This window comes from Tunturiibacter gelidiferens (assembly GCF_051013345.1).
GTDB lineage: Bacteria > Acidobacteriota > Terriglobia > Terriglobales > Acidobacteriaceae > Edaphobacter > Edaphobacter gelidiferens_A.
Genome location: NZ_CP132939.1, coordinates 3207698 through 3264270, shown reverse-complemented (window position 1 = coordinate 3264270; position 56573 = coordinate 3207698). Strand labels below are relative to the sequence as shown.

The following is a 56573-nucleotide window of genomic DNA, read 5'->3' as shown; positions in this document are numbered from 1 at the left end:
TACGCACCAGAGGTCAAAAATAATTGTTGACTATCTACAATACTCTTGTGTAGATAGTCACAGTATGGGTAAGCCAAGCGATCTCGTCCAGGGAACATTAGACCTCCTCATCCTCAAAACCATCGCACTCGAGCCGATGCACGGCTGGGCCATCGCCAAGCGCATCCAGCAGATCTCGAACGAGGTCCTCCAGGTGCAGCAGGGCTCTCTCTATCCCGCTCTCCATCGCCTCGAGCAGCAGGCATGGATACGCGCTAAGTGGAGTGAGACCGAAACCGGCCGACAGGCCAAGTTCTACTCCCTCACCGCCGCCGGACGCACCCAACTGGAGCGCGAGAAGCAAAGCTGGAGCAGGCTCTCCAACGCCATCAACCTGGTGGTCGAGAACGTTTAGCAACGGAGGTACTCGAGATGCGCTGGATCCAACGTCTCCGCATGGCCATGTTGATGCTTTTCCGCCGCAACTCTGAAACAGCTCGTCTCGACCAGGAGATGCAGTTTCACCTCGATCAACAAATCACCGAAAACATAGCCGGCGGAATGGCCCCGGATCAGGCACGCTCCGCCGCCCTGCGCACCTTTGGCAACCCAACCCTTCTCCATGACCAGGCGCGTTCAACCTGGAGTTGGAACTGGCTGGAAAAGTTCGCCCGCGATGTACGATACGGCGCCCGAACCCTCCTCCGCTCTCCCGGATTCGCCATCGTCGCCGTCCTCGTCATGGCCCTCGGCATCGGCGCCACCACCTCGCTCTTCACCATCGTCCGTGCCGTCCTGCTTAAGCCGCTTCCCTTCCACGATCCCAATAGCCTCGTCATGGTCTACGAGCACTTTCAAACCAACGAAATCGGGGATGGATTCAACGTCGTCGCACCGGCCGACTTCCGCGACTGGCGCGCACACACCAACGGCTATCAGGACATGGCCGCATGGCGCGAATATGGCTTCAATCTCGCCGGCGAACACGCCGAACTTCCCGAGGTGGTTCAGGCCGCCGGAGGTTCCTGGAATCTCTTTCCCCTCCTCGGTATTCAGATGGCCCTCGGCCGCTCTTTTACACCCGAAGAAGATCAGGTCGGTGCCAACCACGTCGTTCTCCTCACCTGGAACCTCTTTCAAAGGCGCTTTGCCGGAGACGCCTCCATCGTAGGCAAGCAGATCCGTCTCGATAGCAATCCCTACACGGTCATCGGTGTCCTCCCCGCCTGGTTTACCTATCCCGATGCACGGACGCAGGTCTGGGTGCCCTACGCCCAGACCTTCACGGCACGCCAATACGACGCGCACGACAATCATCAAAGCCTAGTGATCGCCAGGCTCAAGCCCGGAGTCACCGCGGCATCGGCAATCGAACAAGTCAGCGCCCTGCAGTACCAACTGCATCTGGCGAACGCATCAAAGCCCGTGGCGGAAGGGGCCGTCTTTCGACCCATGATCGACGACGTGGTCCAGGACATAAAGACTCCACTCACCGTCCTCTTTTGCGCTGTCGGCTGCATGTTGCTCATCGCCTGCCTCAACGTCTCCAACCTCTTCGTCGCACGCAGCGCGGCCCGACGCAAAGAGATCGCCGTGCGTGGCGCGCTCGGTGGCACCCGTCTCACCCTCATCCGCGAGCAGATGACCGAAAGCCTGTTGATCTGCACCGCCGGGGGTGTACTCGGACTGGCAATCTCTGCGCTTACAACCCGCTGGCTCGCAACGCATTGGAAGGCCCTGCCCCGCGCGGAGGTCGTCCAGATAGACACCACCGTCCTCGCCTTCTCCATGGGTCTCGTTCTGTTGACGGCGCTGTTGGCAGGTCTGCTGCCCGCCATCTCAGCGACGGGAAAGATGGCCTTCGGGATCCTTCAGGAGTCCTCGCGATCCATCGGGGGCAGCACCTCACGCGCAACCATACGTAAAACTCTGCTCGCCGTCGAGATCGCGCTCACCGTCATCCTGCTCTTCTCCGCCGGCCTCCTCTTCAAAAGCTTCATGCATCTCAGAACCACCGATCTTGGCTGTGTCACCGATCGTGTCCTCACCATCAAGTACGGCCTGCCCGAGAATCAGTACAACACCAGAGAAAAGGTCATAGCCTTCCATGAGTCTCTGCTCGAACGAGTGCGCCGGCTACCTGGAGTCACCTCTGCAGCCCTCGTCTCCACTCCTCCCGGCGGCGGCTACGAAGGCGACGACGTCTTCACCATCCCCGAGCACCCGCCCGCCGCCTCCGTCCTGCAGGACGACGCCATCTATCGTTCCGCCGATCCCGAATACTTCAAAGTCATGCAGATTCCCCTACTGCGTGGCCGGGTCTTCACCAATCAAGAGCGTCTCACCCGTGACCACTACATGGTCATCAGTAAAAAACTCGCCGACCAATTCTTCTCCGGCGATAACCCCATCGGCCGGCACATCAGGGTCAGCTGGGACGCGCCAGAGGTGGAAAACTACGAGATCATCGGCGTAGTCGGCGACACCGTCTACGACGTCGCCCAGCCCATAAAGCCCACCATGTACTTTCCTATCTTGTCCGGCCTTCCCAACCAGGTCAGCAGCGCCACCATCATGGTGCGCACCGTCGGAGACCCGCTCCTGCTCTCTGTTCCCGTGCAGAAACAAGTGGCCGCGCTCGATCCTTCGCTTCCCGTCTATGACGTCCTCACCATGCAGCAGATCCTCGGCAAGACCACTGCCAGCCAAAGCTTCAGCGCCACCCTCACGCTCGCCTTCGCCCTGCTCTCGCTGCTTCTGGCCGCCATCGGACTCTATGGCGTCCTCTCCTACCTCATCGCGCAGCGCATCACCGAGATCGGGATCCGCATCGCACTCGGCGCCCAACGCTCCCAGGTCCTGCGCCTCGTCCTGCTCGATGGCCTGCGTCCCGTCTTCCTCGGTCTGCTCATAGGCCTCGCAGGCGGCGCGGTAGTCGGAACGCTCATCCGGTCGATTCTCTTCGGAACCAGCCCCTACGATCCCGTGGTCTTCGCCGCCATGATCGGCAGCCTTCTGCTGACCGCAGTCGCCGCCTGCGCCATCCCCGCCATCCGTGCTCTGAAGATCGACCCCATGCAAGCCCTGAGGACCGAGTAAGCGGTTAACTACTTCGCCGTAAGTCCCAACTTCGGAGCAGTTGAAAAAGATACATCCACGGGAACTGCATTCGGCACATCGCGGAGACTACGTTGGACTGCCGAAGACCATCTCTATGGCGCTTGGTCTTATCCGGCAGCCCGTTCTACCAGCCCCTTCAAAACTGTCTCCAACTCAACCTTGCCCTTCCGCACCTCCGCGGGTCTCTCAAATCCAATCCAGCCTTCATTGAATCCATCGAGCATCCGCATCCACGGCGTCGGATTCTTCATCCCCTGCGAACGAGACAGCGCCTCCCACTCCTCACGCGGAACAATCTTCACCGCAATCGGACGCCCCAGCACATTGGCAAATCCAGCAGCCAGATCATTCGGAGATACAGGTCGCGGCCCCGTCAACTCGACCACGCGATGCCCGGTCCATGTCTCCTGCAACAACTCAGCGCCAAGCTGCCCGATATCCGCTGTCGCGATAAACGGAAACCCCTTATCAGCCGGAGCCAGGAAGCTATAAACTACGCCCTTATTCCGAGCAGACGCGACGTTATGCGCTGAGTTCTCCATAAACCAACCCGGCCGCAGAATCGTAATCGGCAGGGATACCTCTCCCAGCATCCTCTCGAGAATCGTATGCAGTGACAGCAGATTCTGTTCAGTCGCCTGTGCTCCAATCGTCGAAAGATGCACCACCTGCTTCGGACGCGCAGACTGTAACGCCTCCGTCAAAACCTTCGACATCGCGATATGCTCCGCGAAACCGGGCGTCGGATCGTATATCGGCGGCAGCATCGTAAACACGCCATCAACTCCCTGAAACGCTGCAGTCAGTGACTCCACATCATTCAGATCTGCAACCGCGATCTCGCATCCCAGCCGCGCCCACTCCTCACCCTTCTTCGCATCGCGCACTATCGCACGCACAGACTTCTTCGCAGCCAGCAGAGTTCTTGCCATCTCGCCGCCGACATTACCCGTTACTCCCATCACTGCAAACATGGTCAATCTCCTTGAGGAATCAAAATCAGATCCGCATATAGGATGGGAAAATCGAAATGACTATTCATACATAAACAGAACTACAATCATTACCACTGGTTATGAATAAAACGACTCCCTCGAACGCTCCGAATGATCGCCTGCTAAGCGGAGTCAGCGTACTCATGGCGGTTGTCGAAGCCGGCAGTTTCATCCGAGCAGCCGAGGCTCTCGGCATCACTCAGCCAGCCGTCAGTCGCGCCATCGCCCGCCTCGAATCCCGCATAGGCGTGCGTCTGCTCGACCGCACCACTCGCTCCCTCACCCTGACCGCCGAAGGCCGCCGCCTCTACGAAGAGACCAGCCCTCTCCTCTCCGGCATCGCCGATGCCGTCACCTTCGCCTCAGGGTCTTCCGCCACCGTCCGGGGCCGCCTCCGCGTCAACATGGACCCGCTCTTCTCCAGCCTTCTCCTCGCCCCGCATCTGGGCGGCTTCCTCGACCGCTACCCCGAGGTCTCGCTCGAGTTCCTCACGCGCCCAGAGTTGGGAGACCTCGTCGCCGAAGGCTTTGATCTGGCTGTCCGCTTCGGCGAACCGCCCTCCTCCTCACTCGTCGCGCGCAAGCTCCTCGAAACCCACATCGTAACTGTCGCGGCACCATCGTATCTCGCCAGGCACGGACGCCCTGAAAAACTCACCGACCTGGCAGAACACCATTGCCTCCAATTCCGAGATCCACGAACCAACCAGCCCTACGAGTGGGAGTTTCATCGCGGCCGCAGGATCGTCCCAATCAAGACCTCAGGCCGTCTCGTGCTCTCAGACGCCCACACCTTCCTCGGGGCCTGCGTCGCCGGAGCAGGTATCGCCCAGGTTCTCGCCCTCTCAGTCCAAACCCACCTCGACCGCGGCGACCTCATCGACCTCTTCCCCGATTGGCCCGACGAAAAGTTCCCCCTCTTCGCCCTCTACCCCTCCCGCCACCTTCCACCCGCCAAACTGCGCGCCTTCCTCGACTTCGTCCTCGAACTCGCGAACCCTCCCTCACCTCCTCAAAAATAAATCTGAAAAAGTTGGCTCATTTTTCGTTGTCCGCCAGACCGATGCCAGGCCACCACATCCACCACGCAAAACACCACAACTCCACCATCGAAACACCACGTCCAGAACAGCACTTTTTCTAAAACCACCCTCAAAAAATCCCCAAAAGACGCGAAAAAGCCCCGGCAACCGCCAGAGCTTTTTCTCAAGCCAAATTCAAAAAAACTAAACGCTGAAGCTCGATCCGCAACCGCAGGTGCTCTTCACCGCGGCATTCTCGAACTTGAACCCGGCAGCCTCGAGCGTCTCCACATAATCCACCGTGCAGTTGCTCAGGTACATCGCCGAAGTCGCGTCCACAAACACCTTTAGATCCTCAAACTTATAGACCTTGTCCATCATTCCGCTTTGATTTTCGAACGACATGGAGTACTGGAAACCCGAACATCCGCCACCCACCACACCAATTCGAAGCCCAGCAGGGACCGGAGTCTGAGTCGCCATGATCTCCCGTACCTTGTTGATCGCGGCAGGGGTCAGGGTCACAGGCGTGGTGGAAGCAGGTGCTCCAACAACGACTTCGGGGGTTACAGTAGCAGTCGACATCGGCAAATCTCCTTGTCTTATTCAGACATCTTAAGTGTATGCGCCTGCCACTGCTCCGGCAAGCCCTCATTGCATAGGATGCACCGCAGCCCATTCTGATTCAGCTGCTCGCTCAGGAACCTGCTACCATTCCACTAGACACTCCATCCACAAACGTGAAGCTCCTCCTCTTCATCTCGAACACCTTCATCAAAACCATGGGCATCACCCAGCCCTCGCCAACAGCCGCAAATCGTGCAGCATGGTTCATCTTCGTCATGCTGTCTGGCGTGCTCGCGATTGTTGCAACCATTGCGTTTCTGGCCATCCACTGGGCCTCTCATCGCTAACATTTAAAGCCCGTTATAACTTAGCCTCCCCTTCGAAAAACACTGTTCCATCAATAGTCCCAGAGCGTATCATTGCGACGGACGGCCCGTTACCAAAGACACATAAGTCGCACGAATCGGCACACGGGACCGCCCGAAAAAACGTCGGCCCTATCACAGGGCGGAGGAACCGCTATGAGCGCTTTACCTGTTCTCCTAATCGTCTGGGCGGTATTTTCGGCCTGTTTCCTCGCGCTACTCGCCTACAAGGGACAGCTCACCCGCTATGAAGAGGACCAGCTCTTCCTCGGTGAAAACGCAACTCACGAACAACAAATGCAGACCGAGATCGTTCGTAAAGTCACCAAGATCGCGCCATTCGTCCGCGTCTTCGGCGTTGCGGCTGCAGTCATGACCGCAGGCATCATCGGCATCTTCACCTTCGACGCCTGGCAGCATCTAAGATAGATCTTCGAAAAACACGGGCCGGCCATCTCCGCAAGGATTTTGCCGGCCATATGCTAAACCCGCCGCACTGAATGCCTTGGAAAATTGTCTCCAGCAACGGGAGGTAAGGCTTCCTGAGATAGACCGCAACCCTCTCGCCGTCGAACGTGTGTCCTTACTTCTCTCTCACCGCAATCACTTCTATCTCAATCAGTGCCCAGGGAGCAGCCAACGCCGCTACTTGAACTGCACTCCTCGCAGGCTTATTCGGCTGATCCTTCGTCCCAAAGAACTGTGTATACGCTGCCTGAAGCCCCGGAAAATCCAGTTTGCCGCCCTTCTCCGGATCTCCTGCCAGGAACACCGTCATCTTCACGACGTCCTTCATATCCAATCCCTGCTCCTTCAACAGCGCCTGTATCTTGTTTAGCGCGCTCATCGCCTGCGTCTTCGTATCGCCGTAGACCGCAGCAGTCCCCTTCGCCTCATCGGCAGGCGTCACAGGCGAAGCCAGCTGTCCGCTCAAATAGAGCGTGTCTCCAGCCCAAACACCATTCGCAATCGGCGACTTCTCGTTCGGCTGCAGATGCTTCACTACAACCTGTGCCTGCACTCCACACGCAACAGCCATCAACGCTGCTGCCATCACACCAAGCTTAATCTTCATCAATCACTCCCTATGCTTCCAGAAAAATTTAGCTAAGCACCGCACCAGCAGCCCCGGCAAGTCTGGCCGATTTCACCCTATCGGAGATCATCCCCACCGCACGGCGCGCACTCAACGCCGCGCCCTCCTGCCATCCGACGATGTGGCTTGCCGTATCGCCGGCAAAGTAGATTGGCCCATCCGCCTGGATGATCACGTCGTATCCGCTCTTCCCGCCGCCATAACTCCGAATCCACGAGCCCTCATTCCACGGCACCCGGCTCCATCCGCAAAACACGGGGTTCTTCAGCTCACTCCCATGCCCCGGATGAATCTTCTCGATCGACGCCCGCGACGCGGCAAATTTCTGTTCCAGAGTCATGTCGTAGAACGGTGTATCAAGCTCATCCGAATAACCCGACACCACCACGCCCGTCGGGTGCATCAACCGGGACGACGGATACCAGATCGGGCTTGGCCCCTGCATCAGGTACGACAGCCCACCGTAGATGTTGTAGTCCTGCTCCCAGAACCTTCTGCTCTCCCAAGCAATCTTGTACGCCCCGCCCATCGTGCACTCATCCACCACTTTCTTAAACGTCGGTGATAGATCATTCGGAGTTTTCTTCAAGATCGAAAACGGCATCGCGATAATGCAGTAGGAAGCCTCCACCTGCTTCATCGCGCCGCCTTGCGTATACATCACGCGAACACCGTTCGACGTCTTCCGAATCTCCGTCACAGGCGAGTTGTACTGCACCACCGGTCCCAGCGCCTTCGCAAACGCATACGGTATCCGGTCCATCCCGCCCACAGGCTGCATCATCGTCGCCTGCCAGTCCCAATCCTCTTCGATAAACAGCTCATACCAGAATCCTTCATCCAGCAGCACCCGCATATCGAGCGGCACCTCTGGCACTCCCACCTGTGCCCCGGCGCCTGGCGTCGTCTTATATCCAGCCCGCTCAGACCCAACATACGCGCCGTTGTCGTCGAGCGGTCCATAGATCTTCAGAAACGCCGTCATCCGCTCGCGGTCTTCTTTGCTCAACTCCGAATCCAGCGCCCCATGGGCAACACACTTCGATAGCAGCTCCGACACATGCCCACGCGTATCGTTGATCGCCTTCCTCTGCGGCACCGGCTTCCCACCATTCGCCCGATCGCTCTGAAGGAGTGTGGAGCGCGACGTATTGATCTCCACCTCCATCGGAACGCCGAGCTCGCGACAATATCCCAGCATCGTCCAGTGTGTACTCGGCAGCCGCGCCGGCCCAAGATTCTGGTAGTTCCCCTCGTCCCACTTGATCGCCTGCTTCGATCCATCGCAGAAGCAAACCTCGGCCCCGCCCCTGCCCGTCCAGTTACGTCCACCCGGTCGTTCGCGCGCCTCCAGCAGAGTCACTTCATATCCCAGTTTTTGCAGCTCATAAGCTGAAACCAGGCCGCCGATCCCACCACCCAGCACCACCACCTTTACGCCCTTGCCCGACCCAGCCGCCGCCTGAATCGGCTCAGCCTCAGCACCCTTCATCGGCATCAGCCCAAGAGACTGCATTGTCGCAAACGCGGCACTATAGCCACCCACCTGACCTACTCGCATCAGAAAATCGCGCCGGGAGATCCCCATCATGCCACCTCTTTCTTCCAATGAATTCAAATCCTGATGCAGCTGCAAAAGAACGAACATCCTGATGGAACGAAAAGGAATGGAAGCTCCGCCAAAGAGATCGCGGGACCCGCATCGCCTGAAGCACAGAGGTAAAGAAATCAGTTTTTCGAAAAGATGTGTCTACTCTATCGCAAAACTTCGGTGCCGGTCAGCAAATTTCGGCAGCCGATCTAAAGCGGCATGGCGAAACGCGACAAAGATGACGATCGTCATAAAATAAGACTCGAACTTCAATCAAACCCAAGGTCGATCTTCGATGAGAGTAAGCCGTGCCAGGGCAGCAGAGAACCGCGAACGAATCCTTGATGTTGCAACCAGGCTCTTTCGCGAGCGCGGCATCGACGGCATCGGTGTCGCCGATCTCATGAAGAGCGCCGGCCTCACTCATGGCGGATTCTATGGCCACTTTAAATCAAAAGATGATCTCGTCGCCCAGGCCTGCGGACGCGCCGTCCAAAAGATGCGCGACAACTGGATCAAAGTACTCGACCAGACCAGTGGCGACCCCGTCCACGCTCTGGCCAACATCTACCTCGCCGCCAAACATCGCGACAACGCTGGCCGGGGCTGCACCGTAGCCGCTCTGGGCTCAGAGATCGCGCGGCAGAGCACCGCCGTGCGCCACAACGTAACCGAAGAGCTCAAGCCCTTCATCGATTACCTGTCCGCAATCGTTCAGGGCAACTCCGCCAGCCTCCGCCGCGAGCGAGCCATCGCACTTTACGCAAGCCTCGTCGGTGCCCTCGTCATCGCCCGTGCCGTCGACGACGCCGCGTTCTCGAATGAAGTTCTTCACGCCGTGGCGAACTTCGTCCGAAGCACGAGCACCGCAAGTAAACCAAGGCGCAAGATCGCCAACCCAACTCCACGCACGAAAAAAGCATAACCGCTCAACTGGAGCGGGCGCTCGGAAAGACATCAGAATCCTGTCAAGCCCCGAAACCACCCATCTATCTGCAAATAAAAGAGATACACGTGGCGTATAAGTTACGCGCCAGCAGTTATACTGAGATAGAAGAGATAGGAAGACCCGGCAAATTAGCCGGGTTTCTCATTTAATCCCGTAACTCGTTTCATTAGAAATATTTACCCATAACTGCTTTAGAATGAATATCTTGGAAGATCCTAAATTGGCAAACAGCTGTAAACAAATAATTTAGCAAGGGGTATCCCCCAGGGGGGGTGCCCTCGGCCCTGACAAATCAACGCGAAGCAACATATAAGATAGGACCAAATCAAGAGCGAGGTCGCCATGGCTTCTTCCACCTTCCCCACTCCCTACGCTGAAAAGCAGACCGGCACGCTGGTAGCCTCAAAAGCCTCAAGCGTTCCCTGGTATATATGGTGGGGCGCCCTCGCCGTCACCTCCTCCTCCATCGGAGGAGCCTGGGACGTCTCCTGGCATCGCTCCATAGGCCGCGATAGCTTCTGGACACCGGCGCACATGGCCATCTACGCCTGCGGAGTTCTGGCCGCGATCATCTGCGGCTACCTCATCCTGGTCAACACCTTCGGACGCTCCTCCGGCACTCGCGCCGCATCGGTCAATGTCCTCGGCTTCCGCGCCCCGCTCGGAGCCTTCATCGCAGCCTGGGGTGGCATAGCGATGATCACCTCAGCCCCGTTCGACAACTGGTGGCACGCCGCGTATGGTCTCGACGTCAAGATCGTAAGTCCACCACACACGCTGTTGATTCTCGGCATTCGCGGCGTCGGAGTCGGCATACTCTTTCTCATCCTCGCCGCAATGAATCGCTGCGCAGTCGAAGGACCGCAGTCCAGCGAACACACCTTCAAGACCCTCCAGCGTCTCCTCCTCTACGTTGGTGGTCTCTTCGTAGCCGGCCAGATGTTCTTTCTGATCGAGTACACCTGGGACGTCCAGCTCCACTCTGCCTCTGCTTACATCGCTATGGCAATCGGCCTTCCGGTCGTCTTCGCTATGCTCTCCCAGGCGTCCCGCTACAAGTGGGCCGCCACCTCCGCTGCGATGGTCTACATGGTCTTCGCGATCGCGGAGATTCTCATCCTTCCTCTCTTCCCCGCACAGCCCAAGCTCGGCCCCGTCTTCTATCCCGTCACCCACATGGTCCCGGCGAAGTTCCCCGTCCTCATCTTCGCTCCCGCACTTGCACTCGATCTGCTCTGGCAGCGAACCCGCAGTTGGAAGCCCTGGATGGTCGCTCTCGTCTCCGGATTTTTGTTCATCGTCGTGCTGGTCATCGTGGAGTGGCCGTTCGCCACCTTCCTGCTCTCCAAGGCATCCGAGAATCGCTTCTTCGGCACCATCTACTTCGACTACAATTCCAGCCCAAACGGCCTTGATCGCCTGCGTCTCTTCCTCCACCCCGACCACGGCTCCGTTCTGTTCGGCGGGCTGCTGCGCGCGGCAATCTACGGTTCAATCGGAACCTGGATCGGCCTCAGCTTCGGACGCTGGATGCGGAGCGTGCAACGGTGAAGTGTTTGTCCAGTCCGGTTCGCGTCCTTCTCGTCCTCGTGCTCTGTACCTTCGCTGCTCCCCTTCGAGCCCGCGCTCACGTAGGGAGCAAAGATGTCTATGAACAGGTCGATGCAGGACCTTACAAACTCTTCGTCACCATCCGCACGCCAATCGTGATTCCCGGTGTAGCTTCCGTCGAAGCGCGTTCGAGCGGCGCGACCGTCAAAAGCATCCGCATTACTCCTCTCCCAATCACCGGCGAAGCGTCGAAGCATCCTCCCACGTCCGACCCGATGACAAACTCCACCGCCGACCCGGCATTCTTTACCGGCAGCATCTGGATGATGGCCTCCGGCTCCTGGCAGGTCCGCTTCGAGGTTGCAGGAGACGCCGGAGATCAAGTCGTCTCGGTTCCAGTACCCGCCGTCGCCCTCTCGACCCTGAAGATGCAACACGGCCTCGGAGTCACTCTTGCAATCCTCGGTCTCTTCCTGGTTGTCAGCATGGCCGGTATCGTCGCCGCGGCCGTCCGTGACGCTCGCCTGGAACCCGGCGCCATTCCATCTCCAAATCGCAGACGCCGCGCCATTCTTGCAACTGCAGGCAGCCTCGTAGTCATGGCTCTCTTGATATGGGGCGGCGCAGCCTGGTGGAACGTCGAGGCCGCCAGTTACGCGATGGATGTCTATCACCCGATGTCAGTGACACCGGCACTCTCAGGCAATACCCTCGATCTCAACGTGCAGTCTTACGACGGTGGCAAAGAGCGAAGCTCCCGCTCCAATAAAGACTTTCTTCCCGACCACGGACACCTGATGCATCTCTACGCCATTCGAGAGCCGGAGATGGATGCAGTCTTCCATCTGCATCCCGCACCAGCCTCCGCAGGAGACTTCCGTATCTCGCTGCCCGCCATGCCCGCGGGCACCTATAAGCTCTACGGTGACATCGTTCACGCGAACGGCTTCCCCGAAACACTCGTCTCTACCATCACCGTCCCAGCCGATATGCCAGGCGGACCGATCGGCCCCGACGACGCAAAGGGATCTCCGCAGCCGCTCAGCCAGGGTCAACTCGGCAACTCGTACAAACTTCCTGATGGATACTTAATGGTCTGGGATCGTCCGGCAACCGTCAGCGCAAACACCGCATACGCCTTCCGCTTTCATCTCCTGGACGCCAACGGAAAGCCTGCAACCGACGTCCAGCCTTACATGGGTATGGCGGGTCACGCAGCCTTCGTCAAGACCGACGGCGCCGTCTTTGCCCACACTCATCCCGAAGGTTCCGCCGCCATGGCTGCGCTCATGCTCGCCAACGGAAGCAACGAGAGTGATGCGAGCGACCGCCGTGGAGCCATGAACATGGACATGATGACCCACAGCGATCCGCTCTCTAGCAGCGTCGAATTCCCTTACGGATTTCCCTCGTCTGGCCGCTATCGAATCTTCATCCAGATGAAACACAGCGCGACGATTGAGACCGGAGCCTTCGACGTCATCGTCCCATAAGCAAAACTCTTCGAGACCCAGTCGTAAGGGTTAGAAGTTCAGTCGCAATTGGAACTCAGTAGACCGCGGTCCACCGATATCCGATGTACCCGAACCACGCTGGACACGATTCAGATCATGATCGGCGAAGCTGTTCGGGCCATTCAGCAAACCGCTCAGAGCGCCGCCTTGTGCTGTAGTCGTATTTGCCAGTGTTCCGTCGATGTAGTCCCTGAAGTTCGAGAAGTTGCCAACGTTGTAGAACGCGATTCCCGGCACCAGAGTCATTCCTTCCCGCAAACGACTCAGTTGAATCGGATACGAGATGCTCAGATCAAGGTTGCGGTAAAACACGTTCTCTGGACCATGCGCCTCCGGTACAGGTGAAATCGGCTGCTGCGCCGCCTGAAGAGCCAACAGTTGCCCCGGAGTAAAGAGTCCTGCTGCAAGCAACGCCTGACCCGCCGGAGTAACCTGACCGGCCTGCGTTGCGTTGTACTGAGAGATCAACTTATTGAGATTGTTCCCCTTGTACTCATGCATGAACGCGCCAGGTTGAGTTCCAGGAACGATATCGCCGATTGTTCCATCGCCCGTAACGTCGGACTGGAAGATACCCCCTACGGCGCTGCCGCTCGTTCCACCATTATCAAGATAGAGGTTCGTCGCCGCAGGAGAGAAGAAGTGCCCGATGATCCCGATCTGTGGACCATACTTCAGTGTCGCTGATCCTCCAAACGAGATCTCATGGGTATGATCCAGTCCACTCCGACCGATATAGGCCGTGGGATTGTCATAGTCGTAGGATGGCGATGAAAAGAACTGATCACCGACACCCGTGTTCCCAGCATTTGTCGCAGGGTTGGCTGTAGAAATGGCACGCGAGAAGGAATACGAAATCTGCAGATTGGTGCTCATAATTCCAGGAGCAGGATGTGCCTTCTGCTCACGGAAGACCACCTGCAGCGCATCATAGCCTGACCTGCCGGCTGGAAACAAAAAGAGCCCCTCTCCCAAGTTCGGATTGAAGCCCGGGAACGCCGCTCCAGTCGCCACTGTCAGCCCGTTGTAAGACGCAGGATTGCTATTGAGAAATGTATTTCCCGAGTCCAACCCGTTTGCAGCAAAGTCGGCGATCTGCGCCCCGGCAGCGATCGCGCAAGAGATCGCCGCGGAACTGTACCCTCCAGCGCAGCCGTGGCCGCTAGTAGTAGTAGCGATCGCGTTTTGGGCTGCAGCAAGGTTCAGCGTGCGTGCGGCGCCAACACGATTTACATCAATCTGTTGAGCAATCTTCAAAGTCGAATTGTGCACATAATCAACCGAGAGAATGCCTCCCTTGAAGATCTCCCGCTGGATACCGCCGTTCCACTGCTCCGAGTATGGCGTTCGATAGGGTGCCGCGTATGCGCCGACTATCGTCAACGTATTCCCGGCATACTGACCGTTGCTGGCGGGGCCAACCGATTTAGTCACCTGTTGAAACAGATTCTGAAGATTGATAAAGTGCTGGCCTGCCTGACTCAAAGGCTGGTTACAAATATCCGCAATGGAGACTCCGCCATCGCTCGTGACGACTGAACCGTCCGGCAGCGTGAGGGAGTTTGTACCGCCGCATATGCTGTGGGTCGTATCGTTGAACAGGCCCGTCTTGATCAGAGCCTGACGTGAGTTGAGGGTGTTATTGAAGACATCGCCTTCATAAAAAATGCCGAAGGCCGCACGTACCACCGTCTTATGATCTCCGGGGCTGAATGCGAACCCAAGCTGCGGTCCAAAGTTTGCATAAGGTTGGTGGATCTTCTTTCCTAGTCCCGGCTGGAACTGATCGAAGAGCGGTGCGCTGCCAGAGCAAGGGGCAGGAGTGATCGTCACATCGGAGCAGAGTGGAGTCGGCAGATCCTGGTTTGCCCGATCCGTATCGACGCTCCACCGCACTCCTGCTGTAAGAGTGAAGCTTGGAGTAATCTTCCAATTGTCGGAGACATAGGCACCTTCCCGCCAATCCTCGACTCCTCCGCCCGCCAGACCAAAGCCTGGGTTCTCGGTGAGGAACCCCTGTCCATTACCGAACAACACAGTAGAAGCGTAGTACCCGTGCAGAGGATCCGAGGGGCACGGACCAGGCGTTCCGTTTCCGCAGTCAGCGAGCTGAGTGGACGCTGTGAGTGTTGCTCGGGGAGCGAGCCCCAGAAAGTTCGCAAACCCACCGCCCAGAATGCGGTTGATGCTATATCCGTAACGAATCAAATGAGAGCCTTTAGTCCAACTGCCGTCGTAACGGAACTGCTTATCCGACTGGTAGGTCTCCTGTGGAGAATCGACGTTGGGGCCAGAGAAGAGACCAGCCGTTTTGAGGCGAAAGTTTAGCCCGGGAAACCCGTTATAAACACTGGTGTTTCCTGTCGTACCGTCTATCAAGAGGTTATGGAACTTCTCGTAGCTTGCACGAAACGAGTGGGTAAAATGCCCGATTGTAAAGTCAGCTCCGCCCGCAATGCCAGGCGTATTGTCGCGGTTGTTGTATATCTCATAGCCGGCTCCGAAGTTCGAGCTCGAGCTGTTGACGTCGTAGTTGGCGCGTGCGAAGTAATGCACGCCCCATCGTCCGCTGTAATCCAACCGCACGGTGGAGTACGTCTCTCGGTAGGGAGAGGGGATCGTCGGGTACGCTTCCTGAATCGCCGAGAAGAGCGGAGCCATGGTGATCGAAACTGGTGATTCCTGCTTGATGCGCTCCGCATTCGCGAAGAAAAATAACTTGTCTTTGAGAATCGGCCCCCCGACGCTTCCCCCGAACTGATTCCTCTGAAAAGGAGTATCGATGCCGCCCGCAGTTCTCGCAAAGAGCGCGCTGTGATCCTGAAAGTTATAGAACGCCTGACCGTGAAATTTGTTGGTTCCTGAGTTCGTTGACACCAGCACCTGACCAGTCGAGGTCACCTCGCCCGAGACATCCTGTGTGGAGCGGTTCAACTGAAAGTCACCGATCGCGCCCTGTGACACATTGAAGATGGTTGTCCCAACGTTTTCGTCCGTGATGTCCTGACCGTCGAGAAGAATACGCGTGGTGCGACCCGAAACGCCGCTCGTCGAAATCGCAGAGTAGCCCGCCTTCGTCGGATCAAACGACTCCCCACTCTGCAGGATTACCCCCGGTTCGATCTGAGCAAGATCGAGAAAGTTTCGCCCGTTCACCGGCAGAGAATCGATTTGGTCCTTCGTAATAACGTCGCTGACGCCCGCCTGATCCGTGTTGATCTGAAGTGCACCGGCGTTTACCTCCACCGTCTCAGTCGAGGAGCCGATCGCGAGCTTGAAATTTCCATTAGTCGCCGTCCCCGTACGGACAACCGTCTTCACCGTAAGCTTCTCAAACCCCGCAGCACTCACCGTCACCGTATAGGGTCCGGGAGTCAAAGGCCCTAAGCTATAGAAGCCACTGGAGTCAGACTTCAAAGTCTTCGAGGAATTGGTGTCATTGCCGAGAATAAAGATCGTCGCATCCGGTACGATCGCTCCCGAGCTATCCGTGATCGTGCCCTGTATAGACCCGCCGTTAACCGAGATCGCCTGCCCCGCTCCGTTCAACGTTGTGGCGAGCAATAGTATTAGCAACCCACATAGTGTTTTCATGATTCGTCTCCTGTGCCTCGCAAGATCATCAAAAGCGACGCCGCGACGCCTGACCGCGGATCGACAAGCTGTGTATTCAGACCGACCTCACGCAAACTGAACAGCAATCTGCGCGGTCGTTTTCTTGGTAGGCATGTGTTCCATGAGATCCATCGACGAATCAATGCTATCGACTGACCAGATTGGCCAGTGCCTCAAGCACCCTTCGTCTCGCGCACTGAAGATCTCGCATCCGAGATGGAACGGATCGTAATCACGCCTGGGTTCTATTTACGCAACGTTCAACGCGCGAGGGTGGATTGTTCTAGACGTCCAAACACCACATAGTGGAATCTTCCGAAGAACTGCGGACCATAATCTTCCATTCTGTTTCGGAAGATCTGACAAGACAGGCTCGCATCGAAATTGGGGAAGCCAAAGTCACATCACCCTGTATGCCATAAACTACTTCGAAATAATCGAATCGTTACTTGGTAGGATTGACTTTAGGCGCAACGTAGTGGGATCTGCTATGGCCACCTCAGAAAAAATTCCATAGCCACTCTTCGAAACTTCGCAGCTGATGATTCGCGAAATTCGCAAGTGCGGTTCTTGATTCAGAATTCGCTATCAATATGAAACTTTTACATTTACGGATACGTTCCGTTCCTGATGGTTCATCTCTGCCTCGCTCATGACACGAATTCAATCGCATCGACCCGTCCTGGATAAAACGCCAGGTATTCTCTGATGCTGGCGACAGCTTCATACGGTTTTTCGTATGTCCAAACGGGCATATTCGGATCTCGCTCCGCCGATGGGGGTGCTGTAGTACGTACAGTCCCCCTTGTACGGACAATAGGTGTAATGCCCAGTCCGAACGAGCAACGACATATCTGCATCGCCTCGCGGGAAGTAGTAAACAGGCGGGTATCCCTTTTCCTCCAGCCGAAGTGCTTGCGTCGATTCAACGACTATCCTTCCAGCGACCGTTACACGCATCGTGCCCTGAACTGGAGAAATCGTGATGGGATGGTCAGGCCCAGGAACTCTGATCTCCTTGCCTTCACTCGAGTTGGTATGCATTGCGCTCCTCACGGCCGGTTAGAGCTTCGAGCCGCCATCGACGGGAATACTCGCACCTGTGATCCAACGCGCGCCGTCTGACACCACGAAAGCGACTACGTCGGCGACGTCTTCGGGTTTGCCGAGTCGCTTCAGCGCCTGCATTCCCAGAGCAACCTCGCGACCCGCTTCTGTCTTCGTAAAATTCGACATATCCGTGTCGATCACTCCTGGCGCCACAGCGTTTACACGTATGCCGCTCGGTCCGAGAATACCGGCCCAATTTCTGATTAGAGTCTCAAGTGCGCCTTTGGTAGAGGCGTAAGCGAGGATCGAAGGGTTTTCCAAACCGGGCTTGCCCACGACCATACGGGCTACGAGAGAAGAGATAACAACAATATTTGAACCCTCGCCAAGAACCGGCAGTAGTTGCTGTACCACGAAAAACGGGCCTCGAACGTTTGTCGCGAAGAGCTTGTCAAAATCCTCTACCGTGTAGTCAGCGACAGCTGCCGACTTGCTGATTCCGGCGTTGAGCACAAGCACATCCAATCGATCGCCGACGATGGAGCGCACCTGCTTAGCGAGCAGTGCAGCGCCGTCCGAAGTTCCTAGGTCCGCCGAAATTGCAGTTGCGCGTCCTCCTTTCATCTGGATCTCGGCGACCACAGATTCCGCTTTTTGCGCAGAGCGGCCATAGTGAACAAGGACGTATGCTCCGGCCCTGGCAAGCGCCACTGCTGTCGCACGCCCTATGCCTCTTGATGCGCCAGTCACAAGCGCAGTTTTGTTCAGAAGTGCAGTCATCGTTTTCTCTCTCTTCAACTGGTCGGCTGGTGGATAAACTTGCACGACGCCACGCATGGCGCTGAGGGGAGCCGAGCCGTTAGTTCCTCGGCTCCCCACCACTTCCATGCGCGCGTCTCTACGTTCAGCCCGGTAGACGAAGTACGTGCATTGGCTCAGGCATTCGTTCCGCCATCAACGGTCAGATTCGCTCCCGTAATGTACGAGGACTCCGGACCAGCGACGAAAGACACCAGTGCGGCGACTTCTTCAACAGTCCCATAGCGGCCCAGCCCGGTCGCGGCCTTCTGTGGAACGGCCCAATCGCCTGCAGCAGGATTCAGATCCGTGTCGATTGGACCTGGCTGAACGTTGTTCACGGTGATGCCCCGGCTCCCGACCTCGCGCGACAAACCCTGCGCAAACATCTTCACGGCTCCCTTGGTCGCCGAGTAGGCTACCAACCCCGGCGCTACGACGCGCTCGCCCACGCACGAGCCGATCATGATGATCCGGCCGCCTTCACCGATGTGTTTGAGCGCCGTCTGCGTCGCCACCAGCACTCCGCGGACGTTGATGTCGATGACGCGATCCATCTCGTCGATCGGCGTCTCCTCAAACGGCTTAGGGATGGCCGTACCGGCATTGTTCACAAGCACGTCAAGCCGACCGAAGGTCGTGAAGGCCTTTTCGACCGCGGCCTGCACTGCTTTGGTATCGGCGGAGTCGGCCTGGATTGCGACGGCCTTCCCGCCACTCTGCTCAATCGCCTTGACGACTGCGGAAGCCGCATCAGCATCCTTCGCGTACGTGATGGCAACACTCGCTCCATCCGCGGCAAGACGCTTTGCGATCGCTGCGCCAATACCCCGGGAACCGCCGGTAACGAGTGCCACTTTCTTAGCTAACTTAGACATGGAATCTCCTTGGATTTTTCTGTGAATGAAGCATCACTTCGCTGATTCAACTGACCGCCATCCTGCTCGGCCTGCCAGACTGTTATCTGATGTGCGACCCACACAACCCGACTTGGCACTCCAGGGAATACCAGCCATTCCACATAGGAATGCATTGGGTTGAGTGGAACAAGCCTCGGCAGAGGCGGAAGAAACCCCTAATTCGGGGGATTTCTCTCCGCGCGGAAAGAGATAAGTAGTTCCCCGCTCGAACAAATACAATCCATCCAAGCGCCGTTGGGAGGCTTTGTGGACAAATTGGATGCGATGCAGGTTTTCGTTCGGGTAGTCGAAAAAGGAAGCTTCTCCGCGATCGCCAAAGAGCGCGGCGTTGGTCAACCCGCCATCAGCAAACAGATCTCCGCCCTCGAAGCCCAGCTCGGCACCGAGCTTATCCACCGCACCTCTCGCTCGATTGTTCTGACCGAGGCTGGGAGCGACTTTTACGAATCTGCTTTGCGCATTCTGGACGACTTTGAAAGCGCAACATCGCGAATCGGACGAGGTCAGACGGCGCCGAAGGGTCTCATCCGGGTAACTGTTCCCCCCACATTTGCCCGCTTGCATATGGTCTCAAAACTGGCTAGTTTTTTTGCTGCCTACCCAGAGATGGCAATCGAAATGGCAGCATCCGAAAGCCCGACTACGATCGTTGAAGACGGGTTCGATCTCGCTATCCACTCAGGTGATCTCCCGGACTCTACTCTGGTTGGGCGAAGATTCGCGCAGACAATGATCATTCTCGTCGCCACTCCCCAGTACCTTTCACGGTACGGCGCACCGGAGACACCGGAAGACCTCAAACGATTTCGATCGGTCGTCTTTGTCGAGCGGGGTACCGTGCAGCCCTGGAAATTTGGGTCCGGGTCGGACGTGAAGCGTGTTATTCCCACAGGAGTCTTTCGAACCAGCGATATTGAACAGATGAGGATGGGTGTTCTTGAACATCTCGGGATTGCCCAGGCACCAGCATGGCTCTTCGCCGCGGAACTCAGAGAAGGTACCGTCCTCCGCCTCCTGACACCCTTTGAGCGTGCAGTGCCAATCCTTGCCGTGCGGCCCGGCAGTCGCCGGATGTCCACCAAAGTTCGCGTCTTCATCGAGCACCTCGAGAAGACCTTCGCGCTTTGTTCTCAGTTCAATCCGCGTACTAGCTAAGGGTGTGTCCCAATGCCCGATGCATTAGCGTTATGCTGCGTGTCGTCGAATTCGATCAGAGACGCGTTATGGGTGATGCAATTGTAGGGAGAGCTTCAGGACGACTTGTGGATCATTGTGAGGGAGAGGGTTTGCTGCGAGCCAGCCAGTCGGAGGGGGCATTCCGAGGCGCTGGGTGAAGACCCGTGTGAGAGCAGTGGCGTTGGTGTACCCCACAGCGGCCGAGATAAGTTTGAGCGAGTTGCCTTTGCGCAGCATGGTTTGAGCGATGCCGAGGCGCCAGTTGGTGAGGTAATCGAATGGCGTTATACCGACGATCGTGCGAAAGTGAGCGGCGAAGCGGGCGCGCGACATGCCGGCATGCTGAGCGAGCTGTTCGAGCGACCAGAAGGTCTCCGGATGCTTGTGCATAACCTCGATGGCCTTTCGGAGGCGAGGGTCGCTGAGGCCGAGTAAGACCCCGGAGTCGACGAGGCGTGCGTTCATGGCTGAACGGAAGAGGAGCACGAGAACGTATTCGAAGAGGCGATCGAGAGCAGTCTGGCGGCCGGGGAGGTCGGAGGAAGACTCGGAGAAGAGAAGCTGGAGCGTCGGCGCGAGTTCGGGGAGGGTGTCGAGGGGGTGACGAATGGCTCAGGGAAGGAGGCGGTGAGCGGGTTCAGCATGCCGGTACCGAACTCGACTGTGGCGCAAACGAGCTCGGTGCCCTCCTCCTCGGAGGCGTGAAGGCGATGCTCGTGAGGGCGCGGAAGGAAGATGATGCTCGGGGTATCGACGACGACCGGTCGAGCGTTGGGGTGGGTGATCGTCAGTCGTCCTTTCGTAAGCAAATGAAGGTACCCGGCCTGTTCGTCGAGGGTCGGAGAGACACCACAGAAGGCTCCCGAGTAGAACATCCGGGCGGAGAGGGTAAATTGCTCGAAAAATGGGGAGAGGCTGTCCATCTGGTTCCTGATGAGACTATAAGGTATTTAAACGATATTCCAAACAACATTACGTACCATCACATCTCCAGATAACTCCTGATTGGCGCTGCGGCGCCACAGGAGATTGGAGAAGATAATGTCCCGTATTCCTGTTGTTTCGTCGAATGTTGATGCTAAGGTTGCCGCCACCCTCAATCAGGTGAAGGCTAGCCTGGGGATAGTCCCGAACCTCTTTGCCACGCTTGCACATTCTCCCGTGGCTCTGGATGGATACCTGTCACTGTCGAAGACGCTTTCGCGTGGCCGCCTTTCCGCCCGTCAGCGCGAGATTGTGGCGCTGGCCGTGGCGCAGGAGAACGAGTGCCGATATTGCCTCTCGGCGCACACGGCGTTGGCGAAGGCTGCCGGTGTGAGCGAGGCCGAGGCGCTGAAGGCGCGTGCTGGAGACGGCGAGGATCCATTTGAGAGCGCGCTTGCCTCGTTTGCGAAGACGATCGTTCGTCAGCGCGGTCATGTTTTGGACAAGGATTTGGAGCGCGCCCGGAAGGCTGGGATTGACGACGGCCTGATGATGGAGGTCGTTGCCCATGTCGTTGTGAATACGTTCACCAACTATGCCAATGAACTCGCCGATACGGAGATCGACTTTCCTGCGGTTGAAGTGAAGCTCTGAGGTGCATGGGCCAGAAAGGAAAGGAAAAAGGAATGAATAAACTAATCGAATTTCTATCGAAGAAGGCTCCCTTCCAGGGAGACCTTGACTATCGCTTGATTCGCGTTTCGATGGTGATCATCTACTTCTTCTTCGGATATCAGAAGTGGTTTGAGTATGAGATGCAGGGCCTGGTCCCATTCTTTACCCACGGACCACTGATCTTCTGGATGTACTCAGTCTTTGGGATGAAGGGCTCGACGTATCTGCTGGGTGTCTCCGAGTGGTTGTTCGGAGCGTTGATCCTGGCGGGCTTCTGGAATAAGAAGCTGGGAGCGCTCGGAGCCCTGGGGTCAGTGCTGACGTTCATCACGACGATCACGATCATTCCGTTTATGCCGGATGGATGGGCTCCGTCGGCGGGCGGCTTTCCCGCGATGGTGGGGAACGTCGCCTTCCTGATGAAAGACGTGGTGCTGCTGGCGGTGTCGTTCTATCTGCTGAGGGAGGATATTGTGAGAGCGTCCGTTGCTACTGACACAGCGCAATGAGCAGAGCTGCGCCACGCCCGGGTTGTGTCGGGGCGTGGCGCGGCCTGCACTGTAGTTGTTACGGGTGTAGCGCCTTGAATAGTCATATGAGTGCGAGCGCGACTGGCGGCACTCGAAGACAACAAGCCCCTTACGTCCCCAATAGGACTGCGCTCACACTAGGTTTATCCTCAGCAAGCCTCGCCCGACTGTTCGGGACTGACTGGTTCGTATTTATGGTTGCTAACCAGCGACTCACCGGCCAGCTAGGCCGACCACCTCGAAGCTGCAGCCTCGCCAACAGGCGCATAGATCTCTGCCTGCGGAACGAACCGCTCCTCGCGCGTCCGCAGCTCTCGCGGCAACACCTTCCCCGCCTCAGGATCACGAGCCACGACCACCCAGGCCTCGCGGACATTGCGAACAAAGCCAATCACCTCTTCAAACTGCTCCTTCGACTCCAGGTGCGAAGCCTCCAGGGTCATTGTGAACATCGTCGAGTAGAAGTCTGCCAGCGAAGCAGCTACCGTTCCACCGAGATCCGGACGCAACCGCGCCTGTAGATACGTCAGGATATCGAGCACCTTCTTCACCGCGATGCGGCGTCCCCGCACATCGTCCTCTTCCACACACTGCATCGCGCGATAGAGAAAGCGAATCGTACCATCGTAAAGCGCGACAACAAGTTCGACGCCGGTCGCACCGGACAGACTTTGATCTTGGTAGCTCATCTTTGCTCCTAAGTTATGCGTGTGTATTTGGGTTGAAACCCGTCAAGGAATCAAAGACCGAATTGACCTCATTGAGCTGACTCGGGATTGATTGAAGAATCTGATTCGCAGCATTCAATTCATTCGTCAGCTGTGTCTTCTGCGTCGCCAGAATTGCATTTTCGTTGGTAATATCAGCGTTCAGCGCCGTCTCCTGGCTGCTGTTCTGTTGCTGCGCAAGAAAGACCGCCCCATTCGGCGCCTGCGTCCCAACATTGTTCAGCGCGGTCGCAAACGTTTGGCCGAAACTCCCCGAGTTCTGCAAAAAGCCGGTCACGTCCGACAGATTGGAGTTGAGAACACCAGTAAGCGTGTCCGCGTTCAGTGTCAGGGTTCCGTCGTTGTTGATACCGATCCCCAACTGGGTAATGTTGCTGATCGAACCACTTTTCGTGCCAGAGAAGAGAGATCCAGTAATGGACTCCTGCAACTGAGCAATGATCGGACTTCCCAAGAGTGGCGAAGAGGTTCCACCCGCGCCGCTTTGCTCCTGATTATTGATGTCTCCTATCACCTTGTTATAAGCCGAAACAAAACTGCTTATCGCTGTCGCAATATCCGTAGTGGCATCCGTGATCTGTACCTGCACCGGGGTTGACGTCGCACTGGTCGCAAGCAGTTGAAAGGTTACCCCGGCAATCGCATCGGTCACGGTGTTGGATGAACTCGTAATTGGCACATTATCGACGATCAGGCTTGCATCCTGTCCTACCTGTCCGGTCGAGAACGAGATACTGCTGCCCCCCGTGGTTGAATCGGACAGGTTGTTGGTTGTGATGGCGCTCAACTGTCCTGCCGCACCACTGGTTCCGCTTACGATTGATAACCGTGACCCGGAGGAGTCTGTAATCACGCTCGCGGTCACGCCGATGGCCGCCGAATTGATTGCCGAAGCCAGGCCCGTAAGCGTGTTGCTGCCCGCGATGCTGGTGTCGAATACATGGCCCTGAATGGTCACAGTCCCGGTGAGCGTATCGCTTGCACTCGAGATCGTGCTCGAAACCTCCGACGAGGTCTGTGCCAGCTGATTTACCTGGATCGTGTGGCTTCCTGCCGTGGCCGACGAGCTTGCAGAGGTCAGGCTGAGCACATCCGTATTCGAGCTGGACCCCTGCTTCTCCGCGAAGACTCCTTCAAAATCCGTCAGCTTTTGCAAGCTGGTGGAGAGCGTCGACAGGTCCGTTCCAAGCGAAGAAAGGACCGTATCCTGAGCCTTCAACGCCGTAAGTTGATTCTGCCATGGAGTCTCAATCGCCTGGCTCGCCGCTTGAATCTGCGTCACCGTCGACGCTACGTCGAATCCCTGACCACTCGTCGCCGACCCGAAACTTAATCCAACAGTGCCCATGTCACCTTTCCGTTCTTCTTCGCACGATCCGGAAGCAAGCGAAGTGCCATATTCTCACCGTCGAAGATTAGAAGCAGCTAAGCATCACCAAAAACGAAAGAACGGCGGCCACGCCTCTTCGCGTGACCACCGCCGCTTTCATCAGCTTATTGCAGCAGCTTCAGAATCTCCTGCTGCGCGCTGTTCGCCTGGGCAAGAGCGCTGATACCGGTCTGGCTCAACACCTGGAACTTCGCCAGATCGCTGGTCGCCTGACCGAAGTTGGTTGCACGAATTGCGCTGTTGGCAGAGGAGAGATTCACCTCTTCCGAGCTGGCAACGCTGGCAGCCGCGTTCAACTGGTTGATGTTGGCACCGATCGCGCCACGGGCCGCCGAAACGCCGGCGATCGCAGTGGTAATGGCGGTCAGCGTGGTCTGAGCCGAAGCCTGCGGCGTCGCGCCAGCCAGAGTGTCGGCAGCAGTGAAGGCTGTTCCGCCGATGCTCGCGGCAGTAAGAACCGTCGCAGCCGCACTGATCGTTGTTACTCCAGTAGCTGTTCCATCGGTCAGGACGAAGGTGGTAGGAGCGGCCCCGTTGAAAACGGCGCTGCTGTTGAAGTTCGTCGTGGAGCCAATATTGCCGATCTCAGTCAAAATGCTCTGAAATTCGGTGTTGGCAGCGGTCGACTGAGCGGCAGTCAAACCACCGTTCGAAGCCTCGGTCGCCAGCGTAACCGCACGATCGAGCAGGTTGGTCACCTGAGACAACGCACCGTCAGCAGTCTGCAGCAAGCCCACACCGTTCTGTGCATTCTGTGCCGACTGGGTCAGTGCAGCTTGGTTGGCGGTAAGGCCGTCCGCGATCGAAAGACCGGCCGCGTCATCTGCGCCGCTGTTAAGACGCGAACCCGAGGAGAGCTGCTGCAGAACATTCTGGAGACTGCTCTGCGTCTGGTTGAGGTTGTTCTCAGCATAGGTTGCTGCAACGTTTGTAAGAATGCCCAAGGACATATGGAAACGCTCCTGTACTGCTCGGTTTGAGTTACCGCGACGCCAGTCCCGGGTGTCCGACCGGCGAACTCACCTCCCTGCCGAAGCAGTCTGTGAGATCCGGTTCACCTAGCGGTAGGCTCCGCGTTCTCCCACCTCATCGGCGTCCCCCGCGCCGACTTTACGCAAATCTCATTTCGCTCCATCGTCATAGTCACCTGCCTCCTTCTTCCTATTGACAGCAACTTCCCTGCCGATGAGACATCTGGGAGGAGTCCTTACACACATGATCCAACTGACACGCCTCAACGGTAGTCCTCTCGCCGTAAACTGCGACCTCATCAAATACGCCGAAGCCGCACCCGACACCGTCCTCACCTTAATCACCGGCGAAAAGCTCATCGTCCTCGAACCATGCAGCGAAGTCTCGCAACTCACTCTCGAGTTCCGAGCCGCCGTCCTGCGCAAAGCCTGGCCCGAGGCCGCACAGGCTCTCATCGCAAAGTCCGTGCACGACGCCGACCAGATCGCTCGCAATCACGACCGCAAAGCTTCGCAGGAATAGCCACCTAACCTTCGGAAGAGGATACCCATGGACATCGCCAGCATCGGCGGCATCGCTCTCGCCCTCATCGGCATTCTCGCCGGCATGATGGTTGAAGGCGGCAGCATCGCCCAGATCACCCAGCCCACCGCGGCCATGATCGTCATCGGCGGCACCCTTGGAGCGGTCATGCTTCAGTTTCCGATGAACATCTTCCTCGCCGCCATCAAAGCCGCCGCAAAGGTCTTCCTCCACAAAGGATCGAACGGCGAAGCGACCCTCGCCCAGATCGTAGCCTTCGCCAACAAGGCCCGCAGAAGCGGCATCGTCTCCCTCGACGCAGACCTCTCCTCCGTCTCCGACCCTTTTCTTCGACAAGCTCTCATGCTCGCCGTTGACGGCACCGAACCCGCAGAGGTCCGTAAGATCATGCAGCTCGAGCTCGACAACAAATCCGAGATCGAAGAAAAATCCCTGCCGTCTTCGAGGCCGCCGGCGGCTACTCCCCCACCGTCGGCATCATCGGCGCGGTCCTCGGACTCATCCAGGTCATGAAGAACCTCTCCAATATCGACGAGGTCGGCCGCGGTATCGCCGTCGCCTTCGTCGCCACCATCTACGGCGTCGCCATGGCCAATCTCATCTGCCTCCCCGCCGCAGGCAAGCTCAAGTTCCGCCATCGCGAAGAACAGATGATCAAGGAGATGATGCTCGAAGGCGTCATCTCCATCCTCGAGGGCATGAATCCACGCATGATCGAGACCAAGCTCCGCACCTATCTCTTTGAGTCGCACCCTCCTAAAAATGGAAAGTCCGGCAACGCCGCTGAGTCTCGAGCATGAGCAAGAAAAAACATCCCGAACACGTAAACCATGAGCGTTGGCTGGTCTCCTACGCAGACTTCATCACGCTGCTCTTCGCCTTCTTCGTTGTCTTGTTCGCCTCCAGCCAATCCGACAAGAAGAAGCAGCTCAAGCTCTCCGAAGCCATGCAGACCGCCTTCACTCCCCTCGGCACCTTCGACGCACACTCGAAAACCCCGCCGCTCACCGACATCAACGCCTCCGCCATCACCAACTCCATCCCTTCGCCGATCGTGCGTCCCCTTCCCTCCTCCACCAGCACAGAGACTCTCGAAGAGACCGAAGCCCGTCTACGCAAACTCATCGCCGAGCAGGTCGCCGCCGGTGGCATTCCTCCGGGCGGCATCGCCATGCGCATCACCTCCGACGGCCTTGTCATCTCGCTCCACGAAGCCGGCTTCTTCCCCTCCGGCTCCGCAGAGGTTCGCCCAGCATCGATCCCGATGATCTCGATCCTCGCCACCACCCTGCCCGCAGGCCCACTCCGCGTCGAAGGTCACACCGACAACGTCCCCATCCACACCGCGCAGTTCGCCAGCAACTGGGAGCTCTCCACTGCGCGTTCCACCGCCATCGCGCGTCTTCTTCTCGAACACGGGCCCATTGACCCAGTCAATCTCGCCGCCGCGGGTTACGCCGAGTTCCATCCGGTAGCCAGCAACGACACCGAAGATGGCCGCACCCAGAACCGCCGCGTAGACATTATCCTTCTGCGAAAATAGGCGTTCCTCGATCCAGCTTCGACCATATTAACTACACGCCGAAGCGCAAATCCGTGATCCTCTGGAATCATTCTCATTTCTCCCCAGGCTCTCCCGATCCAAGCGCTCAGACTAGACTATGAGTAGAAATGAACATGTCCGAAAACCGCGAGTGTAACGACTCTCAGCGTGAGAAACTTCGTACATGGAACCGCCAGATAAAGAGACATGCTACCGGGCTCTCCAGAGCCGTGATCCGCGATTCGACGGCCTGATGTACGTCGGCGTCAAATCCACCGGAATCTACTGCCGCACCGTCTGTCCGGCCCGCACTGCGAAGTACGAAAATTGCACCTTCTATCCGTCCGCAGCAGCGGCACATGAAGCGGGTTATCGCCCCTGCCTGCGTTGCCGTCCCGAGACCGCACCCGAACTGGCTTCGTGGCGCGGAACCTCAAACACCGTCTCACGCGCGCTGGCGCTCATAGCTGACGGCGCCCTCGACGGCGAAGGCAAGACAGTAGACGCGCTCGCCGAACGTCTAGGCGTCGGCGAGCGTCACTTACGCAGACTCTTCCTTCAGCACCTCGGAGCCTCTCCAATCGCCGTAGCACAGACCCGGCGCGTGCTCTTCGCCAAGCATCTCATCCATGAAACCCGAATGCCCATGACCGAAGTTGCACTCGCCGCGGGCTTCAACAGCCTGCGCCGCTTCAACGAACTGTTTCAACAGCTCTTCCATCGCCCTCCCAGCGCACTCCGGCGAAAGTCTTCCATGAGTCGTCCAAGTACCTCGGCAGGCATCACGCTCCGACTGCGTTACCGCCCACCGTACGACTGGGAGTCCATGCTCAGCTTTCTAGAGGCGCGTGCCATTCCCGGTGTCGAAGTTGTAGAGAGGGGTGCTACCGGCGCACCGTTGAGATTGATAGATCAGTTGGAAGCATCTCCGTGACTCACCTCCCGCACCAACAGAGCCTCAGCGTGACCATCCACTTCACGTCCGTGCAATCCCTGCCTGCAATCGTAGCTCGGGTGCGTCGACTCTTCGACCTCGGCGCGGACATCGAGACCATCGACGCACACCTCTCCCACGATCCGCAGCTCGCACCGTGGGTGGCGCTTCATCCCGGTCTGCGGGCGCCGGGAGGCTGGGATGGCTTCGAACTGGCTGTGCGCGCCATCCTCGGCCAGCAGATTAGCGTCACTGCGGCACGCAGGCTTGCAGGACAACTCGTCGCGCTCCACGGCAAACCGTTACCGAAAAATCCCGGCGGCTCTCCAGGTCTGACCCACACCTTCCCCACGGCGAAGCGTCTCGCCACAGCCAGGTCACTAGGTCTGGGCATGCCGGCTGCACGCCTAGCATCGTTGAAGGCACTGGCGCAGGCTGCAACCGATGACCCCAACCTGTTCCGTCACTCTGGAACCATTGAAGAAGCCATCGCCCGGCTGCGCACTATTCCCGGCATTGGCGAGTGGACGGCGCAATACATCGCACTGCGCGCAATTCGCGAGATGGACGCCTTCCCCGCATCGGATATCGGCTTACTTCGAGGAGCAGCAAAGGTCGATGGCGCGCCGACAAATCCAAAGACTCTTCTTCATCGCGCCGAATCATGGAGACCATGGCGCGCCTATGCGGCTCAGCACCTGTGGGCCGCGAATACAAACGAAAACCCACACACCGAGGGAGCCCATGCCTGAACCTCTAAAACTACTAACGGATAAATTCGACACGCCCATCGGCGAGATGATCATCGTCGCCGATCGTGACGGTAATCTGCGCGCCGTCGACTGGACAGATCATACCGACCGCCTGCAGAATCTTCTCCGGCGTCACTATGGCCGCAACGGCTTCACGCTTGAGCCCGCAAACAATCCTTCCGGCCTGACCGACACGATGAAGCGGTACTTTGCAGGAGAGCTCACATCGATAGACGCGCTCCCAGTCCAGACAGCCGGCACCCCATTTCAACGCGAGGTCTGGCGTGCTCTGCGAGAGATTCCACACGGCACAACCCTCTCTTATGGAAAACTCGCCGAACGAATCGGCAGGCCGAACGCCGTCAGGGCTGTCGGGCTCGCCAACGGCTCCAACCCCATCGGAGTAGTGGTCCCCTGTCACCGCGTCATCGGATCCAACGGCTCCCTCACAGGCTACGGCGGCGGCATCGAGCGAAAACGCTGGCTCCTCAACCACGAAGACAAGGCGCATCAGAACAAGGAGCAAGCTGCCAGTCTTCCCCCTCAACTCACTTGAGAATACAATCGCAACAGCAAAATAATTTCAGGGGCATATCTATCGATTGCCCCGATCTCTTCGTCCAACCTCACAACGATGAAAAAAACTGTGCACCTCTTCGCGACGCTGCTCTGCCTCCTGACGCTTCTCGTCAGCGCAGCCACATGCGTGAAAGCCGCACAGCCGAAGCAATCCGCCTGCGATCATTGCCCCGGGCAATCGCCTCCCGGTCAGCACCTTCCCTCCTGTTGCAGCGCTCAGCAGCAGCAGCCGGCAGTTATCTCCACACAGATTGAGCCGCAGATTCAACTCCGCGCAGTCGCGATCTTCGCATCTACCGACCAGATCTCGCTCCCGCTGAACACGCCCGTCCTACGATGGGCCGCTCCGCCCCCGTTCCCTCCTCCCACGCCACTGCGTATCTGATTTTCCTCTTGAGCCTTCGCCGCGTTACAGCGCCTTCAACGCTGTCCCAAAAAACGCACGCCTCAAGACAAGGAATCTCCATGCGCTCCATCCTCGCAGCGGCCCTGCTTTCATTGGCCTTTTTCACTCCATTGCTGGCACTGTCTCAAACCAATCAAAGCTCCATGCCGAACATGCCTGGAATGCAAATGGGCTCCACTCAAGCATCCATGCCCGACACGAAGATGCAGATGGACATGAACATGATGAAGCCGCCATCAAACCTCATCGATGTCATCCTCAATCACACCACCTCCGGCACCAGCGCCGAGCCCGCCTCCACTCCCGTCTCCATGATCATGCGCAGCTATCGCGGCTGGATGCTCATGCTCCACGGCACCGCCTCCATCTCCGACACGCAACAGCACGCCTCCAACCCAACCGGTCCATCCCCCGACACCTGCGAGCAGTTCAACCTCCCTTGCGCAACACAGGTCACCCGCGGCGGCGACAAGCTCTTCTCCACCAACTGGATGATGCCCATGGCCATGCGCCAACTCGGCGGGCACGGCCAGTACGGCCAGCTCACCCTCCGCACCATGTTCTCCCTCGAACCCGCCACCATCTCCAACCGCCAATACCCCGAGCTCTTCCAGCAAGGCGAAACCGCCTTCGGCAAACCCATCATCGACGGCCAGCACCCACACGACTTCTTCATGGAGGTCGCCGCCCTCTACGACCTCCGCCTCGGCAAACAAACACTCCTCAGCTTCTACGCCGCTCCAGTAGGTGACCCCGCCATCGGCCCCACCGCCTACCCGCACCGCCTCTCAGCTTCCGAAGATCCCATCGCCGCCCTAGGCCACCACCAGGAAGACTCCACCCACATCGCCTTCAACGTCTTTACCGGCGGCATTACCTGGCGCTGGCTCCGCTTCGAAGAATCAGGCTTCCACGGCGCCGAGCCCACCGAGCAGCGCTGGGGCTTCCAACCCTCCCCCAACGGCCACGCCGTCGACAGCTACTCCTCCCGCGTCACCTTCGCTCCCACAAAAATCTCAACGCGCAATACTCCATAGCCCACATCGTCAGCCCCGAGGCCCTCTATCCCGGCGAAGACCAGCAGCGCCAAACCGCCTCCATCATGTACAACCGCCCCTTCGGCCACACCACCCCCGACGGCAGCTCCGCCAACAACTGGTCGAACACCCTCCTCTGGGGCCGCACAAAATCCCTATCCGACAACAGCAAAGAAAACTCCTACCTCCTCGAATCGCTCCTGAAGTTCCGAACCCGCAACTACGTCTGGACACGCATCGAAAACGCAGGCCGCTCCAACGAGCTCCTCATCCCACCCGGCTCCGCGCTCCCTCCCAACTTCACCGAATCCCCCATCGGCCACGTCGCCGCCTACTCCTTCGGCTACGACCGCGACTACCGCGTAGCCCCGCACCTTCTCGCCGCCCCCGGAGCCCAGTTCACCACCTACACCACGCCCACGGCCCTCATCTCCATCTACGGAGCCCACCCCTTCGGAGCCGTAGCCTTCGTCCGCTTCCGAATCACGCAATAAAACACTTGTCCTACTCAGAGCAGCGAAGACCTCTTTGAGAGCAGCGAAGACCGCCGCATCGCTTTTGCTGTCGTCTGTTCTTTTGTTTGTCATCCCGGAGGGATCTGCGGTGGCTGTTTTCCTGCCCAACCATCGGCCCCAACAAGGTATATCAATACAAGAATGAATCTCTTCGTCGCCACCACCAACCCCGGCAAGCTTCGAGACTTCTCCGCCACAGCCTCTCCGCAAATCACACTCACTCCCCTGCCCAGCCTCAACCAAATCCCCGCGCCCGCCGAAGACGAACCCACCTTCGAAGGCAACGCCCGCCTCAAAGCCATCTTCTACTCCCGTCACGCTCCCGGCGAAATCGTCATCGCCGACGACTCCGGCCTCGAAGTAGACGCTCTCCACGGAGCACCCGGCGTCCGTTCTGCCCGCTACGCCGACGACCACCACTTCAACGATCCAGCGAACGCTACAACAGACGAGCGCAACAACCTCTACCTCCTCTCCAACCTCACCGGCATCCCTCTCACCGAGCGCAGCGCCCGCTACCACTGCGTCCTCGCCGCCGCGCGCAACGGCCACATCCTCGCCATAGGCCACGGAGCCGTCGAAGGCGAGATCCTCCCCGCCCCACGCGGCACCGAAGGCTTCGGCTACGACCCCCTCTTCTACCTCCCCGCTCAAAACAAAACCATGGCCGAGCTCGACCTAACCACCAAGCTCACCTTCAGCCATCGCGGCCGAGCCTTCGCCGCCATCCTCGATGCCTTATCCGCGGAACTCTAAAAAACCTATCTACAACCTCGTCATCTCGTCTTTCCATTTGCTCTTTCTCTTCCCCACTCCAAAACTCGTCATCTCGACCGAAGCGGTTCACAGCTTCATCGTGAACTACGCAGCGGAGAGACCCCCGTATTTCGTCTTTAGTTTCGGTCGTCCACCTGATCCAAAAATCCCGAAGGTGTTAGCCAGCCTCTAACCACCCCAAATTCAATCTCGATCAACTTAATCGCACAAACATAACGATAACCGCACAAATCTATCTACTTTCCTTGACGCTGCCAATCCCCGAGCGGAATAATCGCGGTGCTGCACTTTTCCACTTCTCACCAAGTGCATCCATCACGATTCCAAGGAGTCCCCATGGCCACCGCCGCCCCGCCAGCACCTCCTGCCACCCCGACCCTCAAAGGTGTGCAGCCACTCCGCGCCGGCCAGGGCAACTCCTTCCTCTGGCACAAGCTTCACTCCCTCACCGGCATCGTCCCCATCGGCGCCTTCCTCGTCGAGCACATCATCTCCAACTTCGAGACCCTCAACGGCCCCCTCGCCTACGCCCAGCAGGTCAAGTTCCTCAACTCCCTCCCGCTCGTCCGCGTCCTCGAGTGGGCCTTCATCTTCATCCCTCTCGCCTTCCACGCCCTCTACGGACTCTTCATCGCCTTCCGCGGCCGCGTCAGCGTCAACGTCTACCCCTGGGCCAGCAACTGGATGTACGTCTCCCAGCGCATCACCGGCATCATCGCCTTCCTGTACATCGTCCAGCACGTCTGGCGACAGCGCTTCAGCGGCATCTCCCTCCCGGAGAACCCCGGCGCAGCATTCCATAAAGTACAGGTTGAACTTTCAAACCCCTGGATGCTCGCCATCTACGTCATCGCGATGATCGCCACCACCTGGCACTTCGCCTATGGCATCTGGCTCTTCGCCGCCAAGTGGGGCATCACCCCCGGCGAAAAGGCCCGCAAAAAATTCGGCTACGTCTGCACTGCCTTCGGCCTCGCCCTCTGCATCATGGGCCTAGCCAGCATCTACGCCGTCGTCTGGAAGTACCCCAACGCCCCAGTCAACGTAATGCCCGCCCAACCCGCCGGCATCGACTTACCCGCACCTACCATCCCACCCCCAAACTCAACCAACCCCCAGCAGCCGGGAGACGTTCGCTAAGAGATGACTAAACTCTCTCAAGTCTGGGCTAATGGTGTCGCTGACTTTGAGCAGTTGCGTCTTGGCGTATCCGTCGTCAGCTTTTGCGGCGACGCCAACAAAGGGCGCAGCTGATCTCATCCCAGATCGTTTCTCTCTACAGATAAAGCGCGTTCATCCCGCAATAAACAACCCAGATTTCGACGCTCTGGAGGTTACTGTAACTAACCTCACAGACGAAGGGTTGTTTCTTTCACCCTTCCGCAGCCGAGAGTGCGATGACCGAATAGTTATTGAACAAGGATCGAATCATATCCGCCAACGCTTGCAACTAGAGAACGCTTCTTGCCCATTGGGACGTGACGGCGCAGGCTGGTATATCCCCGCTCACGCTAGCACAAGCGATTTGTCGCCGTTGTCTATTTTGTACAAATTGAGCAAGGGAACTTACAAGGCATACGTTCTCATGAGAGACCCTCGCACTCAACAATCGGTTCAGTCGAACACGCTGTCATTTGACCATTCAGACACTCAGGCAGCCAACGCGAAATAAGGAAGACACTCATGGCAGCAACACCAAGAATCATCGTAGTAGGCGGCGGACTAGCCGGACTAGCCGCCGTCATCAAGATCGCCGAAGCCGGCGGCAAGGTCGACCTCTTCTCCATCGTCCCCGTCAAGCGCTCTCACTCCGTCTGCGCCCAGGGAGGCATCAACGCCGCCAAGAACCTCAAAGGCGAAGGCGACGACGTCTTCAAGCACTTCGACGACACCATCTACGGCGGCGACTTCCTAGCCAACCAGACCCCCGTCAAAAACATGACCGCACAGGGCCCCGCCATAATCGACCTCCTCGACCGCATGGGCGTCCCCTTCAACCGCACCCCCGAAGGTCTCCTCGACTTCCGCCGCTTCGGTGGCACCCTCTACCACCGCACCGCCTTCGCCGGAGCCACCACCGGCCAGCAGTTGCTTTATGCACTCGATGAACAAGTAAGAAGATTCGAAGCCGAAGGCAAAGTCACCAAGTACGAAGGCTGGGAGTTCCTCTCCGCCGTCCTCGACTCTAAGGGCGCCTGCCGCGGAATCACCGCCATGGATCTCCGCACCATGGACACCCGCACCTTCCCCGCCGACGCCATCATCGTCTGCACCGGAGGCAACGGAGCCATCTTCGGAAAGTCCACCAATTCAGTAGTTTGCACCGGATCAGCTCAATCAGCACTTTATCAACAGGGGCCTTCTACGCCAACGGCGAGTTCATCCAGGTCCACCCCACCGCCATCCCCGGCGAAGACAAGCTCCGCCTCATGTCCGAGTCCGCCCGTGGCGAAGGCGGCCGCGTCTGGGTCCCCAAAGACAAGAACGACAAACGCGTAGCCAAATCCATCCCCGAAGGCGAACGCTGGTACTTCCTCGAAGAGTGGTACCCCAAGTACGGCAACCTCGTCCCCCGCGACGTCGCCACCCGAGCCATCTTCAAAGTCGTCTACGAGCACGGCATGGGCATCGACGGCCAGCCCATGGTCTATCTCGACCTCACCCACATCGACAAGGAAACCCTCAACCGCAAGCTGGAAGGCATCCTCGAGATCTACGAAAAGTTCGTCGGCGACGACCCCCGCGAAGTCCCCATGAAGATCTTCCCCGGCATGCACTACACCATGGGCGGCCTCTGGGTCGACTTCAACCAGCAGACCAACATCCCCGGCGTCTTCGCCGCAGGCGAGGCCGACTACTCCATCCACGGAGCCAACCGCCTCGGCGCCAACTCCCTCCTCTCCTGCATCTACGGAGGCTTCGTAGCCGGCCCACAAGCCCTCGCCTACGCCAAAGCCCTACCCGCGCAAGAGGGCGACGGTGGCCACGCCGCCGAACTCGCCCGCCAGAAGGAGTTCAACAGCCTCCTCCTCAACAACCCCGGCACCGAAAACCCCTTCAAGCTCTGGCGCGAACTCGGCGACACCATGACCAAGCACGCCACCATCATCCGTTACAACGCCGGCCTCGACGAAGCCGACGCCAAGCTCGTCGAACTCCTCGACCGCTACCGCAACGTCAACCTCTCCGACAAGAGCCAGTGGGCCAACACCAGCTTCGCCTTCACCCGCCAGCTCTGGAACATGCTCCAGCTAGGCCGCGTCATCGTCCAGGGCGCCCGCCTCCGCGACGAGTCCCGCGGAGCCCACTACAAACCCGACTTCCCCGACCGCAACGACGAAAAGTTCCTCAAAACCACCAAAGCCAGCTACAAAAACGACGCCCCCGCCTTCGAACTCGAAGAAGTAGACATCAGCCACATCAAACCCCGCCCCCGCCGCTACGACGCCACCGCCTAGAGCCTATGAAGAAGCCGATCAAAGTCGCATTGTTGGCCACGGGATTGGTCGTTTTACTAATCGTGTTGATACCGCAGGGATATGTCTGGTTCGACGATTATTCGGTCAGACACCAAGGAGAAGCATTAGCGAAGAAGATTGATGCGTTTGAATTAAAAGAGGGACACGTTCCACAAACCTTGCAGGAGATTGGCGAAAAGTATCCCTATAACGCCGGCAGACTGAGCTACTACGCTAGTGATACACATCACTACGCAATTAGTTATATGAATTGGGCCAGTGCGACCTTCGTATTCAATTCAACCGACCGCAAGTGGGAATTCAGGCGTTCGTAGGCAAATAAGATGCAAAGAACGAGTTGCCTCAAAACCCGGTTAAGCAGTCTAATGCGGCATGGAACCGATCACTCTCGTCTACATCGCCCTTGCCCTCGTATACGCAGCGGTCATGACGTATATGTATCTCTACACCACCCACCTCCACCCCAACGAGCGGACCATGGCCCTCAAGGGCCGTCCTCCAATCAGCAAAGAAGAAGGCATAGCAGTCGCAACCCTGGAAAAAGAACGCCTGCACAAAACCGGCAGCTTCTAGCTCCATCCTTAGCGACTGCGATCCTCGGCAACAACCGCCTCCAGCTCACCCCCACGCCGAAGGCACAGGATATCTGCAGGCCCTAAGGAGCATCGAATGGCACCCAGCACCATCAAAGTCGAGATCAAGCGCCAGCCCACCCCGGACGCCCCCTCCATCACCGAGAAGTTCGAGATTCCCTACCGTCCCGGTATGAACATCACCTCGCTCCTCGGCGAAATTGCGCTCAATCCCGTCGACGTCTCCGGCCGCGCCACCACCCCAATCACCTACGACTCCAACTGCCTCGAAGAGATCTGCGGCTCCTGCGCCATGCTGATCAACGGCAAAGCCCGCATGGCCTGCTCTGCCCTCGTAGACAAACTCGAGCAGCCCATCACCCTCGCTCCCCTCAGCAAGTTCCCCGTAGTCCGCGACCTCGCCGTAGACCGCTCCGTCCTCTTTGAAAACCTCAAGAAGGTCAAAGCCTGGGTCCCCATCGACGGCACCTACGACCTCGGCACCGGCCCCAAGCAAGCCCCGCAGATCCAGGAGCAGCGCTACCCCTCTCCAACTGCATCTCCTGCACCATCTGCATGGAGGTCTGCCCCCAGTTCAACGACGTCACCAACTTCGTCGGCGCAGCCACCATAGCCCAGGCCAAGCTCTTCAACATGGACCCCTCCGGCTCTGTCCTCAAAGAAGAGCGTCTCCGCGCCTTAGCCGGAGACGGCGGCATCCAGGAGTGCGGCTTCGCACAAAACTGCGTCCAGGCCTGCCCTAAACAGCTCCCCCTCACCGAAGCCATCTCCGACATGGGCCGCGACGTCTTCATCCAGCAAGTAAAAGATCTCTTCGCCCGCTAACGAAATCCCTCTCGTGAGGCCGTCATCCTGAGCGAAGTGGCTCACGGCATTTTGTGAGCCACGCAGCCGAAGGATCCCTGTATTTCTTCCAGCATCAGCGATTGCTTATCTTTCACCTCAACTGTAAAACCGTAAGCATCCAGCATGTTGATCAAACTGAGCTGCGCTTCCTTCCTCTTCGCCGCACTCTCCTACGCAGCCTTCATCTTCACCGACGGCAGAGGAGCGTGGCCCAGCACACCAAAGTACATAGTTGTCCTGGGCATGTACGGCTTCACCGCACTCGGCATCGCTCTCCTAATCACCGCGTGCATCGGAAAGCTCGTAACCTCATCGCGTTCGACCAGATAATCGAGCGCCTCGACTGGGAAATGTAAAATTTCGCCCCGCCCCTTGAAAACGCTAGTCACCCTCACGCAACTAAGCGTCAAACCAATAAGCTCACATCAGGAGAAAAATGATCCAACTAGCAGACGCCCGTCGCATCATCGCCGCAGCCGAAAAGAAAGCCGCCGAAATCGGTCAGCCCATGAACATCGCCGTAGCCGACGCCGGCGGCAACCTCATCGCCCACGTCCGCATGGACAACGCCTGGCTCGGTTCCATCGACATCTCCATCAAAAAGCCTGGACCTCCCGCGCCTTCGACATCGCCACCAAAGACCTCGCCGAGCACTCGCAATCCGGCAATCAGTTCTTCGGCATCCACGCCTCCAACGACGGCAAGGTCATGATCTTCGCCGGCGGCATCCTCTCAAGAAAGAAGGAAAAGTAGTAGGTGCGATCGGAGTCAGTGGAGGCTCCGGTGTCCAGGACCACACCGTAGCCGAAGCCGGCGCAGCCGCTCTCTAAATAAACGCCCAAATAAAAACGGAGATGCCCCGCCGGCCCGCGGGGCATCTCCGTCTCGTTACTGCTCAGCGAAGAAATTATTTCGAAAAGATAGAGTTCGCCGGAGTCGTCTCTTCATTCGAGTGAATCCGGTTCTGAGCGCGTTTGGCACTCTCCATGCCAGCATGATCCATCTTCTGCTGATCGGTCTTGCCGACCTCTGTCGCGGTGCTCTCATCTTCAATCGCTTCGTGGGAAGGACGTGCTCCGGTCTTCGAAGAATTCATACCCTGTGCCATACATCACCTCTCCCTGGACAGATGGCATCGCACTGACTGTAGGTTGCTCCGACTCCCAAGCATTAGGAACATCGAATAAACATAAAAATCTTTGGAAAAACCTGGCTCATTCTTCGTCGCTCAAAAATGTGATGCAACAACACCACGTTAGCCGCACAATTGACCACGACCACACCACAAAATCACCACACCAAATCGCCCACTTTTCTCGAACTACCCGCCAAAATCATGCTTTTTCCACCCGCAAAAAATAACGAAAAATGACCACGGATTCGAACCTGATCCAAAATCTCCACTTGTTACAATCGGCTATCCCATCAGTGGAAAGAGTGGCGACCCAACATGCACAAACGCGGCATCCTCGCCTCTGCGCTGCTCCTGCTCACCTTGCAAGCCCACACCCAAACAAAATTAATGACCGATCCCGCCGCCGTTCATCAATCCGCCATCGTCATCGACACTCACGCCGACACTCCCCAACGCTTCGTCGACGAACAATGGGACTTCACCGATCCTCTCAACGGCGGCATGCTCAACTACTCAAGCGCCAAACAAGGCAACCTCGACGCGCAGTTCTTTTCCATCTGGGTCGACCCCAACCAATACCCCGCCAACGCCAGCGCCCATCGCACTCTCTCGCTCATCGACGGCACCCTCGAGCAAGTCCGCAGACACCCCGACAAACTGGCACTCTGCGTCTCCGCCGATGACATCATCACCACACACGCACAAGGAAAATTCGCTGTCCTCATGGGCATCGAAGGCGGCCACTCCATCGAGAACGACCTCGGCCTCCTCCGCGACTACTACCGCCTGGGCGTTCGTTACATGACCCTCACCTGGTCCAACACCAACAACTGGGCTGACTCCTCCGGCGACATCGACGACGAAAAAGTTCACCACCACAATGGCCTCACCCCTTCGGCAAACAAGTCGTCGCCGAAATGAACCGCCTCGGCATGATGGTCGACATCTCCCACGTCTCCGACAAAACCTTCTGGGACGTCATCGCCACTACCCGCACGCCAATCATCGCGTCCCACTCCTCCGCCCGCGCCCTTACTCACGCCGCGCGCAACATGACCGACGAGATGCTCCTCGCCATGAAGAAGAACAACGGCGTCGTCATGGTCAACTTCTTCCCCGCCTTCATCGACGAAGACTGGCGCAAAGCCTGGGCCGCGCAGGAGCCCGAGCGCAGGAAGGCCCAGGAAGCCCTCGCCGTCCAATACAAAGCCAAGGGTCTCCCCGTCCCCTACACCGCCTCCGACAAGGTCGACCGCGAGTTCGCCGCCCGAATCGGACGGGCACCGTTCGATTCCCTGATAGCCCACTTCGACCACGTCATCAAGATCGCAGGCATCGACCACGTGGGCATCGGCACCGACTTCGACGGCATCCCCGTCCCTCCCGCCGGCATCGACTCCGCAGCCGATCTCCCCAAGATCACCGCCGCCCTCATGGCTCGCGGCTACACTGCCGACGACATGCACAAACTACTCGGAGGCAACCTGCTCCGCGTCTTCCGCGAAGTGCAAGCCGCCTCCGATCACAACCCGTAGTCACTTCGACGCAGAGTAAAACTAAACCTTCTCCGCGATTAAACTAATCTTGTGAATCTTCGGAGCTTCCGAAAACAAGGTCTCCGCATTCGCCATCAGCGCCTTCGCGATCTCCCCGTTTAAGTGCGCATCGCGTCCCGCTTCATCGTTGAAGGTGTCGAACACACCAAAAACCCACCCTTATCTTCCTTAAATCCATACCAGTGCACGGTCCCGGCCTCCGCCTTCGCCATCTCCGCACCTTTTTCAGGAAAGCCTCAACATCCGCTTCTTTTCCCGGTTTCGCCTTAAGCTCTGCATACAACGCAAACTTCGCCATCTCAAAATCCTCCTGTCAGTGAGATGCCGAAACTCAAACTCCGTTACAAGCTTTTGCATCTGAGCCGCAAGAGGTACCACATGCGCCGAAACAAACCATCCGTCCTAAGAGGAATCGTCACAGGACTGGCCGCGGGTATCACCGCGACACTCATCATGGATCAGTTTCAAAAGCTCGTTGCAGCCGGCCAAAAAGCTGCTGAGAAAGAGATCAAACTGACCCGGGGAGAGCCAGAAGACAAGATTGTCCATGATCAGCAGCAACAGGAACGCCAGGCTGCTCAACAAGAGGGCTCAACCGAAATCGTTGCTCGTAAGATCGCGGAAGTTTCGGGAACCCAACTCGACGACCAGGCAAAGAAGACTGCCGGCCAGGCCGTTCACTACACCTTTGGCACTCTGATGGGCGTCGTCTACAGCGTCTCAGCGGAACTCCTCCCCGAAGTCACTACCGGCGCGGGAACAGGCTTCGGTACCCTTCTCTTCCTCGCCGCAGACGAAGTCGCCGTACCCGCCTTCCAGCTCTCGCCATCCTCAGCAGACACTTCAGCAACCGACCATCTCCAGCACTGGGCCGCACACGTCGTCTACGGTGGTTGCCTGGAACTTGTGCGCAGCCTCATTCGACGCATTCTGTAAACATTGCCCACATTGCCCCAGCCGCTAGTCTGCGTTAGCCTGTTTGTTGGAGCTACAAACCGCATGATGCTTCGTACTCTCGCTCTCTCCCTGGCACTCGCCGTCTCCGTCCAGGCACAGTCGACCCCAGCACAGTCGACACCACCACCTCCCGCCGATGCTCTCCCCGACGCCCCAAGCACCACCAGCAACGTCAAGGCCACCGTCGTCCCCACCGGCCCCACCGCGGTCATCGACACCACCATGGGCCGCCTCACCTGCAAGCTCTACGACAAGCAGGCCCCCATCACCGTCGCCAACTTCATCGGCCTCGCCGAAGGCACCAAGGACTGGACCGACCCGAAGACCCTTCAGAAGATGCACCATCAGCCCTTCTACAACGGCACCGCCTTCCACCGAGTCATCCCCAACTTCATGATCCAGGGTGGCGACCGCGTAGGCGACGGCACCGGCGACCCAGGCTACTTCTTCCAGGACGAGATCGACCGGACCTCACCTTCGACCAGCCCGGCCTCCTCGCCATGGCCAACGCCGGACCCGGCCCATCAGGCGGAGGCACCAACGGCTCACAATTCTTCATCACCGAAACCGAGGTCCCTCAGCTCAACGGCAAGCACACCATCTTCGGCCAGTGCGACGCCCACACCGCCCTGCTCGTAGCCTCCATCGCGCGCGTCGATCGAAACTCCAGCGACAAGCCGCTTACCCCGGTCGTCATCGATCGCGTCACCATCGTCCGCGAGGGTCAGCCCATGCCTCCGCTACCCGTCGCTCCGGCGGCTCCTGCGACACCTGCAGCAACGACAGCAGCGCCACCCAAATAATCTTCCGGCCTCCGCGATCTCAACGGGAACGCCTTTCTGCTAACAAAGCAATCAACCTGAAACTGTCACTGCAAGGAGATTTCGAATATGCCAACCAAACCAGGCACCTATGCAACATTCAAGACCAGCGAAGGAACTGTCGTCTGCGAGCTCTTCGAGAAGGATGCACCCGACACCGTAGCCAACTTCATCGGCCTCGCCGAAGGCACCAAGGAGTGGAACAGCCGCAGCAAGAAGGGCGCAAAGCTATACGACGGCACCATCTTCCACCGCGTCATTCCTCAGTTCATGATCCAGGGCGGCGACCCCGAAGGCACCGGCATGGGCGGCCCCGGCTACAAGTTCGCCGACGAGACCAAGGGCTCAAAGCATGGCTTCCAGGAAAAAGGAAAGCTAGCCATGGCCAACGCCGGCCCGAACACCAACGGCAGCCAGTTCTTCATCACCGTAGCCGACACCAGCTGGCTCACCGGCAAACACACCATCTTCGGTGAGGTCGTCGAAGGCTACGACATCGTCGAAAAAATCTCCAAGGTCAGCAAAGACGGCATGGACCGCCCCAAAACCCCAGTCGTCCTCGAATCCGTAACCATCGAACGAGTAGCGTAAACTCACACGCGCAACAAACAAAAGGCCCACTCAATCGAGTGGGCCTTTTTGTTGCGAATTTCCGTGGTAAGTTTTCAGGCAGGAGCACGAATGAAGTTTGCGGGTTACGTTCTCTTTCTGGCTTCCGCCGTCTCCGACGCAGCGATCTGGCTGTCGATCTGGCAGCTTGTCGATGAAAGCAGGCAGGCCAATCCCGATAAAAACTTTAGCCGCTTTTGGTGGCTTCCAGCTTGGCAGGTTCACAAAAATTGTTATCCTGCCAGCGACGTGAAACGGAAAATTGTACTGCGATTCATAGCGACATTTGCGTTATTAGGCGCCGCAACGGCCTGCTTTGGATATTCCATGTTTCACACTTAGGGAAATAGAAAAGCCCACATCAGAGTGGGCCTTTCTATGACTAAGTTGTAAGCAAGATGGAGTATTTCTAAGCCACGCCAATCACCGTGCAAAGCTCCTTCACCGAATCCGCACTCTTCTGCAGCGCGGCCTGCTCCTCCGGCGTCAGCTTGATCTCAATAATCTGCTCGATCCCCTTCGACCCCAGTTTGCAAGGCACACCCACATACAGCCCGGAGATCCCATACTCTCCCTGCAGATAAGCCGCACAAGGCAGAATCTTCTTCTTGTCCTTTAGAATCGCCTCGACCATCTCCACCGCCGCAGCGCTCGGAGCATAGTAAGCCGATCCCGTCTTCAAATGCTTCACGATCTCCGCGCCGCCATTGGCCGTACGCGTCTCCAACTCCTTCAGCCGATCAGGCGCAATCAACTCCGTAATCGGAATCCCCGCCATCGTTGAGTAGCGCGACAACGGCACCATCGTGTCGCCATGCCCACCCAGCACAAACGCCGTAACGTTCTCCACCGACACCTTCAACTCCTCCGCAATAAACGTCCGGAACCGCGCCGAGTCCAGCACTCCCGCCATTCCAATCACGCGCTCGCGCGGAAAGCCCGCATGCTTGAACGCAGTCTGCGCCATAGCATCCAGCGGATTCGACACCACGATGATGATCGTATTCGGTGACGCCTTCACCACCTCGCCCACAACCTTCGACATGATCCCATGATTCGTCGTCAGCAAGTCATCACGGCTCATCCCTGGCTTACGCGCAATCCCCGCCGTAATCACCACCACATCGGAGTTCGCCGTATCCGCATAATCATTGGTCCCGATAATGCTGCAATCGCGCTTCTCAATCGGCATCGCCTGCAACAGATCGAGCGCCTTCCCTTGCGGCACCCCTCCACCACATCGAGCAACACAACATCCGCAAGCTCCTTCGCCGCAATCCAATGCGCAGCCGTCGCTCCCACGTTCCCCGAACCAACGATCGTTACCTTCTTCCGCATCATCTCTCCTTATCGCGTCGCCTACCGCCATCACTCTCTATTTTAGAGTCGAGCCGCGGGCTGCGCGTTCAATATCGCCCAAACCGAACGAATACCGCACAGTACTCGAAACGAAGAAAATGGGGACAGCCTCAAAACAGCAAGCCATCCCCACTCTCCACTACATATTCTCGATCATGCGTGTCGCAAACTCACTCGTCTTTGCCTTCGTCGCACCTTGCATTCCGCGCTCAAAGTCATACGTCACAAACTTCTGCGCAATTGTCTTCTCCATCGAAGACTCAATCAATCGCGCAGCCTCCGTCCATCCTAGAAAATCAAACAGCATCACGCCCGAAAGAATCACCGACCCAGGGTTGATCACATCTTTGTCCGCATACTTCGGAGCCGTGCCATGGGTCGCCTCGAACACGGCATACCCATCGCCGATATTCCCACCGGGTGCAATTCCCAATCCGCCGACCTGAGCCGCAGCAGCATCCGAAATATAATCGCCATTCAGATTCGTCGTCGCCAGCACGCTATAGTCCTCAGGACGCAAAATAATCTGCTGAAAGATCGAGTCCGCAATCCGATCGTTGATCAGGATCTTCGTCTTCCACTTGCCGGCACCGTGCGACTCACCAATTGAAGCCAGGACCGACTTCACCTCAGCGATCACCTCTTCACCAAACTCCTTCGCCGCAAACTCGATGCCCGGCTCAATCAGCGCAGCATTCTCCTCCGGCGTCAGCTTCGGATTCGCCTCGACGTTACCCAGAATCCAACTCTCGCGCTCGGTCACCGTCTGCTCACGAAACTCCTGTGAAGCGACCTCATACCCCCACTCGCGAAACGCACCTTCGGTGAACTTCTGAATATTCCCCTTGTGCACCAGCGTCACCGTCTTGCGTTTGTTGTCCAGCGCGTACTGAATCGCCGCCCGCACCAAACGCTTCGACCCCGTAATCGAGATCGGCTTCACCCCCACACCCGAATCCAGCCGAATCTTCTTCTTGGTCCCCTTCAGCATGTCGTCGTTCACAAATGCGATGAACTTGTCAGCCTCAGGCGTACCCTGCCGAAACTCGATCCCCGCATAAATATCCTCCGTATTCTCCCGGAAGATCACCACATTAAGTTTCTCCGGGTGTTTCACTGGACTAGGCACACCCGCGTAGTACTTCACCGGCCGCACGCACTGGTAAAGATCCATCAACTGCCGCAGCGCCACATTCAGGCTGCGAATCCCGCCACCCACCGGTGTCGTCAGCGGCCCCTTAATCGACACGCGAAAGTCCACCGTAGCCTTCACCGTGTCATCAGGCAACCAGTTCTTCGTCTGGCGATAGGCCTTCTCCCCTGCCAGCACCTCATACCACGCCACTGACCGCTTCCCACCATAAGCCTTCGCCACGGCAGCATCGAACACTCGCTGCGACGCCTTCCAGATATCCCGCCCCGTCCCATCCCCTTCGATGAACGGAATAATCGGATGGTCGGGAATCGTAAACTTCCCGTTGTTGTACTCGATCGCCTGCCCATTCGCCGGCACTGGAATCCCGTTGTAGCTCGTTTGCATCGTCATCGTCTCCGAAGAAGAAATCGAAGACCGAGGCTAACATTCACGCAATACGAGTGGCAACCGATATGCGGCATACGTGTGCGTTTATCGAACGAGGTAGTAATCCACCGTCGAAACCACCCGTACTTTCTTCATGATGCTCGCGTCCGAGTTGGGCATGCCTGTGCCGCCTTCATCCTGTGCGACAACCCCACTCTCAACTCCATCCGCCGCCGAGATCGAAAGCACTCCCTGATTCGCAGAACGAATCGACCCCACCTGACTTCCCGAGTCCGCCGCAAACCGATCCGCCGAAGCCCTTGCATTCCGCGTCGCCTCTGTAATCATGTCCGGCTTCAGCGCATTCAGCCCCGTAAACTCATACCGAATCCCACCCTGCCCATTCCCTCCACCGACCACAATCCCCGCCTGCACCAGCTCCGCCGTCTTCTGCCCCGCCTTTGCAATCCTATCCACGTCCTTCGACTGTACCGTCACCGTCTGCTCCACGATGTATCGTGGCCCGGTATTGTTCCCGCCGTATTCATTAGCCAGCTTGTCCGTTACCTTGATCTGCCCCACCGAGATCTCGTTCGGTTGAACTCCCTGCGTCGCAAAAAACTTCAACACCGAGTTCTTATCCGTCTCACTCTTCGCAAACACCTGCGGCAGATCGTTCCCCGCCTCCTTGAAACTCACCGGCCAGATCGCCGTATCAGACTTCACCGTCCGCTCCACCAGACCCTTCACCGTCACATACCGGTCTGCCAGCTTGAGGTCTTTGATCTGCGACCCCAGCACCCATCCACCCACCACCAGTCCCAGCAGCAAACAAACTCCAACCACCGCCGCAGGAGCAAACAAGGAAGACCGTTCCATGTCCAAAGAGAAAACCCTCCACCGAACAACAGCAGCAGAATGCAGCAACACGATCCCCGTGTCAACGACAAGCCCAGGCATCTCTTGATCGAATCAACTCTGACGATCCAGCCCAGGGACGAGGAGAGCGGTACCGCCGCAGTTCCCTCCTGGACCAGAACGAGGCCTGTAGAAATATGGCCTTCCGTAACATCGGTCAACGGGCCAAGAAGGTTAAGCGTAGAGCCGTCATCCATCAGGAATCTTGCACTCACCATATTGCCGATGACACTACTCGGAGGCCTGGATTGCGTCGCGCCCGAACTGAAGCAAGGAGATCCCTGGATCTTGATATTGCCTGTGAGCAAAGCGTTGCTAAAGTAGTTCGAAGCTGCTCCGTTCCCCGGATTCGTCACGATGCCGCCCTGCTGCAACGTCACTTGAGTGTCACTGGCACTGCCTTCGGAATGCCATTCGTGCCAGCCAGTGTGGTCCCTGTTCCAACATAGACTCCGCTTACCAATGGAAACGATGTCGCTGTGAATGTTCCTGAAAGATTCGCATCGCATGCAGGCAAATGTGCGCCGCCCAAAGACACCGTGTAACTTCCGGACCAGGGCTCTCCGCTTGCCTTTGGAGCCGTACCCTTGATTGATATCGCTTCAAAAGGAGTGTTTGCCGGAGTCGCCGTAAAGCTCCCATCCGCAGCAAGAATCCCTGCTGCCACGCCCCCAAATTCGAACCCCGCCTGAACGTTGCCGCAGAAATTACTACCGAAACCTCCCGCGATCACTTGGTCGCCCACCACATCAAAGGTCATCGCAAGTCTGACCCCACTCGACGGAGGAGGAGGAAACGAGAATTCATTCGTCGGCATCGGCCCGACAAGAAGCCAATTTCCCGCCAACGGGCTTACAACCGCCGGTGTACTTCCCCCACCGCAACCACAAAGCAGCAAACTAATTCCACAAGCCGTGAAACTCAACAAGGCCCAAGTCTTCATATCGCTAAGACTCTAGCATGCGCTATCTTTCGCAACCATCGAAAAAGAAAAAGGACCGACAAGAGATCTCATCGGCCCTTCCCTCTCTGAAACAACCACTAAAAGATATTCCAAAGCAGCTGGTTATAAACATCGTGGTGAAACTGCACCTCAGGCGCCTTCACGATCGTACCCAGCAACCTTGCGCAACGATCCGCCGAAGCCTGCTTCAGATCGGCATACCGAGCCTTCACATCCTCGCCCAGCAACTCCGTCGTCCACTCCGCCGCGCGGAAGTTCTCCAACGCCGTATAGATGTTGTCCGGCAGATACCGCTCCGCCTGACGCAGGTTCTTGATCTTCGCAGTCTCGCCATGCAGCCCGCTCCTGAAGATCGAGTGCAGCACCAGGTAAGGATTCGCATCCGGCCCAACCGACCGAACCTCCACACGCGCCGACTTCTCATTTCCAATCGGAATCCGCACCATCGAGCCGCGATCCGTCGCCGAAGCCTTGATCTGATTCGGCGCCTCAAAGTGGGGATCCAGCCGTCGATAAGCATTCACGCTGGCATTCAGCAGCAGGCAAATGTCATTGCCATGCGTCAAAATGCGATCCGTAAACTGCCACGCCATCTTCGAGATCTTCTCTTCGCCCTTCGGATCCCAGAAAAGATTTTTCCCGCCCTTGGTGATAGAGACATTGGTGTGCATGCCGCTGCCGTTCACGCCAACAACCGGCTTCGGCAGAAAGCTCGCCGTCATCCCCATCTGCGTCGCAACCTGCCGGCAGATCAGCTTATAAAGCTGAATCTGGTCCGCAGCTGCAACCACCTCACCATAGCTGTAGTTGATCTCAAACTGCGAAGGCGCAACCTCAGGATGGTCCTTCTCATTCTCAAAACCCATCGCGCGCTGAACTTCAGCCGTCGTGTCGATGAACTCCCGCAGCGGATCTCCCGGAAGCGAATGATAGTATCCGCCCTTGTTCACATACTCAAAGCTGTCCGTCTCATGGTAGCTTCGCTCTGCGTCGATGCCTTCGAACAGAAAGCCTTCAATCTCATTCGCCGCGTTCAGCGTGTAGCCATTCTTGTCGAACAGCTCCTGCGAGAACTGCTTGAGCACTCCGCGAATATCCGCGCTGTACGTCGCGCCGTTCTTATCGATCACCTCGCCGAACACCATCACCTTGCCCGCGCCAAACACATCCGCCGGCACCCAATAAAACGCGCTCCAATCGATCCCCAGCCGCAGATCGCTCTCCCGCTGCGCCGTAAATCCGCGAATCGACGAGCCGTCGAACGTGAGGTTGTCATAGCTCTTCACCAGGAACTTCTTGTCGTAGTCCAGCATGTGCAGACGGCCTTCGAGATCGCTGAACAACACCGTCACGGCCTTGATCCGCCTCTCATCGGTCAGGTACTTCAACCGCTCTTCACGAATCACATCGGCCGCAACCCGGTTCCTGCGCTGCTCCTTGGCCGCCAGGTTCAGGTCCTCGAGTTCGCTATACGAAAGCTCCAGAAAATCACGAAATTCGCTCAAAATAACACTCCTTCTGCAATGAGATACACGTCCTGCTGCAACCGCTGGGAAAGATGTTTTTAGGTGATTGGAAGAGGGCGTGCCTGATCGTGATCGGACCGCTCCACACCTCAAAAGTAACAGAAAATTCACCGGCAATAAAGCAAACTTCGCCAGTCAGCACAGAGACACCGCGCAACAACCGCCTTCCGAGCATCTGAATCGAGCCGCCCCGTCACAACGTCTAATCTCCTGGCTGTCCGAACCCTCGGCGAAAAGGAAACCCATGCAATACAAGACTCTCGGCGACACCGGCCTCCTCGTCTCAACACTCTGCTTCGGCACCATGACCTTCCACGGAGGCACCGGCCTCTTCAAAGCCATCGGCACCGTCGACCAAGCCGGAGCCGACCAACTCATCAAGGCCTCCATCGACGCAGGCATCAACTTCTTCGATACCGCCGACGTCTACTCCGAAGGCGAGAGTGAAAAGTCCCTCGGCCAGTCCCTCAAAAATCTCGACATACCCCGCCACAGCGTAGTCATCGCCACCAAGGTCTTCGGCCGCACCGGCCCCGGCCGCAACGACGTCGGTGCCTCCCGCGGCCACATCATGGACGCCGTCGACGCCAGTCTCCGCCGTCTCCAGACCAACCACATCGACCTCTACCAGATCCACGGCAACGACTCCGTTACCCCCATCGAAGAGACCGTCCGCGCCCTCGACACCCTCGTCCAGCAAGGCAAGGTCCGCTACATCGGCGTCTCCAACTGGCAGTCCTGGAAGATCGCCAAGGCCCTCGGCATCTCCCAGTTCAAAAACCTCGCCCGATTCGACACCCTCCAGGCCTACTACTCCATCGCAGGCCGCGACCTCGAGCGCGATCTCGTCCCCTTGCTCGAAGCCGAAAAGACCGGCCTCCTCGTCTGGAGCCCACTCGCCGGCGGCCTTCTCTCCGGCAAGTTCTCCCGCGAAAACCAGCGCCCCGAAGGCTCCCGCCGCTCCGAGTTCGACTTCCCCATCGTCGACAAGGAGCGCACCTGGCGCATCCTCGACGTCATGGCCCCCATCGCCAAAGCACATAACTGCAGCCCCGCCCGCATCTCTCTCGCCTGGCTGCTCGCAAAGCCCGTCGTCACCTCCATCATCATCGGAGCCAAACGCCTCGATCAGCTCGAAGACAACCTAGCCGCGGTCGACCTCAAGCTCACGCCCGACGAACTCAAGCAGCTCGATGAAGTCAGCGCACTACCACCCGAGTACCCCGGCTGGATGCTTCCCTTCCAGAGCGTCAACCGCATAGAGCCGATAGCCCGCACTGTGCCAGTCACACCAAAGACCTAACTCACAAGAGGACACGGGCAGAGAGTCAGCGTCTTCCGGCAACCAAAGCCGGGTGCCCCACATCTCGATTCTGAGATGGGGGCATTCGCCCGCCGCGAACCGCTCCATCGAGGCGCCTACCACTCAAAGATTAAGCTCTCGCAAATTACGTATACCCTGGCGGCCGACAGTCTCATCTCGCGCAACAAACGCCTATAAACTTGAATCAGGATCATCATGACAACAACCAACAGCAAGACCACCCCGAACAAACGCATCGGACTCATCCAGATGTCCTGCGCCCCCGACACCGCCGCCAACCTCGACAAAGCCGCTGACCGTGTCCGCGAAGCCGCCCGCGCCGGAGCCAACGTCATCTGCCTCCCCGAGCTCTTCCGCGCCCAGTACTTCTGCCAGCGCGAAGAGCACGCCCTCTTCGACACCGCCGAGTCCATCCCCGGCCCCTCCACCGAGCGTCTCAGCGCCATCGCGAAGGAAGAAAAAGTAGTCGTCATCGCCAGCCTCTTCGAGCGCCGCGCAGCAGGACTCTACCACAACACCGCCGCCATCCTCGAAACCGACGGCAGCATCAAGGGCATCTACCGCAAGATGCACATCCCCGACGACCCGCTCTACTACGAGAAGTTCTACTTCACCCCCGGCGACCTCGGCTTCAAAGCCATGAAGACCACTCAGGGAGACATCGGCACCCTCGTCTGCTGGGACCAGTGGTACCCCGAAGCCGCCCGCGAGACCGCCCTCCGCGGCGCGAACACTCTCTTCTACCCCACTGCCATCGGCTGGCACCCATCCGAAAAAGCCGAGTACGGCGACGCCCAGTACTCCGCCTGGCAGACCACCCAACGCGCCCACGCCATCTCCAACGGCGTCTTCGTCGGCGCCGTCAATCGCGTAGGCCACGAGCACGGCGACGTCATTCATCAAGGAGTGACTATGCGCGGCCCCGGCGACCACACCCCGCAATCCGGCCTAGAGTTCTGGGGTGGCAGCTTCATCGCCGACCCCTTCGGCCGCGTCATCGCGCAAGCCAGCCACGACAAAGAAGAGATCCTCATCGCCGAGATCGACCTAAAGCTTCAGGAAGACACCCGCCGCAACTGGCCCTTCCTCCGCGACCGCCGCATCGACGCCTACAACGGCATCACCAGCCGCTTCATCGACTAGAACACGACTTCACAGATCCTTCACTACGGCGTCATTCTACACGTAGTGAAGGATCTGCTTGGCGTAGGTCTGTCTGTTGATCGCTATTCTTTTTCGCCGGACGGGCAAACGTAGCTGGCGAGGTGACAAATCCATCCGTTAGCGTTTGAAGGAAGGCAACGACCTCGTCTTCCTCAGTGCTGGTTAAGCCCAGATTGCCCAACTGTGTCGTGTTCAGGGTGCCCGGGAACTCAGGCGCTGGCCAGCAGGTTACCTTCTCGCCGGGTGAACCTTGCGCGCAACGCGGCAGTGCCTGTGAGGTGTTATAGAAGTGAACGACTTCTTTCAGGCTCTTCAGATACCCGTTGTGCATATAGTCCTTCACGAAACCGACCCGCGGCCTCTTGTCGACGTTCCGCGCGGTGGGCGTCTGGAACATACCGTTGAACTGTGGAGCGAGCTGTTTCCACTGCAGGGTATTCGGATTGGGCGCAGCGCCCGTGCCGTTCAAAAAACCCCCTACTCCCAAATCGACGAAGGCTAAGCCTTGGGGATTCGCGGTAAATCCAAACTGGTCCGGCTTGCTCTCGCAATAGAACGGAAGAGCCAGATTCTTGGGGACACCAATATTGTTTGCCGTGAAATCGGTGAAGAGCGGTCCCACATCGGCCGCCGCCTGGCTGTTGGTCGAGCCTACCGCAGTGCCGCTCAGATGGCATTGATTGCAACGCGCTTTGCCGTTGAACAAGGTGTAGCCGTTCAGTTCTGCGGGAGTCAAGGTTGCATTGCCGGCAAGATAGGCGTCGAACTTCGAGGAGAAACCACTGACATCGGAGGAAGATTCATACGATGCCATTGACATCGCTATATGGTCATACGTGGTGTCTGATGTTCCCCGATCAACAGTGCTCAGATGTACCGGGAGTGGATCGTTCGTCGGAGGTGGACCTGGCTTGGCGCATACAGCGGCCACATTGGAAGGCCATCGAATCGCGAACGATTGAGCGCCCCAGATCAGTGTGATCAGCGAAGCATATTCGCTCTCTGACGCCTTCCAAACCACGCATGCTGTGTCGATATTTCCCATCTCCACGGGATTCACCGGCGGTCCTTCTGCCTGTTCTGCCGCTGGATTGCCGAGGCGGATTCCAGTGGCGCGCATATCCCAGAAATTGCCGCCATAGAAACTATTCTGCGTTGCGTTGTAGTGCAGGATTGGGGCGAAGGCGGCGTACGCATAACTTTGGGGATTTCTCGGACCGATGCGCCAGTTCGGTTCTGGCGGAGTTGCATTGGTGATTGGAGTCCCTCCAGGTTGAGCGGCGATGGTTGCATTGACGAAGCTCGAAGCGCCTCTGAATCCTGTATACGGCACATGGCACGTCGCGCAGGCAATGTTCTTGGCGGGGGACAGGTTCATATCGTAAATCTCGGTTTTACCAAGCAACGTGAGCTGGTGATACAGGTCCAGCGAAGGTGCCTGTGCGACCTGCTGCAGCAGGCTTGATTCAGTGAGGCTGATAAACGCACCCGCTATCACAACATCCGGATCTTCGTGGGCTCCGCCAGGGAGCAACGAAGCAATGTTCACATTGCGGCTGCACACGGAGAAGGGCGGTATGGCCGTTGCGGCGGATGGCGATGCCTGCGCGGCTTCAGTTTGCCCGTGCACGATGTGATGGGAAAAGGTCATGACAGCCGCGACCGTCGCACAGCCCGCGGCTAGTGCTAGCAATCTAGTCTGGTTCATGGGGAACCCCTATTTACGTCGTTAGGGTTCGGGCAGGACGAATAGCTCGTCCAGGCTAGGGAACCTCTGCGTAGGCGTCTGACTTTCTGGGGTCAGGGAGTGGGCATGGAAGATGCGCGGGTTTTGGTTGGTTTGATGCTGTTGGAGGGCTAATTGGAACGCGCATCCGCCCGTTTTCCGGGGCTTCCAGGCGCACTACTGCCCAAGGACTGCCAGACGTTTGCGGTGCAGGTACAGGTTCACCAGCGCGAAGTTCGCGCACAGGCGGTGATGGTTCTTCGCGATGCCTCTGTATCTCACTTTGTCGAAGCCGAAGATGCGCTTCAGGATCCGGAACGGATGTTCTACCTTGGCCCGCACCCTCGACTTACTCCGGTTCTTCTTTTTCTGTAACTCGTCGACATAGTTTTTGAACTTCGTCCGCTTGCAGGTCATGTCCTGTGCCTTCGGAGCGGCCTCTTGGATGGCGTCGGTCTGGCCCTGATAGCCGCCGTCGCCCCACACCTTACGCTCTTGGCCGTGCAGCAGTTCCGGTAACATGTGGCAGTCCGCCACGCTGGCTGCGCTCGTCGCCACAGAGTGGACGATGCCCTCCCTCGCGTCCACGCCGATATGCGCCTTCAGGCCGAAGTACCACTGGTTGCCCTTCCTGGTCTGGTGCATCGCCGGGTCGCGCTCGCCACTCGCGTTCTGGGTCGACGAAGGCGCATGCAGGATGGTCGCATCGACAATCGTGCCCGTCGCGATCCGGATGCCCCTGGCATCCAGATGCACGTTCACCGCATCCAGCATCAACCCGCCCAGCTCGTGCCTCTCCAGCAGATGACGGAACCGCAGGATGGTCGTCTCATCCGGCGCAGGCGCAATCCCAAGGTCCACGCCAACGAACCGCCGCAGCGCCGCAGACTCGTACAACGCCTCTTCCACCCCAGGGTCCGACAGATTGAACCACTGCTGCACAAAGTAAGTCCGCAGCATGATCGCCAACCCTACCGGCTGCCGTCCCTTGCCCGCCTTCGCATAGTGCGGTCGTACCAGGGCTTCCAGCGCAGACCATGGAACCACCTGCTCCATCTCGTCCAGAAACAACTCCCGCCGACTCTTCCGCCCGTACTTCTCAAACACACCCTGACTCGACAGACTCTGCTGCTTCATCGCAATCTCCTCGCAGCTATCAGATTAATCAATCAGGCAAGCGATGCAGAACTTGTGCAGACTCTCCCTAGGCGATCGCTGCAACGCTTTCGCGGATCCTTCTCGTATTTATTTACCCGAACAGGGAGGCAACGCTGGGGACCGTGGGAGTTGCTCATCAAACAAGGGGAGCGAATAAATCACTCAATCGCACTTGGAAAAACCGACTCTGGAAATCACCCGAAACAACTAGGCCTATGTGACGTGCCGAGAGATTATGAGTCTATAGAGAAGGAATGTCAAGACAAAAGCAGTGCGGCAGGCACGCTCAAAGAGACAGGCTCCGCCTCTCCTGATGTCTTGCTTAGGCGGGCTTCTCTGTCAACCCCTGAACCCACCCAAACCCCCATCCATCAACGACATCCACATGGCGTACCAGTTACCTCCCGCCAGCTATACTTTAAGTAGTCGCTTAGCATGAGTCCGATTCACCAGAGATCAACTCCAATCTGGTACTCTGCCGCTGATACGCGCACCAAAGTACAAAGTAAAGTACTTTGGATGGAATACTTTGCATACTTTAGACGGGGAGGGAGGGGCACCACCGCGAGTAGCATAACTCAAAGGAGCAGCACCCAAGTGACCACCACCAGCGACAAACCGACGACCTACCGCATGCCCGCCGAGTGGGCCCCTCACGCCGCCACATGGATCGGCTGGCCGCACAACGCCGAGGACTGGCCCGGCAAATTCCAACCCATCCCCTGGGTCTACTCCGAGATCGTCCGCCACCTCTCCCGCGCGGAAGACGTCCACATCCTCGTCAACGATCTCGCCGCCGAGCGCCGCGCCACCAACCTCCTCCGCCGCGCCGGCGCCAACCTCGCCCGCCTCCACTTCCACCAATGGCCCACCGACCGCGTCTGGCTCCGAGACTCCGGTCCCATCTTCGTCAAAAATCCCCACGGCGACCTCGCCGCCACCAACTGGAAATTCAACGCCTGGGCCAAATACGACAACTGGCAACGCGACGACCAGATCCCCATGCACGTCGCCCATCACTACGACATCCCTCAGATCCGCCCCGAGGTCCAGCTGCCCGACGGCGCCACCCACCGACTCGTCCTCGAAGGCGGCAGCATCGACACCAACGGCGCCGGCCTCCTCGTCACCACCGAGGAGTGTCTCCTCTCCAAAATTCAGGAGCGCAACCCTGGTCTCGGCAACGAATCCGAAACCCGCCAGCGTCTCGAGCACGCCTTCCACGAATACCTCGGCATCGAAAAGGTCCTCTGGCTTCACAAAGGCTGCGCCGGCGACGACACCCACGGACACATCGACGACATCACCCGCTTCGTCCCAAGCCTGGATGGCAAGACAGACAAGATCCTCACCGCAGTCGAGCCCAACATCCGCGACGAAAACCACCTCCCCCTCGCCGAAAACCTCGACCGCCTCCGCAGCTTCCGCAATCTCGAAAACCAGCCCTTTGAGATCGTCGAGCTCCCCATGCCTGCCCCCGTCATCTTCGACAATCAGCGCCTGCCCGCCAGCTACGCCAACTTCTACATCGCCAATGGCCTCGTCCTGGTCCCGACCTTCAACGACCCCAACGACCGCCGCGCCCTCAACATCCTCGCCGACTGCTTCCCCGACCGCGAAATCATCGGCATCCACGCCGTAGACCTCGTCTGGGGCCTCGGCACACTCCACTGCCTCAGCCAACAGGAGCCCGCATGACGGTCAATACAACGCCCTACCGCGCCGCCATCGAGAACTACATCGCCTCCCATGCGAACCCGACCCACAAGTTCGGCCATCAGCCCCGCCTCTACGCCCTCACCCAGCAGATAGGGCACGGCCGCACCTACGACGACGACGTAGTCTTCGCCGCCGTCTGGCTTCACGACCTCGGCGTCTTCATTGGCCACCGCCCCGAAGAACCCGAAGCCCTCAAAACCTGGGACCACGTAGCCTACGTCATCGACAAAGCACCAGCCATCCTGCAAGAAGCCGGCTTCCCTGAAGAAAAAATCCCCGCCGTCCTTGAAGTCATCCGCACCCACCAACCGCAAGACAAGCCACTCACCCTCGAAGCCACCATCGCGCGCGACGCCGACATCCTCGAGCAACTCGGCGCCATAGGCATCACCCGCACCCTCGCCAAACTAGGCAGCGACACCCGCTTCTGCACCTTCACCGAAGCCCTTCACGCCCTCAAAAAACAATTCGCCACCCTCCCCGATCAGCTCAAACTCGACACCTCCCGAGCCCTCGCCATACCCCGTTTTCACATCATGCAATCCTTCCTCGATGCCCTTGAATCCGAGGCCGGCCCAAATCTC

53 protein-coding genes and 8 pseudogenes (1 of these 61 cut by a window edge) are annotated in these 56573 nt (G+C 58.0%); 39 read left to right on the top strand and 22 right to left on the bottom strand.

Features of this window, described 5'->3' with window-relative positions; genetic code table 11:
* The first annotated feature begins 64 nt into the window (after window positions 1–64).
* Window positions 65–394, top strand: coding sequence for a PadR family transcriptional regulator (locus RBB80_RS16200; protein ID WP_433969374.1), 330 nt, complete (start codon window positions 65–67; stop codon window positions 392–394).
* 17 nt (window positions 395–411) lie between these two features.
* Entirely contained in the window at window positions 412–3078 is a 2667-nt protein-coding gene (locus RBB80_RS16195) for an ADOP family duplicated permease (protein WP_433969372.1), read from the top strand.
* Window positions 3079–3206: 128 nt separating this feature from the next.
* On the opposite strand, the gene RBB80_RS16190 is transcribed toward RBB80_RS16195, so the two are convergent.
* Complete coding sequence (locus RBB80_RS16190; protein WP_433969371.1) at window positions 3207–4073, bottom strand: NmrA family NAD(P)-binding protein; 867 nt, start codon at window positions 4071–4073, stop codon at window positions 3207–3209.
* 101 nt (window positions 4074–4174) lie between these two features.
* On the opposite strand from RBB80_RS16190, the gene RBB80_RS16185 reads away from it, so the two are divergent.
* Window positions 4175–5116 carry a LysR family transcriptional regulator gene (locus tag RBB80_RS16185; RefSeq protein ID WP_433969369.1) on the top strand — a complete coding sequence of 314 codons (942 nt, stop codon included), beginning with the start codon at window positions 4175–4177 and terminating at the stop codon, window positions 5114–5116.
* Between the two features lie 204 nt (window positions 5117–5320).
* Here the strand turns inward: RBB80_RS16185 and RBB80_RS16180 are convergent, their stop codons facing one another.
* The gene (locus tag RBB80_RS16180) at window positions 5321–5701 is read right to left on the bottom strand and encodes a HesB/IscA family protein (RefSeq protein WP_433969367.1); all 381 of its coding nucleotides are present in this window, start codon (window positions 5699–5701) and stop codon (window positions 5321–5323) included.
* Window positions 5702–5856: 155 nt separating this feature from the next.
* Between RBB80_RS16180 and RBB80_RS16175 the strand changes: the two genes are divergently transcribed.
* Window positions 5857–6030: a hypothetical protein gene (locus RBB80_RS16175; protein WP_433969366.1), complete on the top strand. Its 174-nt coding sequence runs from the start codon at window positions 5857–5859 to the stop codon at window positions 6028–6030.
* Window positions 6031–6204: 174 nt separating this feature from the next.
* The gene (locus RBB80_RS16170; RefSeq protein WP_433969364.1) at window positions 6205–6477 is read left to right on the top strand and encodes a hypothetical protein; all 273 of its coding nucleotides are present in this window, start codon (window positions 6205–6207) and stop codon (window positions 6475–6477) included.
* 154 nt (window positions 6478–6631) lie between these two features.
* Here the strand turns inward: RBB80_RS16170 and RBB80_RS16165 are convergent, their stop codons facing one another.
* Both RBB80_RS16165 and RBB80_RS16160 read right to left on the bottom strand, forming a co-directional pair.
* On the bottom strand, window positions 6632–7123 hold the full coding sequence (locus RBB80_RS16165) for a RidA family protein (protein ID WP_433969362.1): 492 nt from the start codon (window positions 7121–7123) through the stop codon (window positions 6632–6634).
* A gap of 28 nt (window positions 7124–7151) precedes the next feature.
* Window positions 7152–8735 (bottom strand): flavin monoamine oxidase family protein, encoded by a 1584-nt coding sequence (locus RBB80_RS16160; RefSeq protein ID WP_433969360.1) that lies wholly within the window; start codon window positions 8733–8735, stop codon window positions 7152–7154.
* A 295-nt stretch (window positions 8736–9030) separates the two neighbouring features.
* Here RBB80_RS16160 and RBB80_RS16155 point away from each other — a divergent pair, with 295 nt between their 5' ends.
* The 3 genes from RBB80_RS16155 (at window position 9031) to RBB80_RS16145 (ending at window position 12728) form a co-directional block, all read left to right on the top strand.
* The gene (locus tag RBB80_RS16155) at window positions 9031–9660 is read left to right on the top strand and encodes a TetR/AcrR family transcriptional regulator (RefSeq protein WP_433969358.1); all 630 of its coding nucleotides are present in this window, start codon (window positions 9031–9033) and stop codon (window positions 9658–9660) included.
* Between the two features lie 366 nt (window positions 9661–10026).
* A complete protein-coding gene (locus RBB80_RS16150; protein ID WP_433969357.1) occupies window positions 10027–11235 on the top strand; it encodes a hypothetical protein in 1209 nt (402 codons plus the stop codon).
* A complete protein-coding gene (locus tag RBB80_RS16145) occupies window positions 11232–12728 on the top strand; it encodes a hypothetical protein (RefSeq protein ID WP_433969355.1) in 1497 nt (498 codons plus the stop codon). Before RBB80_RS16150 ends, RBB80_RS16145 begins: the two co-directional genes overlap by 4 nt.
* A 30-nt stretch (window positions 12729–12758) precedes the next feature.
* On the opposite strand, the gene RBB80_RS16140 is transcribed toward RBB80_RS16145, so the two are convergent.
* From RBB80_RS16140 to RBB80_RS16120, 5 genes are all read right to left on the bottom strand, one after another.
* A complete protein-coding gene (locus tag RBB80_RS16140; protein ID WP_433969353.1) occupies window positions 12759–16343 on the bottom strand; it encodes a carboxypeptidase regulatory-like domain-containing protein in 3585 nt (1194 codons plus the stop codon).
* A 671-nt stretch (window positions 16344–17014) separates the two neighbouring features.
* A complete protein-coding gene (locus tag RBB80_RS16135; RefSeq protein WP_433969352.1) occupies window positions 17015–17119 on the bottom strand; it encodes a DUF427 domain-containing protein in 105 nt (34 codons plus the stop codon).
* Window positions 17088–17324, bottom strand: a complete 237-nt coding sequence (locus tag RBB80_RS16130) for a DUF427 domain-containing protein (protein WP_433969713.1) — start codon at window positions 17322–17324, stop codon at window positions 17088–17090. The genes RBB80_RS16135 and RBB80_RS16130 overlap by 32 nt, the downstream gene beginning before the upstream one ends.
* Before the next feature lie 102 nt (window positions 17325–17426).
* On the bottom strand, window positions 17427–18194 hold the full coding sequence (locus RBB80_RS16125; RefSeq protein ID WP_433969350.1) for an SDR family NAD(P)-dependent oxidoreductase: 768 nt from the start codon (window positions 18192–18194) through the stop codon (window positions 17427–17429).
* A 155-nt stretch (window positions 18195–18349) separates the two neighbouring features.
* The gene (locus RBB80_RS16120; protein ID WP_433969348.1) at window positions 18350–19090 is read right to left on the bottom strand and encodes an SDR family NAD(P)-dependent oxidoreductase; all 741 of its coding nucleotides are present in this window, start codon (window positions 19088–19090) and stop codon (window positions 18350–18352) included.
* Window positions 19091–19378: 288 nt separating this feature from the next.
* On the opposite strand from RBB80_RS16120, the gene RBB80_RS16115 reads away from it, so the two are divergent.
* Entirely contained in the window at window positions 19379–20287 is a 909-nt protein-coding gene (locus RBB80_RS16115; RefSeq protein WP_433969346.1) for a LysR family transcriptional regulator, read from the top strand.
* A 66-nt stretch (window positions 20288–20353) separates the two neighbouring features.
* Here the strand turns inward: RBB80_RS16115 and RBB80_RS16110 are convergent, their stop codons facing one another.
* Together RBB80_RS16110 and RBB80_RS16105 are read right to left on the bottom strand one after the other, a co-directional pair.
* Window positions 20354–20773, bottom strand: coding sequence for a helix-turn-helix domain-containing protein (locus RBB80_RS16110; RefSeq protein ID WP_433969712.1), 420 nt, complete (start codon window positions 20771–20773; stop codon window positions 20354–20356).
* 57 nt (window positions 20774–20830) lie between these two features.
* A pseudogene (locus RBB80_RS16105) lies at window positions 20831–21183 on the bottom strand (cupin domain-containing protein); the annotation flags it as partial.
* 166 nt (window positions 21184–21349) lie between these two features.
* Between RBB80_RS16105 and RBB80_RS16100 the strand changes: the two are divergent.
* A complete protein-coding gene (locus RBB80_RS16100; protein ID WP_433969345.1) occupies window positions 21350–21886 on the top strand; it encodes a carboxymuconolactone decarboxylase family protein in 537 nt (178 codons plus the stop codon).
* Window positions 21887–21918: 32 nt separating this feature from the next.
* Window positions 21919–22416, top strand: a complete 498-nt coding sequence (locus tag RBB80_RS16095; RefSeq protein ID WP_433969343.1) for a YkgB family protein — start codon at window positions 21919–21921, stop codon at window positions 22414–22416.
* 245 nt (window positions 22417–22661) lie between these two features.
* Here RBB80_RS16095 and fliS read toward each other — a convergent pair whose 3' ends face one another.
* The 3 genes from fliS to RBB80_RS16080 all read right to left on the bottom strand — a co-directional run bounded on the left by fliS (window position 22662) and on the right by RBB80_RS16080 (window position 25505).
* Complete coding sequence (gene fliS, locus RBB80_RS16090) at window positions 22662–23126, bottom strand: flagellar export chaperone FliS (RefSeq protein WP_433969341.1); 465 nt, start codon at window positions 23124–23126, stop codon at window positions 22662–22664.
* 13 nt (window positions 23127–23139) lie between these two features.
* A complete protein-coding gene (fliD, locus tag RBB80_RS16085; RefSeq protein WP_433969340.1) occupies window positions 23140–24513 on the bottom strand; it encodes a flagellar filament capping protein FliD in 1374 nt (457 codons plus the stop codon).
* 146 nt (window positions 24514–24659) lie between these two features.
* Window positions 24660–25505, bottom strand: a complete 846-nt coding sequence (locus RBB80_RS16080; protein WP_433969339.1) for a flagellin — start codon at window positions 25503–25505, stop codon at window positions 24660–24662.
* A 265-nt stretch (window positions 25506–25770) separates the two neighbouring features.
* Between RBB80_RS16080 and RBB80_RS16075 the strand changes: the two genes are divergently transcribed.
* The 18 genes and pseudogenes from RBB80_RS16075 (at window position 25771) to RBB80_RS15990 (ending at window position 38361) form a co-directional block, all read left to right on the top strand.
* Complete coding sequence (locus tag RBB80_RS16075) at window positions 25771–26049, top strand: flagellar FlbD family protein (protein ID WP_433969337.1); 279 nt, start codon at window positions 25771–25773, stop codon at window positions 26047–26049.
* 27 nt (window positions 26050–26076) lie between these two features.
* Window positions 26077–26583 (top strand): motility protein A, encoded by a 507-nt coding sequence (locus tag RBB80_RS16070; RefSeq protein WP_433969336.1) that lies wholly within the window; start codon window positions 26077–26079, stop codon window positions 26581–26583.
* A complete protein-coding gene (locus RBB80_RS16065) occupies window positions 26481–26870 on the top strand; it encodes a motility protein A (protein ID WP_433969711.1) in 390 nt (129 codons plus the stop codon). The genes RBB80_RS16070 and RBB80_RS16065 overlap by 103 nt, the downstream gene beginning before the upstream one ends.
* Window positions 26867–27613, top strand: a complete 747-nt coding sequence (locus tag RBB80_RS16060; RefSeq protein WP_433969334.1) for a flagellar motor protein MotB — start codon at window positions 26867–26869, stop codon at window positions 27611–27613. The genes RBB80_RS16065 and RBB80_RS16060 overlap by 4 nt, the downstream gene beginning before the upstream one ends.
* A 184-nt stretch (window positions 27614–27797) precedes the next feature.
* Window positions 27798–28690: pseudogene (locus RBB80_RS16055) on the top strand (bifunctional transcriptional activator/DNA repair enzyme AdaA); the annotation flags it as partial.
* A gap of 18 nt (window positions 28691–28708) precedes the next feature.
* Window positions 28709–29299 (top strand): DNA-3-methyladenine glycosylase family protein, encoded by a 591-nt coding sequence (locus RBB80_RS16050; protein WP_433969710.1) that lies wholly within the window; start codon window positions 28709–28711, stop codon window positions 29297–29299.
* Window positions 29292–29855, top strand: coding sequence for a methylated-DNA--[protein]-cysteine S-methyltransferase (gene ogt, locus RBB80_RS16045; RefSeq protein ID WP_433969333.1), 564 nt, complete (start codon window positions 29292–29294; stop codon window positions 29853–29855). Before RBB80_RS16050 ends, ogt begins: the two co-directional genes overlap by 8 nt.
* 78 nt (window positions 29856–29933) lie before the next feature.
* On the top strand, window positions 29934–30263 hold the full coding sequence (locus RBB80_RS16040) for a hypothetical protein (protein ID WP_433969332.1): 330 nt from the start codon (window positions 29934–29936) through the stop codon (window positions 30261–30263).
* A gap of 80 nt (window positions 30264–30343) precedes the next feature.
* Window positions 30344–31321, top strand: coding sequence for a hypothetical protein (locus RBB80_RS16035; RefSeq protein WP_433969331.1), 978 nt, complete (start codon window positions 30344–30346; stop codon window positions 31319–31321).
* Window positions 31322–31386: 65 nt separating this feature from the next.
* Complete coding sequence (locus RBB80_RS16030) at window positions 31387–31815, top strand: hypothetical protein (RefSeq protein WP_433969330.1); 429 nt, start codon at window positions 31387–31389, stop codon at window positions 31813–31815.
* A gap of 162 nt (window positions 31816–31977) precedes the next feature.
* The gene (locus tag RBB80_RS16025) at window positions 31978–32592 is read left to right on the top strand and encodes a non-canonical purine NTP pyrophosphatase (RefSeq protein WP_433969328.1); all 615 of its coding nucleotides are present in this window, start codon (window positions 31978–31980) and stop codon (window positions 32590–32592) included.
* Window positions 32593–32949: 357 nt separating this feature from the next.
* The gene (locus RBB80_RS16020) at window positions 32950–33753 is read left to right on the top strand and encodes a succinate dehydrogenase (RefSeq protein WP_433969327.1); all 804 of its coding nucleotides are present in this window, start codon (window positions 32950–32952) and stop codon (window positions 33751–33753) included.
* Between the two features lie 543 nt (window positions 33754–34296).
* A pseudogene (gene sdhA, locus RBB80_RS16015) lies at window positions 34297–36071 on the top strand (succinate dehydrogenase flavoprotein subunit).
* A 5-nt stretch (window positions 36072–36076) separates the two neighbouring features.
* Window positions 36077–36406: a hypothetical protein gene (locus RBB80_RS16010; RefSeq protein ID WP_433969326.1), complete on the top strand. Its 330-nt coding sequence runs from the start codon at window positions 36077–36079 to the stop codon at window positions 36404–36406.
* A 58-nt stretch (window positions 36407–36464) separates the two neighbouring features.
* Window positions 36465–36665, top strand: coding sequence for a hypothetical protein (locus RBB80_RS16005; RefSeq protein WP_433969324.1), 201 nt, complete (start codon window positions 36465–36467; stop codon window positions 36663–36665).
* Window positions 36666–36761: 96 nt separating this feature from the next.
* Window positions 36762–37510, top strand: a pseudogene (sdhB, locus tag RBB80_RS16000) (succinate dehydrogenase iron-sulfur subunit).
* Window positions 37511–37654: 144 nt separating this feature from the next.
* The gene (locus tag RBB80_RS15995; protein WP_433969322.1) at window positions 37655–37861 is read left to right on the top strand and encodes a hypothetical protein; all 207 of its coding nucleotides are present in this window, start codon (window positions 37655–37657) and stop codon (window positions 37859–37861) included.
* A 106-nt stretch (window positions 37862–37967) separates the two neighbouring features.
* Window positions 37968–38361, top strand: a pseudogene (locus RBB80_RS15990) (GlcG/HbpS family heme-binding protein).
* A 77-nt stretch (window positions 38362–38438) separates the two neighbouring features.
* On the opposite strand, the gene RBB80_RS15985 reads toward RBB80_RS15990, so the two are convergent.
* The gene (locus RBB80_RS15985) at window positions 38439–38639 is read right to left on the bottom strand and encodes a hypothetical protein (RefSeq protein WP_433969321.1); all 201 of its coding nucleotides are present in this window, start codon (window positions 38637–38639) and stop codon (window positions 38439–38441) included.
* Window positions 38640–38981: 342 nt separating this feature from the next.
* Here RBB80_RS15985 and RBB80_RS15980 point away from each other — a divergent pair.
* From RBB80_RS15980 to RBB80_RS15955, 6 genes and pseudogenes are all read left to right on the top strand, one after another.
* Window positions 38982–40201, top strand: a pseudogene (locus tag RBB80_RS15980) (dipeptidase).
* A gap of 399 nt (window positions 40202–40600) precedes the next feature.
* A complete protein-coding gene (locus RBB80_RS15975; RefSeq protein WP_433969319.1) occupies window positions 40601–41158 on the top strand; it encodes a DUF1440 domain-containing protein in 558 nt (185 codons plus the stop codon).
* A gap of 63 nt (window positions 41159–41221) precedes the next feature.
* Window positions 41222–41587: pseudogene (locus tag RBB80_RS15970) on the top strand (peptidylprolyl isomerase); the annotation flags it as partial.
* Between the two features lie 92 nt (window positions 41588–41679).
* A complete protein-coding gene (locus tag RBB80_RS15965; RefSeq protein ID WP_433969317.1) occupies window positions 41680–41982 on the top strand; it encodes a peptidylprolyl isomerase in 303 nt (100 codons plus the stop codon).
* Window positions 41983–42069: 87 nt separating this feature from the next.
* The gene (locus RBB80_RS15960; protein ID WP_433969316.1) at window positions 42070–42591 is read left to right on the top strand and encodes a peptidylprolyl isomerase; all 522 of its coding nucleotides are present in this window, start codon (window positions 42070–42072) and stop codon (window positions 42589–42591) included.
* Window positions 42592–42681: 90 nt separating this feature from the next.
* Window positions 42682–42951, top strand: coding sequence for a hypothetical protein (locus tag RBB80_RS15955; protein ID WP_433969314.1), 270 nt, complete (start codon window positions 42682–42684; stop codon window positions 42949–42951).
* 67 nt (window positions 42952–43018) lie between these two features.
* Here the strand turns inward: RBB80_RS15955 and mdh are convergent.
* From mdh to RBB80_RS15930, 5 genes and pseudogenes are all read right to left on the bottom strand, one after another.
* Window positions 43019–43947: pseudogene (gene mdh / locus RBB80_RS15950) on the bottom strand (malate dehydrogenase).
* Between the two features lie 160 nt (window positions 43948–44107).
* Window positions 44108–45508 (bottom strand): NADP-dependent isocitrate dehydrogenase, encoded by a 1401-nt coding sequence (locus RBB80_RS15945; RefSeq protein WP_433969708.1) that lies wholly within the window; start codon window positions 45506–45508, stop codon window positions 44108–44110.
* Window positions 45509–45595: 87 nt separating this feature from the next.
* Window positions 45596–46369 carry an SIMPL domain-containing protein gene (locus tag RBB80_RS15940; RefSeq protein ID WP_433969313.1) on the bottom strand — a complete coding sequence of 258 codons (774 nt, stop codon included), beginning with the start codon at window positions 46367–46369 and terminating at the stop codon, window positions 45596–45598.
* Between the two features lie 415 nt (window positions 46370–46784).
* Window positions 46785–47351 carry a hypothetical protein gene (locus RBB80_RS15935; protein ID WP_433969311.1) on the bottom strand — a complete coding sequence of 189 codons (567 nt, stop codon included), beginning with the start codon at window positions 47349–47351 and terminating at the stop codon, window positions 46785–46787.
* Between the two features lie 98 nt (window positions 47352–47449).
* A complete protein-coding gene (locus tag RBB80_RS15930; RefSeq protein ID WP_433969707.1) occupies window positions 47450–48880 on the bottom strand; it encodes a glutamine synthetase family protein in 1431 nt (476 codons plus the stop codon).
* A 262-nt stretch (window positions 48881–49142) separates the two neighbouring features.
* Here RBB80_RS15930 and RBB80_RS15925 point away from each other — a divergent pair, with 262 nt between their 5' ends.
* Together RBB80_RS15925 and RBB80_RS15920 are read left to right on the top strand one after the other, a co-directional pair.
* Window positions 49143–50201: an aldo/keto reductase gene (locus tag RBB80_RS15925; protein ID WP_433969310.1), complete on the top strand. Its 1059-nt coding sequence runs from the start codon at window positions 49143–49145 to the stop codon at window positions 50199–50201.
* 216 nt (window positions 50202–50417) lie between these two features.
* A complete protein-coding gene (locus RBB80_RS15920; RefSeq protein ID WP_433969308.1) occupies window positions 50418–51365 on the top strand; it encodes a carbon-nitrogen hydrolase in 948 nt (315 codons plus the stop codon).
* Between the two features lie 31 nt (window positions 51366–51396).
* On the opposite strand, the gene RBB80_RS15915 is transcribed toward RBB80_RS15920, so the two are convergent.
* Together RBB80_RS15915 and RBB80_RS15910 are read right to left on the bottom strand one after the other, a co-directional pair.
* Window positions 51397–53094 (bottom strand): cytochrome-c peroxidase, encoded by a 1698-nt coding sequence (locus RBB80_RS15915; protein ID WP_433969306.1) that lies wholly within the window; start codon window positions 53092–53094, stop codon window positions 51397–51399.
* Between the two features lie 195 nt (window positions 53095–53289).
* Window positions 53290–54249 (bottom strand): IS5 family transposase, encoded by a 960-nt coding sequence (locus RBB80_RS15910; RefSeq protein ID WP_433964127.1) that lies wholly within the window; start codon window positions 54247–54249, stop codon window positions 53290–53292.
* Window positions 54250–54903: 654 nt separating this feature from the next.
* On the opposite strand from RBB80_RS15910, the gene RBB80_RS15905 reads away from it, so the two are divergent.
* On the top strand, window positions 54904–55968 hold the full coding sequence (locus RBB80_RS15905; RefSeq protein WP_433969705.1) for an agmatine deiminase family protein: 1065 nt from the start codon (window positions 54904–54906) through the stop codon (window positions 55966–55968).
* Window positions 55965–56573, top strand: the 5' portion of a protein-coding gene (locus RBB80_RS15900; RefSeq protein WP_433969304.1) for an HD domain-containing protein. Its footprint extends 6 nt past the window's final position; the window shows 609 of its 615 coding nt (coding positions 1–609); the start codon lies at window positions 55965–55967; the stop codon falls past the right edge of the window. Before RBB80_RS15905 ends, RBB80_RS15900 begins: the two co-directional genes overlap by 4 nt.

What these genes read in the sequence shown, in the direction of transcription:
- RBB80_RS16120 (WP_433969348.1), bottom strand. Translation starts at nt 19,090, where the DNA reads ATGTCTAAGTTAGCTAAGAAAGTGGCACTCGTTACCGGCGGTTCCCGG.
- RBB80_RS15945 (WP_433969708.1), bottom strand. Translation starts at nt 45,508, where the DNA reads ATGCAAACGAGCTACAACGGGATTCCAGTGCCGGCGAATGGGCAGGCG.
- RBB80_RS16185 (WP_433969369.1), top strand. Translation starts at nt 4,175, where the DNA reads ATGAATAAAACGACTCCCTCGAACGCTCCGAATGATCGCCTGCTAAGC.
- RBB80_RS16080 (WP_433969339.1), bottom strand. Translation starts at nt 25,505, where the DNA reads ATGTCCTTGGGCATTCTTACAAACGTTGCAGCAACCTATGCTGAGAAC.
- RBB80_RS15925 (WP_433969310.1), top strand. Translation starts at nt 49,143, where the DNA reads ATGCAATACAAGACTCTCGGCGACACCGGCCTCCTCGTCTCAACACTC.
- RBB80_RS16130 (WP_433969713.1), bottom strand. Translation starts at nt 17,324, where the DNA reads ATGCGTGTAACGGTCGCTGGAAGGATAGTCGTTGAATCGACGCAAGCA.
- RBB80_RS16200 (WP_433969374.1), top strand. Translation starts at nt 65, where the DNA reads ATGGGTAAGCCAAGCGATCTCGTCCAGGGAACATTAGACCTCCTCATC.
- RBB80_RS16190 (WP_433969371.1), bottom strand. Translation starts at nt 4,073, where the DNA reads ATGTTTGCAGTGATGGGAGTAACGGGTAATGTCGGCGGCGAGATGGCA.
- RBB80_RS16070 (WP_433969336.1), top strand. Translation starts at nt 26,077, where the DNA reads ATGGACATCGCCAGCATCGGCGGCATCGCTCTCGCCCTCATCGGCATT.
- RBB80_RS16025 (WP_433969328.1), top strand. Translation starts at nt 31,978, where the DNA reads ATGAATCTCTTCGTCGCCACCACCAACCCCGGCAAGCTTCGAGACTTC.
- RBB80_RS16110 (WP_433969712.1), bottom strand. Translation starts at nt 20,773, where the DNA reads ATGAACGCACGCCTCGTCGACTCCGGGGTCTTACTCGGCCTCAGCGAC.
- RBB80_RS15965 (WP_433969317.1), top strand. Translation starts at nt 41,680, where the DNA reads ATGGCCAACGCCGGACCCGGCCCATCAGGCGGAGGCACCAACGGCTCA.
- fliS (WP_433969341.1), bottom strand. Translation starts at nt 23,126, where the DNA reads ATGAGCTACCAAGATCAAAGTCTGTCCGGTGCGACCGGCGTCGAACTT.
- RBB80_RS16035 (WP_433969331.1), top strand. Translation starts at nt 30,344, where the DNA reads ATGCGCTCCATCCTCGCAGCGGCCCTGCTTTCATTGGCCTTTTTCACT.
- RBB80_RS15955 (WP_433969314.1), top strand. Translation starts at nt 42,682, where the DNA reads ATGAAGTTTGCGGGTTACGTTCTCTTTCTGGCTTCCGCCGTCTCCGAC.
- RBB80_RS16010 (WP_433969326.1), top strand. Translation starts at nt 36,077, where the DNA reads ATGAAGAAGCCGATCAAAGTCGCATTGTTGGCCACGGGATTGGTCGTT.
- RBB80_RS16095 (WP_433969343.1), top strand. Translation starts at nt 21,919, where the DNA reads ATGAATAAACTAATCGAATTTCTATCGAAGAAGGCTCCCTTCCAGGGA.
- ogt (WP_433969333.1), top strand. Translation starts at nt 29,292, where the DNA reads ATGCCTGAACCTCTAAAACTACTAACGGATAAATTCGACACGCCCATC.
- RBB80_RS15960 (WP_433969316.1), top strand. Translation starts at nt 42,070, where the DNA reads ATGCCAACCAAACCAGGCACCTATGCAACATTCAAGACCAGCGAAGGA.
- RBB80_RS15975 (WP_433969319.1), top strand. Translation starts at nt 40,601, where the DNA reads ATGCGCCGAAACAAACCATCCGTCCTAAGAGGAATCGTCACAGGACTG.
- fliD (WP_433969340.1), bottom strand. Translation starts at nt 24,513, where the DNA reads ATGGGCACTGTTGGATTAAGTTTCGGGTCGGCGACGAGTGGTCAGGGA.
- RBB80_RS16135 (WP_433969352.1), bottom strand. Translation starts at nt 17,119, where the DNA reads ATGCCCGTTTGGACATACGAAAAACCGTATGAAGCTGTCGCCAGCATC.
- RBB80_RS16195 (WP_433969372.1), top strand. Translation starts at nt 412, where the DNA reads ATGCGCTGGATCCAACGTCTCCGCATGGCCATGTTGATGCTTTTCCGC.
- RBB80_RS16165 (WP_433969362.1), bottom strand. Translation starts at nt 7,123, where the DNA reads ATGAAGATTAAGCTTGGTGTGATGGCAGCAGCGTTGATGGCTGTTGCG.
- RBB80_RS15915 (WP_433969306.1), bottom strand. Translation starts at nt 53,094, where the DNA reads ATGAACCAGACTAGATTGCTAGCACTAGCCGCGGGCTGTGCGACGGTC.
- RBB80_RS16150 (WP_433969357.1), top strand. Translation starts at nt 10,027, where the DNA reads ATGGCTTCTTCCACCTTCCCCACTCCCTACGCTGAAAAGCAGACCGGC.
- RBB80_RS15935 (WP_433969311.1), bottom strand. Translation starts at nt 47,351, where the DNA reads ATGAAGACTTGGGCCTTGTTGAGTTTCACGGCTTGTGGAATTAGTTTG.
- RBB80_RS15940 (WP_433969313.1), bottom strand. Translation starts at nt 46,369, where the DNA reads ATGGAACGGTCTTCCTTGTTTGCTCCTGCGGCGGTGGTTGGAGTTTGT.
- RBB80_RS15985 (WP_433969321.1), bottom strand. Translation starts at nt 38,639, where the DNA reads ATGGCACAGGGTATGAATTCTTCGAAGACCGGAGCACGTCCTTCCCAC.
- RBB80_RS16075 (WP_433969337.1), top strand. Translation starts at nt 25,771, where the DNA reads ATGATCCAACTGACACGCCTCAACGGTAGTCCTCTCGCCGTAAACTGC.
- RBB80_RS16140 (WP_433969353.1), bottom strand. Translation starts at nt 16,343, where the DNA reads ATGAAAACACTATGTGGGTTGCTAATACTATTGCTCGCCACAACGTTG.
- RBB80_RS16005 (WP_433969324.1), top strand. Translation starts at nt 36,465, where the DNA reads ATGGAACCGATCACTCTCGTCTACATCGCCCTTGCCCTCGTATACGCA.
- RBB80_RS16125 (WP_433969350.1), bottom strand. Translation starts at nt 18,194, where the DNA reads ATGACTGCACTTCTGAACAAAACTGCGCTTGTGACTGGCGCATCAAGA.
- RBB80_RS16160 (WP_433969360.1), bottom strand. Translation starts at nt 8,735, where the DNA reads ATGATGGGGATCTCCCGGCGCGATTTTCTGATGCGAGTAGGTCAGGTG.
- RBB80_RS16040 (WP_433969332.1), top strand. Translation starts at nt 29,934, where the DNA reads ATGAAAAAAACTGTGCACCTCTTCGCGACGCTGCTCTGCCTCCTGACG.
- RBB80_RS16020 (WP_433969327.1), top strand. Translation starts at nt 32,950, where the DNA reads ATGGCCACCGCCGCCCCGCCAGCACCTCCTGCCACCCCGACCCTCAAA.
- RBB80_RS16060 (WP_433969334.1), top strand. Translation starts at nt 26,867, where the DNA reads ATGAGCAAGAAAAAACATCCCGAACACGTAAACCATGAGCGTTGGCTG.
- RBB80_RS15905 (WP_433969705.1), top strand. Translation starts at nt 54,904, where the DNA reads ATGCCCGCCGAGTGGGCCCCTCACGCCGCCACATGGATCGGCTGGCCG.
- RBB80_RS15910 (WP_433964127.1), bottom strand. Translation starts at nt 54,249, where the DNA reads ATGAAGCAGCAGAGTCTGTCGAGTCAGGGTGTGTTTGAGAAGTACGGG.
- RBB80_RS16170 (WP_433969364.1), top strand. Translation starts at nt 6,205, where the DNA reads ATGAGCGCTTTACCTGTTCTCCTAATCGTCTGGGCGGTATTTTCGGCC.
- RBB80_RS16155 (WP_433969358.1), top strand. Translation starts at nt 9,031, where the DNA reads ATGAGAGTAAGCCGTGCCAGGGCAGCAGAGAACCGCGAACGAATCCTT.
- RBB80_RS16030 (WP_433969330.1), top strand. Translation starts at nt 31,387, where the DNA reads ATGTACAACCGCCCCTTCGGCCACACCACCCCCGACGGCAGCTCCGCC.
- RBB80_RS15920 (WP_433969308.1), top strand. Translation starts at nt 50,418, where the DNA reads ATGACAACAACCAACAGCAAGACCACCCCGAACAAACGCATCGGACTC.
- RBB80_RS16180 (WP_433969367.1), bottom strand. Translation starts at nt 5,701, where the DNA reads ATGTCGACTGCTACTGTAACCCCCGAAGTCGTTGTTGGAGCACCTGCT.
- RBB80_RS15995 (WP_433969322.1), top strand. Translation starts at nt 37,655, where the DNA reads ATGTTGATCAAACTGAGCTGCGCTTCCTTCCTCTTCGCCGCACTCTCC.
- RBB80_RS16100 (WP_433969345.1), top strand. Translation starts at nt 21,350, where the DNA reads ATGTCCCGTATTCCTGTTGTTTCGTCGAATGTTGATGCTAAGGTTGCC.